Below are 57,671 nucleotides of genomic sequence, written 5' to 3'. Positions count from 1 at the left end.
CAGTAAACTCACGACCTTCCGGAAGATTGTGGGAACAGTTATTATAAAAGCGTATGTACAACAGTAAATGTTTGTACATACGCTTTTCAGATTGTAGACAGCCGTTAGCCTTCGTCAAGAGTATAACGGCAAGTCAATAACCGTATTTGTGGTGTGCTTTAGCCGTTTCTCAACTGTACTTGACTGTTAGAGATACGCTTCAAAGAACCTTTGACCTATAAATTCATTAAAATTTGGATAATCGCAATAACTATAAATACAATAATTATTAAACTTTGGATCTTACTTGGTGTTTTTTGGCCGACTTTCATACCAACTTGAGCGAAAATGATACTTCCGATAATTAAACCAAGTGCTTCCTCAAAAGGGATAAATTCTTGAAATAATTTAACCCCAAAGGCTCCGATTGAAGAAATAAAGGCAATAACTATACTATTAGCAACAACTTGTTTCATTGGCAGTTTAAAAATAACAAGTAATACTGGAATAATAATAAATGCGCCACCTGCACCAACAATACCTGAAATAAGTCCGATTACTCCACCTAAAAACATTAATAGTAATTGGTTATAAGACTTATGATATCGATTATGTTTAGGTTCTATAAACATTAAACATAACGCTAGCAAAGCTATAATAATGTAAACGATATTCACAAAATTTTCGTTTAATAAATTGGCACAAATCGCTCCAACGGTACTTCCAATAATCATACCCACACCCATCTGTAACACTAAAGAAGGTGTGAAATCGGGTCGTGTCGCTGCTTTAATACTGCCACTAAGTGTGCTAAAAAACACTTGGACAGCTGTTAAACCTGATGCTACATAAGCACTGTATTCAGGTAAGCCTAATAATGGTGGAATAAATAACAAAATAGGATAAATAATAATAGCGCCACCTATGCCCACTAAACCAGAAATAAATCCACCAAACGCACCTATAAACAACATCACAAGTATAATGGTCATTTATTGTTCACCAAAGATTGAATTGAGCTTTCCGATATACGTAAATGGGTCACAGTAATTTTATTATTTAATTGTTGATCACACTTCATTACTGTTCTCCTTTCTATATTGTTTCTAACATTACTTTAATTATATTAAATTGCCGGCACTTCATCAAATGCACACAGATTATTTTCAAATACTTTCGTGACACACAATAAAAGGGAGTGGGACAGAAATCTGATTTTGAAAAAATTGATTTCGTCGTCCCACCCCGGCAAGGATGACTAGCGTTGAAAAAATCTTGGTTTGAAGCGCATTTTCAATGCAGTCAGCTACTGCCCATATGACAAGAGACTAGGACGAATCAATCTTCTCCCAGCCTCTTATCTTTATTAGCTTTCATCATTCATATTGAATTTAGCATAAATATGTGCACTAATTTTATTTTCGTATTGTCTAATTTTATTAACTCGTAAAATACTGCTTGCTGTATTCACCGGTTTATAAGACTTCCAGTAATTTAATTGCTGAAATAGCTCGTTCAATGTAGACATGTTATTACCACCTAATTATAAATTAATAAAAATAGCTCTTCTATTAATAAGAAGAGCTTTCCACACATCTTCTTATCATTCAGGTTACTACCTGTTGGATTTGGCACATCGCATCAAATAATGCTGTTGCCGGAGTATCATAGGGCCAATTCCCTTCACTCACTCTCAATAAGACGAACTATATTTATTTATATTTAGCTTACATGAAATTTTATCTTTATGTAAGTTATTTGCTTGTATAACGCATTTTTCTATGCTTTACTCTACAGTTTGTAATCGGTGGTCTCCGTCTTTTATCCAATTTCGGCGCACACAAATAGAATAAATTGTATAGCTCACGATGATTGGTAAAACAATGTGAAATGCTAGAATTAATACCCATGTATTTAGTGAAGAACCCATCGTATGTATCGTCATAATTTGTCCTATTAAACCACTTGTCCCCATACCTGCACCTGCTGCATTATTTGTCATTGGAAACCATAAGGTCATGAGTGGAGCCACGATAGCACTCGCTAATGTTGGTGGTAATAAAATCATTGGATTTTTAATAATATTTGGTACTTGTAGCATACTCGTACCTATGCCAACAGAGATAAGTCCACTCCAGCGATTATCTTTAAATCCATTAACAGCAAAACCTACCATTTGTGCAGAACAACCAATCGTCGCTGCGCCCGCTGCCAATCCGCTCAAATCAAGCATTAATGCTAAAGCCGCACTAGAAATTGGAGCAGTTAACGTCAAACCAAATATTACAGCTACAATAATTCCCATCACTAAAGGTTGCTGACCTGTAGCAATATTTATAACTTTGCCTAATGATGTCATAAATTCATTTAAAGCTGATCCTAAAAATTTAGCTACCGCTCCTCCTATAATGAGTGTTAATAATGGAGTAATGATAATGTCAATTTTTGTTTTACTAGCATAAAAACGACTTATTTCTACTACTACCAACGTAGCAATATACGCTCCTACTGGGCCACCGCCAAATGTATCATATCCTAATGTACCTACGATGACACAAGAAAATATTACTAGTGGCTTAGATTTCAATCCATATGCGATGGCTGCACCAATAGCGCCCCCCGTCATACTCATTGCTACATCACCAATTTGTGCTAAAAAGCTCAAATCTACTTGTGGCCATACTGTCTGCTTACCAATTGTATTTAATAGTAAGCCAATGATGAGTGAGCCGAACAACCCGAGTGTCATATAGCTCAATGCTTCAATAAACCATCTATTTAAATATGCTTTCATTTATAATCCCTCTTTATTTATCTTAGACTGTATCTACGATTATAGCCCAAATCATCAATCAAAAGTGTGTTTTTAATGAAACGTAATTAAATCATAATATGTATAACTTTCGTAGGAAGTGACCTCTAATATTTCAACGAATTTTTGACAGAAACGTGGAAACATTGACATGTTGCTAACTCTTCAATAAACTTAAATAAGTGAGAATCACTATCATTAAAATTAGGGGTAAAATATTTATGAAGTTGTTAAAACCACTATTATTAGTCCTTGGTATTTTGTGCACAATTTTAGGCTTTTTAGGTTCTATATTACCCTTATTACCTACCACTCCGTTTATTTTATTGGCTGTACTATGCTTTGCCAAAAGTTCAGATAAATTCCATAATTGGCTCGTAGCTACAAAAGTTTATAAAAATTATATACAGAGCTTCAAAGAGAATAAAGGTTATACGATGAAACAAAAATTGAAAATGCTCATAAGTGTCTATATTGTTGTTGGATTTTCTATTTTTGTCATAGACATTACACCGATTCGTGTCGGTTTAGCATTTATGTTACTGTGCCAAACGGTAGTCTTATTTGCATTTATTAAAACACTCCCTAAAGAGTATAATACTGATGACTAAACACAACAGTGTGCTTATTATGACCACCGTTGTGTTTATTTATATTTCAACATTAATGTCTGAGGTATATGACAATAATCATTAGGATATTTGGCCAAATGATGTTGATGTATTTCAGCACTTTTTACATAATTACTGAGTAATTGTACTTCCACTGCAATCTCCGCATAATCTGCTCTATTAGTGAGCCACTCAGTAGCACTTTGTAAATGGGTACTATCTTCACTATAGATACCTGTACGATATTTTTCACCTATATCATCACCTTGTTGGTTTACACTATAAGGATCGATAATTTCAAATAATTGTGAAAGTAAAGTTTCGACTGATGTTTTTGTCGGATCAAATGTTGTTTTTACACATTCGACGTAGCCATCATATGGGCTGTCTAACGTTTGTGTAGTGCCATTTGCGCGGCCCGCTTCCGTCTCAACGACTCCTGGTAATGTTTGTACAAAAGCTTGTACACCCCATAAACAACCACCCGCTAAATAAACAACTTCCAAATTGCCGTCCTCCTCTTAAGTTACTATGGTATATCTCCAAACGTTAAATGTTTGTTGTAAACTGTACTCAACTATTTCAACTTATTGTAAACTGAAATACATGAAAATCAAAATTATAGATGCTAGAGTAATAATTGTTGATAATGACGAATTTTTGTAATATTCTCACAAATTAGCATAAAAATTTCATCACATTAAACGAATAAAACTCCAAATCTATTCGTTATAATATATGATGACACAATTTAAAGAAAATGAGGTTTTAAACATGGATGATTTAAAAATCAACAAGAGATTAATTATGACTCCTGGACCTGTAAGCGTTGACCCAAGAGTGTCTCAAGCAATGTCTAATTCTATATTAGGACAATTTGATTATGAATTCGTAGAAATTATGAATGAAACGATGGAGCTCATCCGTCAGTCATTTTTAACAACAAATCAATGGTCATTTCCAATTGATGGCACGAGTCGTTCAGGCTTAGAAGCTGTTATTTCAAGCATCGTGAAACCAGGCGATGAAGTACTTGTTCCAATCATCGGCCGTTTTGGCTATTTGTTTACAGAGTTAGTTACCCGTGCTGGCGGTATTGTACATAATATTCACAAGCCAATGGGTGAAGTATTCGCTCAAGAAGAGATTATTGCAGCACTTGATAAGTATCAACCGAGTGTGTTGGCAATCGTTCACGGCGAAACATCTACAGGTCGCTTACAGCCAATCGACAAAATTGGTCAAGCGTGTAAAGAACGTGGAATCTTCTCTGTCGTTGATGCTGTAGCTACCTATCAAGGTGCAGTCATTCCTGTTGATAAATGGCAGCTTGATGCTGTAGTTGGTGGTGCTCAAAAATGTTTATCTATACCTTCAGGCATCACACCTATCACTTTTAATGAACGTTTTAGTGAAGAAATTAATAAGCGTAAACGTGTTGAATTAGGTATTCGCTCTGGTGAAACTACCGAACAAGATCATTTTATACGTAGCAACTACTTAGATTTAACACAATTACAAGACTATTGGAGCCCTAAACGTTTAAATCATCACACAGAAGCTACCACAGCTATTTATGGTTTGAATGTTGGATTAAAATTAGCATTAAAAGAAGGTGTTAAAGCACGTGCACAACGTCATGAATACCACCACCGTGGCTTAAAAGCTGCTTTAGAAGCATTAGGCTTAGAAATATTTGGCGATAGTGACAACGAAATGAAAATGGTCATTTGCGTCAATATTCCTGAAGGTATTGATGATGCTGCTTTTAGAGATGGTTTATTGCGTAATTATGGCATCGAAATTGCCGGCTCATTTGGTGACTTAACTGGTAAGATTTGGCGTATTGGCTTAATGGGTTATGCCGTAAACAAACAAAATATTTTAACATTCCTTTCTGTATTTTCACTGTATTTGAGTCAACAAGGCGTTACAGGAATTGACCCAACTAAAGCGATGGATACTTTAATAAACTACTACGACAATCATTAATTATTTAAACACACACTACATCAATAAAAGTTCAACTATAACTAATATCATTGCCCTCAGAACGTAGACACCCCTTCCTATTAATTTACGAAGGGGTTGTTTATTTTCTATATATAATTTTTGTCAGTAAGCGACCTTAAATATTAGTTCACCTTTCTATAGATTAGCAGTAATTTATGCCAACTCCTGCGGGAATAGCACTAGCCGAAGACTACAGGTTGAGCCAGTGCCCGCGGCAAGCGTGCATAAAAAAACTGCCCACAAAGTCAGAGACTTTGTCGACAGTCTGAGCTCAACCATAACTAAATGTATGGTTGAGTTTTTTCATTTCAACTCATTAATTATCTTCAACTACTCTATTTTTTGAGGCAGGGTAACCAAAGATAAAGAAACACAATGCCATTATTAATAAGGCGATAATGCCTGAATTCCAACCACCAGTAACGTCATGTAAATAACCTATAAAGAAAGGACCAATTGCCGCAATTAAATAACCGACAGACTGTCCAAATCCTGATAAGGCAATACTGCCATCACCTGTACGTGCTCTAATAGAGAAGAACGTCATACATAAACTGAAACAAGCACCCATTGCAAGACCTGCAATAATTATACCTATAACTAATAATACGAGCGACTGCGTAAAGAATAAGCTAAAGCCTATTAAGAATAACAACGTAATAATGACAACTAAAATACGTTGATCCTTTAACTTAGAGGCAATGATTGGGAACGTAAACGTCATAGGCACTTGTGAAAATTGATTGAGCATAAACAAGTAACCTGCTGTAGATGGATCAAGACCTTTATCAATTAAAATAGATGGTACCCACGCCACTACCGTATAAAAAACCATAGATTGAAAACCCATCGTTAAAGCAACCATCCACGCCAACTTAGAACGTGCAATATTGACTTTATGCGGTTTGCTTGTAGTAGTATGGTCTACAGTTGTGCGTTCCAACTTAGCACCATTTTTTGCTTTAGGTATCCATAAAATAATCGCAATAATCGCTAAGATTATCCAAAATGATAAAGATAATCTAAAGCCTAAAGGAGACATGTCTGATAATGGAACACTTAAACCACCACCTAATCCGGCAGTGAAATTCATCGTGCCACTATAAATACCTGTAGCTACTCCAATTTGTAATGGAAAATACCACTTCACATAGCTCGGTAATACTACATTACCAAAAGCAATAGCAATCCCTAATAATATTGTGCCAATAATAAAGATATTAATATCGCCTGCAACACGTAATATTAAGGCAATGATTAATAAAATCGTAGAGAACAATATTGTGCGAGACATCGTTAAACGTGCAGTTACTTTCGAAACCAGTGGTGATACAATAGCAAAAATAAGCAACGGGATGGTGGTTAAGACGCCAGCAACACTGTTATTGATGTCCAACACATGTTTTATTTCTCCAACAACTGGACCAACAGAAGTCAAAGGTGCACGCAATGTGGACGCAATAAAGATAATTGCTAAAATCACACCCCAATTTTCTTTTATTCTATGTACTTTATAGGGTTCACTCATCTTATACCACCTTTCTATAAAATATTACATTATTTTTTAACACTGCTAATAAAAGGCAACGAACCGAACAAACAAAAATGTTGATCGATTCGTAAGCTGCCTATATAAATAACTTAAACTGTTGCTTTTTCTAAGACAATACGTGTACCTGCTTTACCTTCTAAAGATTCAATAGCTTCGTCTAGTGAGCAAATGATTGCCTCTTTACCCATTTCAGCAAATTGAATCGCTGCTTCAATTTTTGGTAGCATACTACCTGCTGGGAATTGATCTTCACTTACGTATTGTTTCGCTTCAGTAACTGAAATAGTTTCTAATTTTTGTTCATTTTCTTTTCCGAAATTAATGTATACATTCGAAACATCCGTTAACATCATAAATGTATCAGCTTCGACTTGTTCAGCTAATTTCAAGCCAGAACGGTCTTTATCAATTACAGCTTCTACACCTTGGATGGTACCATTGTCATCGCGATAGACTGGAATTCCTCCACCGCCAGATGAAATAACAATTGCTTGGTCAATAAGGTTTTTAATTTGTCTTACGCCATGAATAACAAGTGGTTCTGGTGAAGGTACTACACGACGATAACCTCTACCAGCATCTTCTACCATGACAAAGCCTTTCTCATTTTCCAAACGTTTCGCTTCAATTTCATCGAAAAATACACCAATCGGTTTCGTTGGATTATCAAAAGCAGAATCATTTTTATCTACTTCTACCATTGTTAACAATGTTACTACATCGCTATCCATATCTAAATCATTTAAATGATTTTTTAGAGCTTCTTCCATCATGTAACCAATAAATCCTTGTGATTCTGCGTTACATGCATTGATCGGCAATGGATTTACAATATCTTTAGCTGCTTCATTTTGGGCAATAATATTACCTACTTGTGGTCCATTACCATGAGTGATCACTACATTGTGACCAATTTTTTTCATTTCTGCCATTTTACGTGTAGCAGAGAACACATTATTATATTGATTTTCGTATGAAGCTTCTTGTTTTGGTTGTAAAATTGCGTTACCACCTAAAGCAAGTACGACTCGCTTATCCATACGTTTCACTCCTTAAAGTTAATGATATATAAATGCCATACAAAGTGTCTTTACCAGAAGATGAACCAACTTCAAGCAGTTGGTTCAAACGGACGATAAATGGCTCATCTTGTAAAATTTTGACTTTCGAACTAAATAATCCATTGAGTGCACAGTGTAGAAATGTTTCCGAAACGCGTGTCGTTAGTGTTTCATCCAATAATTGCCTTAACGTTTCTAAATGAAGCGTTTCTATATACGGTTGGATGGAATGGATGAATAAAATGCCTGTTAAAATATCATCACCAGTAGGAGTTAGCCCTTGGCCTCTTCCAATAACATAGCGTAACATTTGTTCAACAGTCATTTTATCTGTTGTTGTTAAGGCGTTAATGAATCGACGCATCGTTGCAAAATCAAAATCCGAATCTTCATACTCCGAAAAATCGAAAGTAGTTATATTTTCTGTGAGGTCTTCTAAATATTGATTGTGGGGTGGGTGTTCACTTAATATCGTTTCGAGACGCCAAAAGAGTTGGTAGGCTGAATTGAATTCTAGCGTACTATAGCCTACCTTAATCTCTTGTCCTACAACAATTTGGGCGAGGAGTTCATTTCGCGTTTGGCTATCCACGACAATGCCAAACGGAAATGTTCCATTTTCTGTTGTCCCGATAAATATTAATTGATTGTTTTTAGTAATTATATTAAAACCCTTATTGAAAATACTATGCACTGTCCATGTATTACGTTGTACTAAATAATCATAAGCTACTCGTCCAATTGCTTGTGCGCGTAAAATCACACACTAAGTCCTAACTTTTGTGCATAGGCTGTGATTGCTTTTTCGAAACACTCAATTGGAGGATGTACTGTACCTGCTCCAATTTGACCGTAACCAGCAATTTTATGTGCAATACCTGTATTGATTACAGGAGTTATTCCAGTTTCAACAACTTTGCGTGCATCAATACCTAAACATGCACCTTTAAAGTTCCATGTTGGGATTGAGAAGTTAGGATTTTCACCGATACAAATTTCAGTCATTTCGTTACTAATACTTAATGCATCATCAAATCCACCAGTACCTACAAAGCGTGTTACTGCAGGTGCTGCAATCATAGCCATACCACCAACACCGATTGTTTCAGTAATTGCTGAATCTCCGATATCCGTATTAGCATCATCTGCAGAGTAACCTGTAAAGTATAATCCTTCTGGTGTATTAACAGGTGCAGTAAACCACTCATCACCCATACCTGCAATACGTACACCAAAGTTTTCCCCATTACGACACATAGCTGTTACTACAGTACCGTGTTGGATTTGTCTTGCTGCATCCATCATTGCTTTACCAGTTGCCATTGCAACATTTAAGAAGAATTGATCAGTATCAGCTAAGAATTGAATAACTTCGGTACGTTTTGCTGGTTCAACGTCTTCTAATTCTGAAATGATAGGTGCTAATTCTTTAAGGAACGCTAATGATGCAGCAATATTACGTTGATGGAATTCGTCTCCCATAGCAATTGCTTTGGCAATTAATACGTTAACGTTTAAACCACTTTCCATTTGTGCTAATGCTTTACTCAACACTGGACCTAAGACATCTTTCATCCAATGCAAACGATTAACTACTGTTTCGTTATAAGCACCGAAACGTAGCACAGCACCAATACCTTCATTCATTTGGCAATATGCTTCGTTGCCACTTTCTCTATTCTCTACTACTAGAACAGGCATATTAGCAGATGTAATACCACCCATTGGCCCTACTGCATTTACATGGTGACATGGGATAAAAGTAATATCGCCATTTTCCAATAATTTACGAGCTTCTTGTTCATTGCTTGCCCAGCCTTCAAATAGGATTGCACCTACACATGAGCCTTGCATTGGGTCTGTCATGTTCTCATATTGAATTGGCGGACCAGCATGTAATAGTACATGGTCAGTAAGTTCAGGAATTTTTGATTTTGCTGGTACCACATCTACTAAAAATGGCGCTGCAGCAATCATTTTGTCGATAACAGCCTGATTCGCTTCATCTATAGTTTTGTATCCCATGTTAAACTGTCTCCCCTTCATAGTTATTTAAAAACTGTAGTACTTTCATTAATTTTTCGTCTCCACCGGCAATTGGACGCCAGTTAAATTGCACTACTTCTGCGTCACTCGCTTGAATCGCTTCTGTGAAACTTTGTAATCCAATATTGATAACACTTGGTTTGGTATTAATTAAGTTCATAACTTTTTCATCCACAGTTAAGTCTACTGACTGTGCTTCAAATGAACGTAGTTCACGTTGTGGTTGTGCTACATCTTTACCGATTAAGTGTAATGCAGTACGCACCATTTCATCGTTTGTTGCACAAACAACAGCGCCTGCTTCTTTTAAGATATCAATTTGGTCTTGGTAACCTTGTTTATCATGCTCTGTACCAACAACTGTGGCTAAAATCGCAAGTGATCTTCCTGCTTCTTGAACTTTTGCAAGCACACTCTTGATTGTAGGTGCTAATTGACTAGCCATATCATCATGACTGCCATAACCTATTACATTATCCAACATAATTACTGCAGTTGCAGGATCGTCAGATGAAGTTTCTAACATTTCGATACGCTTAGAAGGATCAATCATAGGGTGTGGCTTACCTTGAGTGTACATGTCATCACCTAAGTCGATAATTTCATGATTACCACCTTTATAAGAATAACCTTCTGGTGTTTCACCTTCAGAAGCGTCTCCTAACGTATCTTTAACTAACATTGCTGCTTCAGATGCTAATGTTCCACCTGAATAGTAGCCTTTAATGCCATCTTGTTGTGCAGATAAAGTTAAAGAAATATTATCTAATACTGATGGTTTAAAGCTTGGTGTTTCATCGTTAGCTAATTGTACAGATACTTGTGCTGCTTCATCTAATGTATATGCGTGATAAATATTTTCTTCAGTATATGTTGGTTTAGCACCTAGGAATAATGTCACTACTGGTTTATCAATATTTCTTAAAACATTTAACACTTTTTCTTCCACTTCTTTAGCTGGTGGCTTAGAAATAACTGTAATAACTTTAACTTTAGGGTCATGATTTAATGCTTTAATACTATCTAGCATCGTAATAGCACCAACCTCAGTAGATAAGTCTCTACCTCCAGTACCTAGAGCGTTTGTAACACCTTTATCCATACGGTCGATAATTGTTGTTACTTCTTGAATACCTGTACCTGAAGCTCCTACAACACCAATATTGCCTTCATTCACAATGTTTGTGAATGCTAAAGGTATACCGTGAATAATACCTGTACCACAGTCTGGACCCATAACTACTAAACCTTTGTCATTCGCTAATTGTTTTAAACGAACTTCATCGTCTTTAGCTACATTGTCACTAAACATAAATACATTTAAATTATTGTTTAAAGCATTTTCCGCTTCCATTGCTGCGTATTGACCAGGTATAGATATCAATGCCAAGTTAGGGTTTTTCGCAACTTCTAAAGCACGTTTCCAGTTAGATACTTCGTCTTGCTTTTGACCACTATCTGCACTTTCTGCTTTACCTTTTAATTCAGCATCTACTTGTTCATTGACCTCATCAACTTTAGCCGCATCTTCAGTATCAACAACGATAATGATGTCGTTTGGTTTAGCTGCAGCCATTTCATCTGTACCTAAACCAGATGATTTGAAAATATCTTTATTTGCTGGTGTTCCCATCATAATAGATACTTGATTGATACCTTCAATTGAAGATAATTTGTTAGATAACAACATTAAAACAATTGAATCTTGGTACGTATTTTCTTTAATTATTGTGTGTAACATATAGTTCCTCCAATATTATTCTGCAAATCTATTTTTTCCATGATAACGATCGTAGTGTACATCCTCAGAAATCAGATAATCATAAATATCATCTACAATTTCGATGCCTTCTTTATCATACTTTTCACTACGTAAACGTCCGCGTTCTCCTGGGTAGAAAATTTCTCCGTAACCTTCTGCCGCTGGTTGTGCTTTAAGTTCATCTAGCATTGTAGTCATTTGTTTTTTGAATTGAGTCAAATCAGTGAAATATGCAGGATTGATTACTATGTGTAACTGACCTAAATCACGACCTTTAGTTAAATCTTTATACATAGAAGAAACGTGAACACCGTGTGGTACACCTAACAAACTACCTGATAAAATGTCTACCATCATCATTAAACCGTAACCTTTAGGACCAGCAACTGGTACTAATGCATGGACATCTCTTGAATCTGTTGTAGGCTCACCGTTTGCATTAACAGCCCATGTATCAGGAATCGCTAAATGTTTCGCACGAGCGTCTAACACTTTGCCCCATGCTTGCACTGTTGTTGCCATATCAAAAGTAACGATACGATCGTCATTTGTCGGTGCACTAAATGCAATTGGGTTAGTACCAAAGTATGGTTCAGTACCTCCAAATGGTACGACCATTGGGTCTGATTGACACATACTTAAACCAACCATATTTTCTGCGGCTGCCATTTCTACAAAATAGCCTAAAGCTCCACTATGTGAGATGTTTTTAACACCAACAACAGCAACACCATTTTCTTTAGCCATTGCAATTGCTTTTTCCATTGCTTGTTTTGCCGCTTGATGACCCGGGCCATTATCGCCTTCAAAAACGGCAGTAGATGGACCTGTTTGTTCAAAGTGGTAATTCGGATGTGCTGTAATACCACCTTTGGCGATACGTTCAGAGTAATATTCAACTCTCACAGCACCGTGTGAATGAATACCGCGATGATCAGCAAAAGTTAAAACATCTGACACATCTGCAGCAGCATCTTCATTTAAACCAGCTTTGACTAGTTTGTTTTTCATTAAATCAAATAATTGTTGTTTTGTTACACGCATATCCATTCCTCCTTAGTTGTACTCAATAAATGTTGCCAAATGCTAAATCATCAGAAGTGTTATGCATGGTACTAGATGCAATTTACATGTAGTTTCGAGTCTTTACTCTGCACTATTAATAAATATCATCTGACTGTAAATAGTCATATATACTTTGAGCAACTGGAATGCCACTCTCTTTATACTGTGCTTTCACTTCTTCTTGTATTTCACCTGGGTAGTATACTTGGTCAAAACCTTTAGCCGGTTTAATCGCATGTAATTCTTCTACCATTTCTGAAACTTGTTTTAAAAATTGGCCTTTATCACCAAAGAATGCCGGGTTGATAACGATATGGAATTGTCCTAATCTTCTATACTCAGATAAATCTTCATACATAGAAGTAACGTGCTTACCAAATGGTAAACCTAGAAGGCTGCCGGATAGAATATCAATCATCATCATTAATCCATAGCCTTTAGGTCCTGCCACTGGCAATAATGCACCAACTTCAAATGGATCCGTTGTAGGCTCTCCATTTTTGTCTACAGCCCAAGTGTCTGGGATTGATTTATTTTTAGAACGTGCGTCTAAGATTTTGCCCCACGCTTGCACTGTTGTTGCCATATCAAATAAGATAGGTTCACCATTTTCACGAGGTGCGGCAAATGCAATTGGGTTAGTACCAAAATACGGTTCTGTACCACCAAATGGTACGACCATTGGGTCTGATTGACATACAGTTAACGCGACCATACCACGTTTTGCTGCTTGTTCTGCAAAGTAACCAATGGCACCACTGTGGCCAATTTCTTTCACACCTACCATGCCAATACCACTGTCTTCAGCAAGGGTAATTGCTTTTTCCATCGCTTCATATGCTACATAATGACCGACAGTATTATCGCCAAAGTACGTACCTGTTGAAGGACCTGTTTGCTCGAAGTTAAATTGTGGATCAAGGTTCAGCCCTTTTTTAGCAATACGTTCAGCATAATATTGCGTGCGGACCGAACCGTGTGAATGAATACCACGCTCATCAGCAAAAATCATTAAGTCAGCAGTCTTATCAGCTAAATAATTAGGTAGACCCGCATTGACTAATTTGGTTTTAAATAACTCGCGTAGTTCATTACGTTCGACATATACTAATGCTTCTTCACTCATGCTTAACAACCTTCCTTAAATTTCGATATCTCTATTAGCATCTTTTGAGTAGATATACGCAAATGGTTCATCAAGACCTACAGCATAAGTTGCTTGTGGTGCATAAGCTCCCATAAAGATATAGTCGCCTTTATTTACTGGTTGCCATTCGTTATCTAAATTGTACATGCCACGACCGCTCAATACGTAAGCACCATGTTCTTGTACGTGAGTTTCAATATAGCCATGTGAAGCTCCTGGCTCAAATGTTAAAATATGAATGTTCATATCATATGCCAACTCTTTTGGTAATAAGTCTAAAATACGTACCTCTGCCATACCTTCATATGGTTCTTGTGTCATTTCATTCACGTTACCTGAAACAACTTCTGGTGTATAACCTTCAAGAGGTTGGTAACGTTTTTTGTATAAGAATACACGGCTATCTTCATTTTGGTTATTGTTTTCAAATGTCATTACTTGATGTGCTGGCACATATAAATAGCCACCTGCAGATAATTCGTATTTTGTATCATCTGCATACGCGTTAATATTTCCATATTCAACATAAATAAATGTTTGAACACCATCGCCACCAAATCCTTGAGTGTTACCACCTTGGTTTTTTAATGTAACGATGTAATCTACGAAACGTGCACCTAATCTAGGCGTACCTAAAATTGTTACATCACAGTCTTCAAAACCTGGAACAACATTATTAACTAAGCCATCTGGCGTAATAACAGCATAGTTGTCCTTTTTAATAACTGAACGTGTTTCTAATAATCCTTCTCTATATCCTTGATTATGATTTAAGTAACCCATAAATATAATGCTCCTTTATCTAATTATTTATTATTGTTGCATTAAAAATTTGTGTATTAGTAGCTCAAACTCATGCGCTAACTAATTATTCTTCGTAAGCCAGTTTATATAAAACGTGTTTTAACACTTCTACACCTTTGATTAAATCTTCAATACGTGTCTCTTCTTCAACATTATGACTAATACCATTAATTGATGGCACAAACATCATAGCTGTCGGCACATATTTGGCAAAGATTTGTGAATCGTGACCTGCACCTGAAGGCATTGTTTTATAGTCTGTTTCACCTACAACGTGTGTTGCAGCGTCACCAATTGTTTGTACTAACTTATCATCCATAAGCGTTGGTGCTTCATCCATCCATAAGTCGATTTCAAAGTTTACACCCTCTTGTTGTGCGACATCACTAATGCATTTTTCTATTTCTTCTGCAAAAGCATTCAGCGCATCTTGGTCGATATGACGACAATCAATAGAGAATGTAACTTCACCAGGGACTACGTTTACAGTGTTTGGAACTGGGTCTACACGTCCAAATGTCAGTACTAATGGATCGCCAATTTCTCTAACTCTGTCTGTAAGTTGGCTTGCAATTTTACTAAATGCTACTACTGCATCGTTACGTAACCCCATAGGTGTAGTTCCAGCATGATTAGCTTCACCTTTTAAGTTCACCGTATAACGCTTTTGACCTACGATGCCATTAACTACACCGATAGATTTTTCTTCTGTTTCAAGCACTTTACCTTGTTCAATGTGCACCTCAACGAATGCTTTAATATGGTCGTAGGTGTTGTCTGTTGAACGGAAATCAAAACCACATTGACGCATTGCATCTACAAAACCGACGTCATTACCATCTTTAATTGTTTCGACGTCAGCATTATTAGCTAAGTTGAAAAAGTTTTTACTTCCCCAAAAAGCGTATGGGAATCTGCTACCCTCTTCTTCTGCAAGTGCTAAAAGCTCTAATGAACGTAACGGTTGACCATACTCTGCTTTCAACGCTTGCATTGCTGTCAATGCAGCAAGAACGCCATATTGCCCATCAAGATGTCCACCTTCTACTACAGTATCAATATGAGAACCTGACATGATTGTTTCTTCAGGGTACTTACTTCCAACCAATTTCCCTTTTAAGTTCCCAATACTATCGAATTCTGCTTCGAATCCGTCTTGCTCTAATGTTTCTTTTAATGCTTGTACAGCATTTGACCATTCAGTTGAATATAGGAGACGTGTAATTCCGCCGCCTTCTAAACCACCAAATGCAGTAAATTTTTTATCTAAAGCTTCAAAATAGGATTTGATATCCATCAAATTCAACTCCCTTTCTATTGCATATTCTATTATAAGCGTTTACATTTTAGTTATCATTCACATAATTAACAATAATAGATCCTAGTTTTATTCGAATTACACAAATACTTAGAAAATTTAATTTGAGATAATAAATTTAACAAAATCTATTTAGGAGGACTTGTTGTGTATCATCAATATATCACTACAAAAGATAACTTTGAATTACCTATCACTATCATAGAAGCAACAGGCTCACAAGCTAAAGGTGTCGTCGTCTATTACCACGGTGGCGGATTAATCTTTGGACAACCCAATGATTTACCCCAAGCTTATCAAGACCTAATTACAACTGACTATCATCTCGTTATGTTGTCTTATCGCTTAGCACCAGAAAGTAATATCGATACGATTATTGCTGATGCGCTTGCTGGTCTAGACTTTGTAGCACAACTGTATCCTGAATTACCTCTAATACTTTTTGGGCGCTCTGCTGGTGCCTACCTTGCATTACAAGTTGCAAGTCAACGTCAAGTCGCTGGTATAATGGACTTTTATGGTTACAGTCGAGTCCATGTACCTAGTTTCTTAAGACCACATCCAACCTATCAAACACTATCAACTCAAGTGTCAGCTGATATGTTGCAGCAACTAATACAAGATTCACCTTTAGTAACTGGACCTATACAAGCACGTTATCCTATTTATCTACATGCACGTGGTGCAGCTCAATGGCTTAACTATTTAGGAATTCAAACCTCTACAGATAGTGCCTATAATTTAGCACCAAAGCAATTGCAACAATTGCCACCAACATTTATTGTGCATTGTTCTGGTGATCCTGATGTACCAATAAGTGAAAGTGATTATCTCGCGCAGCATATCCCAGTAACACAAGTTAAACGATTAGCATTAGATGAGCATGATTTCGATCGCACTGTGAATGATTACAATATTGCAATTTATCAAGAATGTCTGGATTTTTTAGCTACTTTAACTAATTAAACAAAGAGGTGATGTGTCATGGATATACAAAATGTCATGGCAAACTTTAAAGGATTTAATGATTTCGGCCGTAATCCCGTAAATGGAGGGATTAATCGTTTAGCATTTACACATCAAGAACGTCTTGCTGCTTTAAAGTTTTCGATGCTATGTCAAAAAGCTGGACTTGATGTCTATTTTGATTTCTTTGGTAATGTTATTGCACGACGCGAAGGGCGTTACCCTGAATTACAACCAGTCATTGTTGGCTCTCACATTGACACCGTGACAGACGGTGGTCAGTATGACGGACTACTTGGAGTTATCGCTGCACTAGAAATGGTAGAGCATCTCAACCAGCATCAAATCGAAACAGATCATCCTATTGTTATTATTGCATTTGCTTGTGAAGAATCTACTCGTTTTAATGAAGCTACTTTAGGCAGTAAATATTTAACCGGTAAAATCACAAGGGATGATATGAAAGATATCCAAGACAATGACGGTAATATTCTATATGATATCGTTCAACCACTTGCTCAAGATATGCACGGTAAAGCTGCATTATTTGAACGTAATAACATTAAAGCCTTTTTAGAATTGCATATTGAACAAGGACCCATTTTAGAAAACAAAGAGAAAGATATCGGCATCGTCACTCATGTAGCAGCACCACATCGTTTCAAACTTACGCTTCATGGTGTCACAAGCCATTCTGGTTCCACTCCTATGCCGATGCGTTCAGACGCATTAACAGCTGCGGCAGAAATCATTTTACAAATCGAAGCCATTGGCAACATGTATCACAATCAAGGCATCGTCACAACTGTCGGTTATGCTAATGTCTATCCTAATTCTATGAATGCTATACCTGGTGAAGTATCATTACTTATTGATATACGAGGGAAAGAAGTAGCTATACGTGAAAAAGTAGTAACTAAAATCCAACAACAAATTACTGCCATCTGTGATAATCGTAATATCACTTATGACCTTAATGATTTAGGTCAGGATCAACCAGGTACCTTTAACAGCACTATTGGTGCTATTTCCGAAAAACATTGTGAAACATTACGATATAGTTATCGTTATATGTATAGCGGTGCTGGGCATGATGCGATGAATTTTGTTGATATTTGCCCTACTAGCATGCTCTTCATTCCATGTAAGGCAGGTATTAGTCACTCACCAGATGAATCTGTCACTACAGAACAAATTGCTAAAGGGATTGATGTTTTAATCGCAACCACGATTGACTTAGCACAAGCAGACACACAGTTGATTTAAATTTATATATAAACAAAAAACAGCTTTCTATGACTTACATCATAGAAAGCTGTTTTGCTTTAAGTTATATTATTTTTTAAATAAAGCGACCAATTTTGTTGTCTGAAATGCCATTTTCTTTGCTGTAAATTTCTTGGCCTCTTAGAATTGTTCTTGTTACTTGCGCACCAATTTCACGGCCAATATAAGGACTCATTTTATTACGATAAGCTAAATCTTCAGCTTGTAATGTATAAGCGTCATTTTGTTTAATAAATACGAAGTCAGCATCTTTACCTAAAGCAATACTTCCTTTATCAGTTAAGCCGAAGCGTTTCGCTGGTGCAGTAGCAATAATATCAGCAAATTTCGCTAATGACATATTACGTTTTTGCACACCTTCATCAAATAACACATCTACGTTATTTTGTAATCCTGCAATACCGCCCCATGCTTCGAAAGCATTTGTAGTATCTTTTAAATCAGGTGTACATGGAGAGTGATCTGATGTTACAAAACCGATGTCACCGTTAAATACGCGTTCCCACATACCTTCCAAACGTGATTTTTCACGAATTGGTGGAGAACATTTAACAACAGGACCAATGGCATCTAATTCTTCTTTGTAGAAGTATAAGTAGTGTGTACATGTTTCACATGTAATATCGACACCTTCTTGTTGTGCTTTGACAATTTCATCTACGCCTTCTTCACAAGCAACATGTACGATATGTACACGACAACCTGTTTCTTTAGCAAATAAAATAATTTTACGGATAGGTTCTACTTCAGTAAATACTGGACGGCTATCTACATAAGCACTCAATGAAGTTTCACCACTTGCTTTAGCAATTTCACCTAAACGATCTGTAATTGTAGCATTTTCAGAGTGAATAGATAAAATTTTGCCTGTTTTCGCAATTTGTTTCATACCTTCGTATAATGAATAATCATCAACGTTTTCAAAATCACCTTCGATTGAACGGTCTCCACAAGTAGCTAAGAAGGCTTTATATGCAACAACACCCGCTTCATCTAATTCTTGGATACCACCGTTTAAGTTATATGGTACTAAACCGCCATAACTTGCAACGTCCACAGATAATTCATCTTTACCTGCATCAAATTTTTCATCAATTGACGCTTTATCTGTTGTAGCTGGAACTTGGTTTAAAGGCATTTCTACAAATGAAGTTACGCCTCCTTTTGCAGCTGCACGTGTACCAGTATCGTAGCCTTCCCAGCCATCACGATAACCTCCACCTGGTTCAGTAATATGCACATGCGCGTCAACCATACCTGGAGAAACAATTTGATTTTCAGCATCTATAATTTGAGTAGCTTCGCCTAAATCTTGTCCGATGGCTGCTATTTTTCCGTCTTTCACACCAACTTCAACGTTTTGAGCACCATCTTCTAAAATGACTACACCGTTTTTAATTAATAAATCATACTTCATGATACTTCACTCCTTTTTTATTTTTAGGAAAATTCTTTAATGCAAAATGCAATACAATATACACAATGCTAGCGATGATAAATCCAATAAACCATGAGAAATCTGAAATCACTGTAAAGCCAGGTAAGAAACCAAGCAGTGAAATTGCTACACCGACAATCGTTGCAATATATGCTGAAATATTAAAACGCTTTATTTTTATGTTTTTATCATAAAGGTCAAAATACAACGCATCGATATCGATCTGGCAACGTTTGACGATAAAGAAATGGACAATCATCACACCAGCAACTGGTCCTAGTATCGCTCCGATTGCATTCAAGAATAGGAAGATACTATCTTCTTCTTCCATTAACTTCCATGGCATTATCAACACACTTGCCACAGAAGCAATTATTACTCCGCGCTTGTAATTCACCAATTTTGGCATTAGTGCACTCAATTGATAAGCAGCTGGAATAATATTACTTGTCGCATTGGTAGAAATAGTTGTCATTAATAGTACACCCGTTGAAATCAAAATTGCCCAGAAGTTATCCCATTCATTAATAATAACTAGGATATTCCATTCTTGGTGTCCTAAATAAATCGAACCACCTATAATAATAAACACACTCGCTACGGCAAATAAAATATGTGCGACTACAATACCTGAAATTTGCCCAACGACTTGTGCTTTAGTCGATTTCGCATTTTGTGTGAAATCAGCAACACTTGAACCTGGTCCTGCCCAAACACCCAATAATGAGTTAAAAATTAGGAAGAACGATAAAATAGCTGGATAAATAATGCCTGTTTCTTTAGTCGCAATATCATAGTCCATAATATTGTTCCAACCGCCAGCTACCATAAAGCCCCATATTGCCATACCGCCAAAGACGATATATATTAATGGGTTTAATACTGCAGTGAATTTATTTAAAATATCTCCACCGCCGAAACCGATTACAAAACTAATCGCCCAAAAAATCAAGAAAGCAATTAATCCTGGAATTGAAATACCGAGAATTTGTGCACCGTTACCAATATCACTAAATCCCGGAATCATTTTATTTAACAAAATAAGTAGTGCTTGTGACCCAGCAAAAGTTTGTAAACCAAACCAGCCGATACCAGCAATAACACCACGTAAAATACCTGGTAATTTCGCACCATACTCGCCGTATGTTTCACGTAATTGCATCGCAAATGGTATGCCATATTTTGAACCAGCATAGCCATTAACCACGAGTAATAATGCAATAATAAATGAACTGAATATTAAAGCAAACATCACCTGAAGTGGTGATAGTCCAATTAATAAGAACCCTCCAACAGCGGTATAGTTAGGTATATTATGTACTGCTCCCATCCATAACGTGAAGAAGTTAAAAGCAGAGTTATTTCTTTGATCAGCCATTTTCGGCATAATATCCTTGTTGTAGCCACGACGTTCGAAAAACGCTTTATCGTAGCGCTCTTGGTTCCCCTGTCTTTCCATTAGCTATATCTCCTTTGCTTTAGCAAGCTATTGACTATATAATCTTTATCTATTAGTTTATTACGATTGTAAGCGTTTTTCTTTGTCCGCTTTGACATTTCTTTCAAAGAAAATTATGTATTTCGAACAAAACAGGTGTAAAATTCATTTTATATAGCATGATTTTTTATCAGTTCTCACAAATATGGTATATAAATTATTTCATGATTAAAATTAATAGTGGAATATTGCAACATTAAAGTATATAACTAATAGAGAGGTTTTATTAGACAAAGTCACAAATTATATTCGTAAAATATTTCTACGTTAAATCGCTGTTATAACATACAACTTTAGATTTAAGTGGAATTCTTATACTGACAATTACATGCGTTTGCGCTAATTTATTGTTAAAATTACACAAGTTAACAGGGAGGGCTAGTAATGACTACATTAGAAGAAATTTTAACAGTCCCACAGTTTGAAGGGCTTAAGTTAATTAATCATAAAGGCGACTTATCTTCAGAAGTAACAACGTTGGATATTACAGAGAACGATGATATTAAAAATTTTACATCAGCACATACCTTTATTCTTACAACAGGCGTACTGTTTCAAGAAAGCCAAGAAGGTTTAAAACAATTAATCAAAGACTTACACGATATACGTACGGCTGGACTAGGTATCAAAATATCACGCTTTTTACATCAAATTGACCAAGATGTAATCGATTATGCGAATAGTTTAGAGTTCCCTTTGATAGAAATACCTGAAAATTGGAATTTAGGAGATATCACACATCATATATCTGCTTACGTGTCCGACTCTGAAACGGGCAAATTAAATTACGCTTTAAATATTCAACAAGAGCTCAATCAACTCATTATGAAAGGTTTTAGTGTTTCTACAATGATTGAACGCATGAGTAAATTATTAGGTGTACCGATTATTTTATTTGATCCATTTAAAAAACCAGAAGCACAAAGTCATCATTATCAACAAAATAAAGCATTAGCCGATGAGCACATTGCGTATTTCCAAAACCATCATCAAGAAGCAGAACGTTATGAAAAAGACAAACAAACTTTTGAAAGTGAAAATCATGTTATTTTCAAAGTGCTTAGCTATACTTATTTTCCATACTATCTAATGGTGTCAGAAGTGAATAAATTATCATATCCTTTCAGTTTACTGACGATCGAACAAGTCGTTAGCGTCCTAGGATTTGCAATTTATAAAAATATTAAAATTGATGAAGCTGCACAAAATGATATTAATCGCTTTTTCGAATCATTGGTTAACAATCAAGGTGATCAAACACTATCAATTAAAAAACATTCAGAGTTATTAAAGCAATATTATATTTACCGCTCAGATTATTATCAAATTATTATCGGTGATCTGGATGCCCAAGATACGCTACAAAACAGTCATTATTTGAATGAACGTCATCAACTTACTTATTACTGGCTAAAAAATGAATTTGCATTGCTAGATCCTGCCATTAGTGTTTATAAATTACTCAGTAGTAATCGCTTTGCGATATTATTACAAAATAAAAATGATCATTATATGGATGATTTGCAACACATTCAACAAAAATATAACACTTACTTTGATGGCACCCTATCCTTTGGTATTGGTAATGAAGTAATTGAATTCACGCAACTAGCTTCTTCGTTCTTTGAAGCTAATGAAGCTTATGAAAGTTCGGTGCAGGAAGGTCAAAAATCGTTTATTACATTTTATCAATCTAAAAATATCAATGAATTATTACAAATGATTCCACAGGAAAAACTTTTACCATTCACTAAACATATTTTAGGAAAATTGTATCAACCAAAAACTAAAAAGGATTCTGAACTTAAACAGACATTGAAAGTATATATGGACAATCAGTGTGACATTACTAAAACGGCTGAAAAAATTTACATTCATCGTAATACGGTAAAATATCGTATCAACAAATGTAGTAACATTATCGGCTCAGAAATTGAAGATCCAATGAACTCACTTAACATTCGTATTGCTTTATATGTATCTGAATCTATAACTTTTGATTAATAACAAACAACGGTTAACCTCTTTAAGAAGCTAACCGTTGTTTTTATGTTTAATATTTATATGGATCGTCGCTTTTACGTCGCTCTACCTCATCTAAGCTTTTCATTGATTGATGTTCACTATCATTATTCTCAGTTGGAATATCATTATGATTATTAGCAGTGTGCTCAGCTCTTGATATATCACTAGATAAGTTCGGTGCAGGCTTTCTAACTAATAGCATAATACCTGCAATAATCCACAGAATTGCACTAATCCAATTAAAAATTAACGAAATAATACCAAAAACTAATAATAAAATTCCTGCTAATTTGTTACTTTTACCAATTTTAATAGAACCAATAATAGTTCCAATTAACACAATCAAACCAATTGCAAGACCTACACCCATGATTATAAAGAAAACATTAGCTGATTCGCTTGCTTGACTTGGTGAAAGCGTTGGATTATCTGCACGTAGTTCTTCTTTAAACCCAGATGAACCCATGAATAGTAGCAAACCTCCCCATATTAAGACACCAAGTAGCTGGATGCCTACGCCAATCCACGCTAGAACACGTTCTCCAGTACGTTTTATCATTATATAAACCCCTTTCTAAATTATTAAACTTTCAATAGAGTTTCTTTGTAATATTTATTTTTATATTACTATATTGCACTTTGCATTAATAGTGTTATTTAGTAATTTACATAGACTTCACTTTTAATTTTATACTAATTATTTTATTTACTATTTTACACTCTTATTAGACAGACTATAACTTTCATTCTTCTAAAAATTCCACCCTTCTCTAGAACGTTTATATATCAATTTAATAAATTCTGTTTGCCTATTGTGTTAGTCTTCAGTTTTATAATTAACTGCATTTCAACAAATCAAACATTCTTCATTACATTAGCAATGTAATGACACTTAAAAACATAGCATCTAAAATTAAAAGAAAATATATATCTTAATTTAACATTATTATATTGTGCAATTTAGTGTATAATTACTAATAACATGACTAGAAAGGGAGATATATTACTTATGAACAATAAAATCACTGTAGCAACTATTTTATCAGCATCTTTATTTTTATCAGCATGTACTATCAATATTGGCACCGATTCAGAAAAAGATAATGATAAAGATAATAACAAAACACAATCTCAAAAGAATAATGAGTCTTCTAATAACGACCAAGATTCTACAAATGATGATTCAAATCAAGCAAATAATCAAAATGAAAATACTCAATCAAAAGAACATTATGCCAAAGTTTGGATTACTGGCATTGAAAAAAATGGTGGTAGTACAAATGATGTTTCAGACACAGAGCTAGAGCACGTCGATGTTTCTGGTCAACCTATTAATCCATATAATACCTCTGCTTCTAAAACTTTACCTGAGGGAACACAACTAATAGCAGCTTCTCCTACTGCTGCTGGCAGTGTTTATTATAAAGATAATGATGATGGTACTATTACAATTTATGATGTCCCTAGTCATTTTCAAGATAGTAGTTGGGATGAAGATGATTTTACTGTGAAAGAGACTTCTAAAATTTTAAATAATGCCCACACTGTATCATTAGAAAATCCGTCTCAAAGTAAAATTGATAAAGTAAAATATATAATCTCCGAAGGTAATCCTGAAGACTACCAATTTGATGCCAGTGACAATACAGCTGATGATGAAGTTACACGTGATAATGTTATTGATAAAGTTGAAGAGTATGAAGGAGAAACACTAGATACAGATACTTACACATTCAAAGAACCAGAAAAAATGGAGGATGGACGTTGGGGCTTTTCTTTTGAAGATAAAGACGGCAATTTAGCAGGTTCATACATTATTGATAGTGACGGAACAGTTACAGAATATGATGAAGATGGTGAAGAATTGTAATACTATCATTTAACGTTAAAGTATGTAACTTATTGTATTAATACACTCTATAAAACACCCCTTTAATTTTTCCAGAATTAAAGGGATGTTTTAATAGATTTATGTACATTGACGTGTATTAAAATTCATACATATTGGATTATTACTTCCAATCATTTTTAAATGTCGTTCTACTATTCATTTTAACAACTTCAACCTCTTTGAGGTTAGGTTCAAATATTTTATGATTATATCGACTAACTGCAAAATTTTCTAACTTATTGATAAATTCATATACTTTTTTATCTAATGTTATTTTAGACCTCACAATGTTAGCCGTATCATGCTTTTCATCTCCATAGCAATCTTCATAAATATTAAAGGCTATTTTAAACGTATTAAAATGACCTTCAAAAGGTTCATATCTTTTCAAAAAATCTTGTATCGTTTCATTAGAACGATTGCTATGATGACTCGTTGTTAAAATAAAATCTTGTATTTGACTATCTAATGAATTAAACGCATCTTGGATTTCTTCAAAAATTTCCGTTGTTCGTTCCTTATTTAAGAAAGCAGTATTTTGATTTAATCTAATATTTCTAATTCGTGCTGCTTTATAAACTATTAAATCTATCATGCTGACCAAATCATTTTCATAATCTTGCATTTTTTCCTTATCTTCTCGTTTAAATTGTAGCCAAACACCTAACAATGCAATACATCCACCTGCTAATGCTGCAATAAACTCCGTCATTTGAATACACCTCTTTTTATTTATTAAATTATTATAAATATCATACAATAATTGTCAAAAAATTAAAATATAATTCATTATTTTTTTAATATATATTATTTTTTATTACATAAATACAGATATTACTATTTGAAAGATACTGCGGTGTACTTAACTAACTTATGATTGACTTCTAGTTATATAGGGAACAATATAATTACAGTATTGAGGAGGAGATAAGATGCCAAAAGTAAATGATCGTATGCATAAAGATTTAGTAGATAAAGAGTCACGTATTGAAGCTAGTGTAAGTTCTGAAAAAGAAATAGAATTAAATGCTTTTGAACGCTTAGGCAAAGACGTCGTCATTATTGAAGTATTAGCGATTATGAATATTATTTTTGCTGTTTGTACTGTTGGTCTTATCGGTGCTTTAATCTATAGTAATCAAAAATAATACAAATTTACATTTTATATACAAAAGCGATGGTGTTATAACCATCGCTTTGCGCTTATTCTTGCTTATCTATTATCAAACCAAACTTGACTTTACAATGTGAAATCGTTACATTGAAGATAATTAAATACACGCACTAGGGGTGTTGAAAGACTGAGATGAGCTGTAGCTCAAACCCTTTGAACCTGATCTAGTTGATACTAGCGTAGGAAAGTGTGAATCAACACATGTATGATATCGAGGGGTTCGTTCACCCTATTATATATTTGATTTTACTTACACAACTTTCCTATGGGGAGTTGTGTATTTTTTTATTCAAAAAGGAGTGAACACGTATGACAACAACAGTACTTATTACAGGTAGTAGTCGAGGTTTAGGTGCAACGATTGCACAGACCCTTGCTACACAAGGCTTTCAAGTCGCCATCAATTATCATAAAAGTAAAGAAGCAGCATTGGACTTAGTAAAAAGCATTGGCTCCACGCAGGCAATAGCTATACAGGCTGATGTCACACAACGTGATCAAGTCGATCACTTAGTTGCTACTGCAACAGATCATTTCGGTCAAATTGATGTAGTGGTCAATAACGCATTAGTTGGCTTTAAATTTGATCCCAACGCACAAAAAGCTTTTACTGAATTATCTTGGTCAGATTACCAACAACAAATAGATGGTACTTTAAAAGCCGCTTTCAATACTACACAAAGTGTAGCCCCTCAATTTATCAATCGGCGCCATGGGGCAATTATTAATATTGGAACGAATCTTTTTCAAAATCCAGTCGTACCTTACCATGAATACACGACAGCTAAAGCAGGATTAATTGGTTTCACACGTAATATTGCTGCCGAATTAGGCCAATATGGTATACGTGCCAACGTAGTGTCCGGCGGTTTATTGAAAACAACGGATGCCAGTGCTGCCACTTCTGATGAAGTGTTTGATTTAATTAAACAAACTACCCCACTCAAAAGTGTCACATCTCCTCAAGACGTCGCACATATGGTGGCCTTTTTGGCAAGTGAACATGCAACTGGCATCACAGGTCAAAACTATACTGTCGACGGCGGTCTAACAATGAATTAATCTATTCTATAACAACTGAGGTGTAAGTAAATGACACAACCACACACAAAACAACTTAATATTGGCGTCTTACTGTATGCTTGTGGCCATCATCAAGCTGCTTGGTTACAACCAGATTCTAGTATTGAGCGTATTGGAAATATTAACTATTATCAATCATTAGCACAAATCGCTGAACGCGGTTTGTTTGATGCAGTCTTTTTTGCTGATAATCAATCTTTCCCAGCGCAATCTGCAAGTGATATGCCAGCATTTTGGTTTGATCCGTTGATCAATTTGGCGGCTATCGCACAAGTAACACAACATATCGGTCTTGTTTCTACAATTTCTAGTACTTTTGCTAATCCTTTCACTGCAGCACGACAATTACTAAGTTTAGATCATTTATCTGGTGGTCGTGTAGGTTGGAATCTTGTGACTTCGATGACTGATAATGAAGCACAAAACCATAGCTTGCCACAATTACCTGCCCATGATGCACGTTATGCCAAAGCACGAGAATTTGCAGAAGTGATGGACAAATTATTAAATTCTTGGAACACTTCTAATTTTATTCATCAACGCCAACATCACGCACTCATTGAAGCAGATCATATACAACCTTTTAACTATAATGGAGAATATTTTAATGTCACTGGACCATTGACTACACCCGGTAGTAAACAAGGCAACCTTGTAGCAATGCAAGCCGGTGCCTCCGAACCAGGTGTGACATTGGCTGCCGATTTTGCAGATGCAGTTTATGCTGTAGCTTGGAATATGGAGCAAGCACAAAAATATATTCAACGTTTACATGAAAAAATAGCTCATAGTTCACAACCGACAAGAACAATCAAAGTGTTTCCAGGTTTAGTCACTTATGTAGGTGAAACATATGAAGCTGCACTTGCAAAGAAACAAGCTTTAGATGACTTACTCCCTATTGAAACTGCACTCAATCAACTGAGTGGTTTTATTCGGCAAGACTGCTCTGAGTGGGAGCTTGATGCACCAGTACCTCCCCTTCCACCAGTAGAAGATTTTACCGGACCAGTCGGTCGTTACGAGACAATATTGCAAATTATTCAAGATAAACAACCTACTGTCAGAGAACTCTTAGGTTACTTAAATGCCGGTGGTGGTCATTTGACTTTAATTGGTACACCATCCATGATTGTCGATGAAATGGAGCGTTGGTTTGAAGCTGGTGTTGCAGATGGCTTTAATTTAATGCCACCTACATTACCTAATAGTTTGGACGATTTTGTAACGTTAGTCGTTCCTGAATTACAACGTAGAGGTTTATATCGTACTACTTATACAGGACATACTTTTCGTGAACACCTCAATTTATCTTAGTTATCCGTTTCATGTTCACATAATAGTGAGCTTTATCACTCGTGACAAAGTATTTTTATAACATCGTATCATATTAACATATGTAAATTTTATTACTTAACTTCTTATCTATAACTTCTTATCTTTCTCAAACTAACATATTGAATAATTTCCCTTTTTTGTTAGAATATAGTATGGATTGTTTTGTCGTAGAACTAATGAAAAACGACATATAAACTTAACTTATCACTGAAAGATTAGCTAGTGCTTGCACTGACTATTTCAGTCTTATATTTCAATATGATGTACTAAAAGACTATATAGAGGAGAATCGATTTATGGATTATCAAGTATTATTGTATTACAAATACACTACCATTAATGACCCCGAAACATTCGCATCAGAGCATTTAGATTTTTGTAAAGACTTAGAATTAAAAGGTCGTATTTTAGTATCAACTGAAGGTATTAACGGTACCGTTTCAGGCACAACAGAAGCGACAAATAAATATATGGAAGCAATGCAAGCTGATCCTCGTTTCAAAGACATTACGTTCAAAATAGACGCAGCAGAAGGTCACGCATTCAAAAAAATGCACGTGCGTCCACGTAAAGAAATAGTCGCTCTAGACTTAGAAGAAGATGTAAACCCAAATGAATTAACAGGAAAATATTTATCACCAATAGAATTTAAACAAGCACTAGAATCAGACGATACTATCGTAATCGATGCACGTAATGACTATGAATATGATTTAGGTCATTTCCGTGGTGCAGTACGTCCTAACATCACTCGTTTTAGAGATTTACCGGACTGGATTAAAGAAAATAAAGAACAATTTATGGATAAGAAAATCGTTACGTATTGTACAGGCGGTATTCGTTGTGAAAAATTCTCCGGTTGGTTATTAAAAGAAGGCTTTGAAGATGTTGCACAATTAAAAGATGGTATCGCAACATATGGTAAAGACCCAGAAACACAAGGTGAATTATGGGATGGCAAAATGTATGTTTTCGATGAACGTATCAGCGTGGAAATTAACCAAGTTGAAAAAACAGTAGTTGGAAAAGAATGGTTTGATGGTACACCATGTGAACGTTACATCAATTGTAGTAACCCAGATTGTAACAAACAAATTTTAGTTTCTGAAGAAAATGAAGCACGTTATTTAGGTGCTTGTTCACACGAATGTGCAACACACGAAAGAAACCGTTATGTTGCCAAACATAATATTAGCAAAGAAGAAAAAGCGCAACGTTTAGAAAACTTTAAACAATTTGCACATTAATTTTTATAACAGAGCAAGAAGATCAATCACTTTACATAGGTGATGACTTCTTTGCTCTTTTTTTATTACACAATATGCCATATTGCCACCTAGCGACTTACTATAATTGCATTTGTTCAAGCAATTGGCAATTAATCAAAAATAGTCAAACTTTAACGTTGATTAACTTTGACCTTTGTCTTATAATATAGTTGTAAGGTTAAAGAAGAGATCAGTGCTGAAGTCATTGCATATCTTCAATACTGGTACTTCGACCTAATTTATTATGATTAAGGAGAGATGTATGATGGCTTTTGATATGAGACCATTCAACAATTCATTTTTCGATATTAATCAAGGTGATTTCATTAAAGATTTAGGACGTCAAGTTTTTAACCAGTCCCCTTTTAGTGCTTCTAGTATTACAACTGATATTAAAGAATTAGACAACGCTTATGTAGTAGAAGCAGAACTTCCTGGCATGGATAAAGAAAATATTAGTCTAACATTTGATAATAATATTTTAACTATCGAAGGTAAACAATCTATCGAAAACAACCAAGAAGACGAAGAAGGTCGCGTAATTCGTAAAGAACGCGGTTACAGCAATGTCCGTCGTCAATTTACTTTTAATGGTGTAGACCAAACAGCAATTAAAGCTTCTTATGATAATGGCATGTTAAACGTTACACTGCCAAAATCAGAACAAGATAACTCAGATAGTCAAATACAAATCGATTAATTACTAACAATCACTTATATAGAGGTAGAACAGAAACCTATTTTTAATCAATAATTTTCATTCTCCCACGCAATCAAGGGTAACTGAACTAAAAAAGATGCTAGGACGAAGCAATTATGTCCTAGCATCTTTTTTTATATTATTGAAATTGGTAACTGTGATGTCCTGATGCAAAGCCATTCACTGTATATATCCATGATCCACCATTTTGTTCAATGTCGTTGGCACATATTAATAACTGATTTGTCTCTGGAATAAATGCAGGATGTGTTGAACGTAACATATGACCCTCGTCACGACCTGGAATTAAAATTTGACCTATAGGATAACCTTTTTTATTAAATACTAACACTCTACCTTGACCATACATCGCTACATATAAATTATCATCACTATCGATACAACAAGAATCCGGACCTTCATGACCTGTAAAATAATATGGGATAGTAGCTCCAAACGGCGCGATCGTTATGCCATCTTCTAATAATTCAATACGATGCAAACGATTGGTTGTCGTTTCTGTCACCCACAAAATACGTTCATCTGTACTAAGTGCTACACCATTGGCTACCGCTATATTTTGAATCACTGGTGTTACTGTCTTGAAATCGGGTGAGACATAATACACGCCACCTTGTGGATTAGTGGAATACCCTCTAAAGTCAGTAAAATAAAATCCGCCTTTACTGTCAAAGACTAAATCATCTACACAATATTCTGATGTAATATCAGAAATAATCGTTTCAAAGTTCTCCCCTTGTTCATCAGACGCAAATATACCGCCCGTATTTTTAAAGTCCCCTAAATAACAAATAAACAACCGTCCATCTTTATGTATCTTAACCGCTGCTGGATTATCTTTAGTAGACTGAAAAGGATTAGTAATCGTTTGTGTTGCCATAACTACTTTAAAAATATTGCCCCCAAAAACTTCGCATAAAAAAAGATTTTTTTGTCTATCAAAACACAATCCTTCTAACTGTAATCCCTCATCCGATATTTTCAACCACGGTTCTGCTGTCACTGTTTGTAAATCACTTTCACTAATAATAGGTACCGCACTCTTTGAAGCACCTGTATACGTTAATGTTGGTAAATTATTATTTGTCATAATTAACTTCCTTTCTGTTATAAGTTTATTTATCTATTGTATGATAGCGTTTTCTTAAAAGAAAGTAAGAACACGTCTCACTTTTTTACATAGTATACCTAAGACTGTAGCATAAAATCTTACTATTCAGTCTGACCTAATACTAATGGTTCATCGTCGTCATATGAAATTGCTGCGATTGCTGCTGTTAACCCTGTCACTATAGTAGTTAAAGATAATGTTGGTGTAGCTGATTGTGCATTGTATTGTTCAGACATATAAGGCACATGAATAAAGCCAAACAACAATTGAGGATATTGTGTTGCTTGCAGATAACCTGATTGATAAAAAATATGATTACAAACAAACGTACCTGCTGTATTGGATAACCGTGCCTTCACTCCACTTTGTTGAATGGCTGCAGTCATTTTTTTCACTGGCATATTAGAAAAATAAGCCGGTGCGCCGTCTTGTTGAATAGGTGTATCAATAGGTTGCTGTCCTTTATTATCAGGAATACGTGCATCATCTATATTTATTGCTATGCGTTCTGGCGTTAACTCGCTACGACCACCTGCTTGTCCAATTGTTAATACCGCATCAATATTATTTTGATTTATACATTGCACAAGTACATCATTCGCTTCATAAAATACAGTTGGTAGTTCCAATTTAGTTAACTTATGATTCCCTATTTCATGTGGTAATTGATTCAGTGCTTCTAAAGTCGGATTTAGCACTTGACCATCAAATGGTTCAAAAGCTGCAACTAAGATGTTCATAAACTATCCCCCTCTTATTTCACTCATTAATTCTACAGCGTAATTTAATGAAAGTTCAAAATCTACAGTTCGTTTTTTAATTCTAAACTCTTCAACAGCTCCATTATAATATATACATTAAATTTTATAGAAAATAAAATTTCTAACCTTAATTATTTCATTTCCATACACTTTAGAATAAAATTACAACACTTAGAAAAAATGACACACAATAAAATATACTTATTGCGTAAAACCAAATAACATTAAGGGAGTGGGACAGAAATCTAATTTGATAAAAAGATTTCGTCGTCCCACCCCGGCAAGGATGACTAGCATTGAAAAAATCTTTGTTTGAAGCGCATTTTCAATGCAGTCAGCTACTGCCAATACGGAAAAAGGTTTCGAATAAAACATGATGTGGGACAGAAATCCAATTTTGAGAAAATGATTTCGTCGTCCCACCCCGGCAAGGATGACTAGTATTGAAAAAAGCTTGATTTAAAGCGCATTTTCAATACAGTCAGCTACTGCCAATATGACAAGAGACTAGGACGAATCAATATTGTCCCAGCCTCTTGTCTCATTAATTTGATACTAAATCATTTTTGTATAAGCAATATTTTCAACACCATATCGGCAGGAATTGGTGTCGGCTTCTGTGGGAAGAGTACTAGCAGGAGACTACAGGCTGAGGCTGTGCCTGGGAAAGCGTTCATAAAAAAACTGCCAACAAAGTCAGAGACTTTGTCGACAGTCTTATTCCTATCTCAAAAGAGGTAGGGATATTAGTGTGGGTTTAAAATGAAATGCTTAAATTAAGCAGTTACCCATTGTGAAGCACCTTCAGTTTCATAAAGTTCCATTGCCGCTGCATCTTGTACTGATTCTGGTGCAGATGCTGCTGGTTGACCTTGATATTCAGCTGGTGCTACTGAATCCCATGTACTTTGTAAGAATTGATATTTACCTGAAGCACCTGATGAAGGGTTAGTAGCATGAATGTCGCCACCTGATTCACGTTGTGCGATTAGTTTTAAGTGATCGTTCACTTCTACTGATGAACCACTTGAAGCTTCACTTGAGCTAGTGTCTTCAGAAGATGCTGAAGTAGACTCTTGTTGTGGTTGTTCAGTTTGCTCAGTTTGTGGTGCAGCTGTTTGTTGTGGCTCTTCAGCTTGCTCACTTTGTTCTGTTGAAGCTGTTTGTTCTGTATTATTAGTTGCTTGTTCAGCTGGTGCTGATTGCTCAGTACCTTGAGTTGATTGAGCACTAGTGTCAGCTGCTCCTTGACCATAGCCATTGTAACTCCATGACCAATAAGTACCATCTGAATCAAAGTTATAATCTACTTTATCATGATTAAAATCATAGTTATAAGCACCTTCATGAACTGGTGCATCATTTAATTGTTGAGGGTTATTTTGTGCTGTATTTGCTAATTGTGCTTTATCTATATTTTGTTCTGATGCGTCTGCTTGTCCTGACGCTACTCCTGTAACTCCTAGTCCAACTGCTAATGTTGATGCGATAATTGTTTTTTTCATTATTAATATCCTCCTAAAAGGTGAATGTTTTAAGTTTAATATAAATTAAAATCGTTTTTTGCTATCAATTTCAACTACAAGAGCCACTTTAACACTTATAAAACCCTAGTAGGTTACAGTGAGATAAAAAAAACAAGCTTTTTTTTACATCCCAATGACATTCAAAATGACCAAATCCCCTTCATTAAGCTCATTTATAAACTGGCACTGCCCTTTATAGTTTAATTATTTGCAATTCAACTTTGTAATATTCATGTAATTAGTGCGAAAATAATGCATGTTAACACCTTTATATCACTTTATTTTTAGCATTATTATATAAATTATTTTTAGAAAAGTAATAACTAAATAATTAGGATAGTTTTGTCTGTTTTTATTGTGCTATCCGTACTTATTGTTCATCTTCAGTTCATAAATAGACATTATAGTAAAACTATTCAATTAACACATAGGAGGATAGTACAATGAAAAAGTTAATGTATAGCTCAGCATTTTATACAATTTTAGGCTTACTTAGTGGCATATTTTATCGAGAAATGACAAAAGCAGAAGAATTTAGTGGTTATTCGCAATTAAATGTAACACATACACATTTACTCGTTTTAGGAACTATCATGTTTTTAATATTTATGATTATTGAACTTCAACTCAACATAACGAAGCATAAAACTTTATTTAATTACTTCTTTTATCTCTATCATTTAGGATTATTAATCACTGTTGCTATGCAATATATTAATGGTATCGCAACAATTAAAGGATTCAGTGCAGGACCAGCTATTGCAGGTATTTCTGGATTAGGACATATCACATTAGCCATAGCACTTATTTGTTTCTTCAACTTATTGCATAAACGTATAACTAATGTGACTAATAAATAACATTACTATATAACAAATGGGTCAGAAATCTCCGTACTCAAAATAAAGGACTAATCCGTATTAAATGGATTAGTCCTTTTTATATAAAAACCAAAATCAATTTATTCTATACTTAAGAATTGGTTTGTCCTACATTATTTGGATAATGTTCAGGTGCTTTATTTTCTAATTTCTTCATTTTAAATGGTGCATAAATTAAAACACCTATTAACACTAATCCTAAATAACCAATAACAGGATAGAAGAAAGTCATTAAATCTTTAAATCCTGCAAAGCTTACGACAAAACCAATTAATATCATAACTGTATAAAACACTTTAAATTGTTTCGTATCGTTTTTAGTAAAACGTGTTGCTAATGAATAAAACATTCCTAGACATGTATTAAAAATCATGAGGTAAATGACAATAGACATAAAGATACCAAAAATTGGAGAAATATCATTAACAAGACCTAACATTGGTAATGCTAAATGCCCAACAGTATCAATATTCGTTAAAATAGCAAAATGACTAAGCATAATCATGATTCCTAAGATTAGACCACCAATTAAGCCACCCCAAGCAGCTATTTTTGGGTTTTTCTCACTACCACCCATTACGATGGACATAGAAGCACCTAAACCGACATTAAGTGACACATAGTTGACCCCTGCTAAAAACCAATTAGGCACAGCAGGTTTATGACTTTGAGCGAGTTGGTTCAACTCACTAAATGAACCTGACATAGTTATGATACAATAACCGGCAATGATTAAAATACAAATAATCAATAGCGGTGTAATGTTACCGATAACTTTGACAACTCCATCAATTTTCATCATACCAAATAAAAAGACTAAGATTGCCATTAATGCTGTACCGAAAAATGCCGGGATGCCAAACTGCTGTTCAAAACTTGATCCACCACCAGCAAGCATAACAACACCAAAGCCAAATAAAGCAATGATTAACACAATATCTACAATTAAAGCTATTGCTTTACCAGCCACACTGTCTCCAGTAATTTTGCGAATGACGACAGTATGACTTTCTGCTTTTAATTTACTGCCTAACCACACTAACATCATCCCTACATATGCAAATAAAATAGTAGAAACAACAGCAGCTAAAACCCCTAACGTTCCAAAACTCGTAAAGTATTGTAAAATTTCTTGTCCTGAAGCAAATCCTGCACCAACGATAATACCAATAAATGCACTTCCGATTAACATTATTTTCTTCATTATAAATCCCCTTTATTTATCACGTAACCACAAAAAATTGAATTATTTAATGCATGTTTACAACATTATGTATGCTAGCAATTGCCTGCAATCATGCAAAACAGTACTAAATACGCCAAAAATGAAAACGCTTGCACTTTCTATGCTAACTTATATTACTAGAAGAATCAATAAAACCTATAATATGAAGTCTGATATAGACCGAGTCATAATAGTGTTGCAGTCCCTATTTTTACACAAAAAATCCTGCTTCTCACTAATAGAAGCAGGATCGTCATTCAATTTATCGTGTCTTTTGTTGGAGCTGAAGTACTTAAACTTAAGCAGTTACCCATTGTGAAGCGCCAGCTGTGTTATATAATTTAACTGCTGCTGCATCTTGAACTGATTCTGGAGCTGAAGCTGGTGATTGTCCAACATATTCTGCTGGTGCTACTGAATCCCAAGTGCTTTGTAAGAATTGATATTTACCTGCTGCACCTGAGCTTGGGTTAATTGCAGTAATGTCACCGCCAGATTCACGTTGAGCGATTTGTTGTAAATGAGAATTAACGTTTACTGATGAACCGCTTGAAGCTTCAGTAGATGTTGTAGTTGTTGTTGTAGAAGTTGACGTTGTAGTCGTTGCTTCTGTTTGTTGTGGCGCTGATTCTTGTTGTGGTTGTTCTGCTGCTACTGATGCTTCTGCTGGAGCAGATTGTTCAGAACTTGATTGTGAACTTGCGTCTGATGATTTTTCACCTGATCCTTCACCATAACTCCATGAGAAGTTTTGACCATCTGATTTGAAGCTATAGTTCACACCATCAACTGTAAAGTTATAATTATAAGCACCTTCTGCAATTGGAGCTGCATCTAATTGTGCTGACCCAGATTGTGCTAATTGTGCTAATTGTTCTTTATTAATATCTTGTTCTGCTGCGTCTGCTTGTCCTGACGCTAATCCTGTTACGCCTAATCCTAACGCTAAAGTTGAAGCAATTACTGTTTTTTTCATAAAATTAATACTCCTCCTAAAAAGATAATTCGTCGTAATGATTGATTTGCAATACAGGTAATACTGTAACATGCATAAATCCTTAGTAGGTTACAGAGACATGAAAAAAACAGGTGTTTTTTTACAACTTAATTACAAGAAAATTCTGAATAAAAAAGCAAAAAAGTGCTATAAACACGATTAAAATAGTAAATTAAGGGAATGTGATATATGTATGTTTGTAATATTCGTGTAACTTAATCACAAAATGTGCAGGTTTTTACCTTTTTAAAATTCTTTTTGTTTTTAAATAAAACAACAAAAGAATTATTATTCAATATTTATTTTCCTCATCTATTCAATATCCACTTTAGACTATTCAATCTGACTTGCTACGTTGATATTCCTGAAATTCATAAAATACTTGAAATAATAGTAGTAACATTGCTGGATTATAAACACCACTTTGAATATCTATATCATGGCGTGACGCAATTTTAAATCTTTCTGATTTTGTTGTCATTAAAGTCTGGTCTTGTTCATTCATTACATTAACACTTCGTGAAATAAAACCGGACTGGAATGTTAAGGCATCACCTTGTACACCTTCAAAAATCATTTTAGGTTTAAACCCTATCTTTGTACGAAACGTACCAATGGCTTCATTATTTTTTTCTACTTCCCATACCGTCTTAAATGGCGTTTTAATTTTACCACTGACTGAACGTTCTTGACGCACACGAAATATATCTTGACCATCGGTGATTTCAAAATTATGTTTCTTTTTACCTAGCCAAGCAAAAGTTTCTTGTGCCGTAGACGCATAATATAATTTCAATGAAAAAACAGCTTGATTGTGCTCATCATAAATATCGATTGCTGTCGTTGAAGTACTAAAAAAGTTTTCTTTAAAAGAATATTTAGTCATATTGTTTAGCTCCCATCACTTTCTTTTCTATTATTGTACCCCATCTAAAACTGTAACTACCATTATATAGTGTCTCATTTAACTGTACATTTTTTGTCTTATTAGGTTCTGTTAAATACATTTCCCATTGTTATCAAGAACAATAAAACCATTCAAAATTAAAATAACTTTGAATGGTTTTATCCTTATTGTGATAATGCAATTTTAATATGCTCTAAATGATGTGCTTCGTGCCAAGCCAATTTTGCCACTTTTGTAGCGACATCGATTTCCCCACTACCTTGTAACGTAAAGACACGTGTTAATTGTGCTTCTGTTAAAGTTTGACCAAGTGCGACGATACGTTCATTAATACCTTCTAACATACGGATAGACGGTTCAACCGGTAAGTTGGTATCTGGTTGTACTGCCCATTCATCTTGAATAAATGGTGTCACCTGAGGATTATCATCGGTTAACGCCAACTTTAAACGTTGGTACATATTTAATTGTGAATCAGCAATATGATGGACAAGTTGACGCACATTCCAACTACCATCACGATAGGTTTTCGCCAATGCTTCATCATCTAAGCTATCAACTACAGTACGTAGTTGATAAGTATATTCCTTAATATTATCTAACCATTGTTGTACATCGTCTAATGTCACATCTTCCGGTACTGCTAATTCACCAATTGGAAATCTAACATCCATATAGCTTCACCTATGCTTTCTTTTTAAATAAAGTTGTTATGTTATTAATATTCTCAGTTTTTACTATATTAAACATACAGTATTATAGGACAATAACGGACACGTGTTATGTATAAAAGTTTAAAAATGGGACAACAATCTAATTTCATTAAAAAGATTTCATCGCCCCACCTCGACTGAATGACTAACATTGGAAAACTTAATGCGAAGTGCATTTTCAGTGCAGTCATCTACTGGCAATATTAAAAGGCTAGGACAACGTAATGCTGTCCCAGCCTCTTATCATAGTATTCTTCTTTTCTTAATCAGTTAAAACGGACTGCGATTTAACCAGGCACCACCATCCATTGTGATGCATTCGCCATTAATGTATGCTGCTTCATCAGAGAACAAGAAGTGTGCTAAACCAGCAATTTCTTCAGGTTGTCCCATACGACCGACTGGTACACTGTCTATCGTTTGCTGGCGTGCCTCTTCTGATATCGTCAATTTCTTGGAGCCACCTGTATGTTCAATCGGTCCAGGTGCAATAGCATTAACACAAATACCATATTTAGAACCCCACTCTACTGCAAGTGTTTTAGTCATAGATAATACTCCTGCTTTGGCACTTGCAGAATGAATAACACCTGGTCCTGCCGTCCACGCATACGTAGCAGCCATATTTAAAATTCTTCCAGGTTGTTCACGTTCAATCCATGTTTTACCTACTGCTTGAGTACAATACCACGTCCCATTTAATACAATATCAATTACTGAATTCCATCCATTAATCGATAAATCTTCAGCCGGACAAAGAAAGTTACCTGCTGCATTATTGACTAAACCGTCAATTTTACCAAACGTCTCAATCGTATAATCTACAGTGTATTGTACCCGATCAGGATCACGTACATCCATATCTACACAGAGCACTTGTCCCGCATAACACTCGATTTCTTTTTTAGTTGCTTCTAATGTATCCATATGTCGTCCAGTAATTACTACTTTTGCACCTTCTGCTGCAAAGCGTTTAGCCATCGCTTTGCCCATACCGCTACTACCACCAGTTATCATAATCACTTTATTCTTCATTTGCATGCTCCTTCATGTTAATAATAATCTAACTCCAAACAGAAAACGCTTACATTCTTATTGCAAGTATAACAAAATAGTACAATTATCTGGAAGTAACAATACTTTTAAAACATAAAATGCTAAGTCAGTTTCTGATACCATAAACCAAGCGCCCCTGACTCAAATGTTTGGCTATGGCTCAGTGTTAAGTTTGTTTGATCAGCAATATGTTCAAACAAGCGTAATCCTTGTCCAACTAATACTGGTGATACTGTTATTTTAAAAGTATCAACCACGTTTAATTGCATCAAATGATGCGCAAATCGTGGACTACCAATCACCACAATGTCACCACCGGGTTGTTGCTTCAAATCTGCAATAGCTGCTTCCACCCCATCATTAACGAGACGAGTATTGTTCCAATCTACGGATTCTAAAGTCGTTGAAAAGACTACTTTTTCTACTTGTTCAATCCATTGAGCATGATTTCGTTCGTGTTCTGATGCTGTGGTCTCTGTTTTTACCGATGGCCAATAATCATGCATCATTTCATATGTTTTGCGTCCCCATACTACGGTATCTGCCGAGCTTAAAACTTTATCAGCAAATTGTTCTAACTCTTCATTATAAGCAATCCAACCTATATCCATAGCACCATTCGGTCCTTCAACAAAACCGTCTAATGATGCATGTAAAAATACTACTAAATGCCTCACATCTAACAGCCCCTTCACTTTAATAGTCATTACATTAATTAGTATGAACAATACTTCGTTTTGTTATACCCTATTTTGTAATATATGTTAATTTTTTCTCTTTAATTTAACAAAGCAAATGTACTATTAATATAGATCAACAGCTGTTTTATAGTTTGAAACTATTAATAGTTAGTTTATTAATATTGGTTGATAACATTTTACCCTTTTACAATAGATATAAGATATCTTACGTAAGTTGATGTTCACTTCTCTACAATAAGTCATATAGGGGATGATATGATTTTGTATAATTTATGGTGTATCTTTCAACTACGTTATTCATATCAAACAAAGGGGTGTCACTATGATAAAAGAAGAAGCGATTGCAGTTCGCAATAAAGGGGCATGGCGTTTTTATGTTTTTAGTTTACTCGGTATATTTTGTTTCTTCGTACCTATCACAATTAATGGAACAAATTCAATATTTATTGATCATGTCCATTTAGCTATTAGAGCAGTATTAGGTGACGTTATGCCATATATAGCGTTATTAATGATTTTAGCAGGAGCCATCTTGCCTATTATGAGGCAAACATATAAAAAGTCTGCCACTGATTTTATTATTACATTATTTAAAGTTATTGGTGCGGTTATTGGCGTAATGTATGTTTTCAACTTTGGTCCGGCACTATTATTTAATAAAGATTATGGTCCATTTTTATTTGATCAACTGATGATGCCATTAAGTGTACTTATTCCTGTCGGTGCCATCGCACTGTCTTTACTTGTCGGTTACGGTTTGCTTGAATTTGTAGGTGTCTTTATGGAGCCAGTAATGCGTCCTGTATTTAAGACACCGGGGAAATCTGCAGTTGATGCCGTAGCTTCATTTGTTGGTAGTTATTCTTTAGGGCTATTAATTACCAATCGAGTTTATAAAAAAGGGATGTACAACAAGCGTGAAGCAACGATTATCGCTACAGGGTTCTCTACAGTATCAGCGACTTTTATGATTATCGTAGCGAATACGCTCGGCTTAATGCCACATTGGAATTTATATTTTTGGGGAACGTTAGTCATCACATTTATCGTGACCGCTATTACTGCTTGGTTACCTCCTATCGTCAATGAATCTACAGAATATTATAACGGACAAGAAGGAGAGCAGGAGGTAGCTATTAAAGGTAGTCGTTTACAAACAGCTTATAATGAAGCTATGAAACAAAATGCTGCCACACCATCACTATTAAAAAATGTGTGGGATAATGTTAGAGACGGTGTTGAAATGACCATCGCTATACTACCTTCCATCTTATCGATTGGATTTTTAGGTTTATTATTAGCGAACTTCACACCACTTATTGATTGGCTTAGCTATATTTTTTACCCAGTCATTTATCTATTCCCTATACCTGATCAGGCTTTATTAGCTAAAGCCTCAGCCATTTCAATTATCGAAATGTTCTTGCCATCATTACTTGTAGCTAAAGCAGCATTAAGCACGAAATTTGTCGTTGGAGTTGTCAGTGTATCAGCGATTATCTTCTTCTCTGCTTTAGTACCATGTATTCTAGCAACAGAAATTAAAATACCAGTGTGGAAACTTATAGTTATTTGGTTCATACGTGTCGTTCTTACGTTATTAATTACTATACCACTGGCACTATTATTATTTTAAAAGGGAGTGGGTGAGAAATCTGATTTTGAAAAAAATGATTTCGTCGTCCCCCCGGCAAGGATGACTAGCGTTGAAAAAAGCTCGATTTGAAGCGCATTTTCAATGCAGTCAGCTACTGCCAATATGAAAAAAGACTAGGACAATCAATATTGTCCTAGCCTCCATAAAATAAACAAATCCTTCGCATTAATTCGCGAAGGGTTTGTTTATTTTCTATTTATATAGTTTTGTCAAAATAGTAGTGCATTTTCGCTACATTTACTTAGTAGGAAATAATGTCGACCTATCAAATTATCTGATACGTAAAACCTATATCCTGTTGGCAGTGATTTATGCCGAATCCTGTGGGAAAAGAACTAGCCGAAGACTACAGGCTGAGTCAGTGCCCACGGAAAGCGTGCATAAAAACAGCCAATATACCAAAAATGAGAGGCACTTTTAAAAACAAGATTTTCCTATTTTTTATAAATTTTAATTATCTTTTAAACATTAATTTGGACTCAAAAAAGACAGAGCATACTTGCCCTGTCTTGCGATTTTACTGTTCTACTAAATATACTTTCTCTGCATAACAACGAATGCTATTGATTTTATCAGCTAAAAAATTATGCCATTTCATCATTCTCACATGTACTGTTGCTTCTGTTAAGATATGCAACGGCACTTGTAAGTTTAAACAACGTCCAGAAATATTGAAACGTGTCACACCTGCTGGTACTGTCTCACCTCGTGCCACAACGGCTTCAATTTCTGTAATATTGAGTGGTTGATATTTTAACAACACTTCTTCGTCAGACAATTCATTTATTTCTCCCTGTGCAATACGTTCTACCGCACAATTATTACTATAGCTGGCAACGACTTTAGACCAAGCAGCTAATTTAGACTGACCTAAATCATCAGCATATAAATATTGTTCCTGTTGACGCTGGCACACCGTGATAAATGGTGTTACTTGTCGTACTTCAGTCGTCCACGGTAAAGCCGAATCTTGTTGTAAATTTTGCCACCATGCACCTGTTGACACTCTATGATGCCACGTTGAAATCACATACTTATGCTCATCTATGACTTGAACAGGAATGGCATTGCACCCTAAAGCCTTGAGACTAGTAAAACGATGCACCCCATCTATAACCATATACCTTCCTGATTGCAATTGAACTACTAAAATGGGATGTCTAATAAATTGATCTGCTGCAATTTGTGCTTGTGTTTTAGTCAATCTACTAGGTTCAAAATCTTCATGTAAATCGATACATTCGACTGGCACAAGTTGCAATTGTTGATACACTTCCTGCATAAAACTCCTCCTTGTTATTCAGTGAGATAAATAAATGTTGGATGAGGATGGCTTAAAAAGTCATGATGTGAAATCGACCAACCATAAGCACCAGCATAGTTAAAAATAATGACATCGCCTGTTGTTAAAGTAGGTACTGTGATGTCTCTCGCCAAGACGTCTTTGGGTGTACACAACTGCCCAACAAAAGTGACTGGTTGCTGAGATACACTAATACGTTCAAAAGTATATGGATTGCGAGCGACAGGATATATCTCAAAAGGATGATTATGTTGCCATGAGACCGGCAACCTAAATTGTTGCGTACCACCCTTAAGAATTGCATAATATGCACCGTGTACACGTTTGAGATCCAATACTTCTGTCACATAGTAACCAATATGAGCGACAAGATAACGACCACATTCGAAATTTAAGGTCACATCATGCATTACTTCGTCATCGATGACTTGATGAAAGCCATCGACAAATGTTTGCCAGTCAAATTGCTGCGTTAAATCTGCATAGTTCACACCAATCCCACCACCTAGATTGAGATGGTGTAATGTAAATCCATGTTGATGTGCCCATGCTTTAGCTTTTTGAAAATATAAACGCATCATTTCGACGTGTAACTGCGCATCTAAATTATTAGATATAGAGTGAAAATGAAATCCTTCGAGCTGAATATACGGTAGCTCTAAAGCTAACGCAATAGCTGAATCAATCTGTTCTTCCGAAATACCAAACTGCGTTGGTCTACCTGCCATGTGTAAAGTTGCATTAGGGAAAGGTCCTGCTAAATTTACACGCAATAATACATTCATTTGTTGTTGTCTCGTAGCTAACAATACATTCAAACGCTGTAGTTCATAAATACTTTCTACGTGAATACGCTGAATACCTTGCTCTATAGCGTAAGCTAACTCTTCATCTGTTTTTCCTGGGCCACCAAAGATAATGTGTTGTGCTGACTTATGGGCCAAACCTTTAGCAATCTCACCTTGTGACGCTACTTCAAAGCCAGTAACATCTTCACTTAGTGCTGCTAAAATAGATGTTTCGCTATTCGCTTTCATCGCATAATACATGTCACAATTTGCTGGTAATGATGCTGTTATTGCTTGTACTTGTTTGTGTAACGCTGGTAAATCATAGATGAAATGGCACATTGTTGTGCCGTTTGTTTTCAAATGTGCTATTGTGTCATGTAATCGTGTCATGTTGTATGCGCTCCTTTATGTATAGATAATTCTGACTTTAAATGACGATACAGTTTACCACGCTCATCACCCAAGACAAAGGCGTTTACACCTCGTTGTAACCACATCTTTTGTTGTGCTGTATCTCTAGGTAAGGCACAGAAATATTTATCAGCTGCTTGTGTCACATCATGCATATAACGTAGTGCAGATTGTACGTTATCACTCGTCGTTTCCCACGGAATACCGAAAGATTGTGAAAGATCTGCAGCACCTTCGATAATCATATCTAATCCTTCAACTTGAACGATATCTTCTAATGCTGCAATACCTTCTTTATCTTCAATCATAGCAATCACTAAAATGTCATTATTTGCATCATTCATATACTCAGTTAATGGAATCTCGCCAAATTTCGCCATGCGTCCACCATTCAAACTGCGCAATCCCTGTGGGTAATAGCGACTTAATTGTACGACTTGTTCTACCTTTGCTTTATCAGTCACGTGTGGCACAACAATACCACGTGCCCCCATATCTAATACTTTGATAATATCGCGTTCGATAGCTTGCGACACTCTTACAATTGGGGTTATCTGTGCCGCTTCAGCTGCACGAATCATGTGTTCTAATGTTTCATCATTAATGGCAGTGTGTTCACTATCAATGATGACAAAGTCATAGCCACTCGCGGCAATAATCTCAGTTACCAGTGGATTGGGTATAGAGTTAAACATGCCGTATAATTGAGCCCCTTGTGCTAATTTATTTTTGAGTGATAATGTCATCATATGCAATCACTCCTAACGGGTTTGAGACATGGTGAATTCTAAGTTCCGTATCTTCTAACAAACGACGTGTCGTTAGTTTTTCTACTTGAATTGTTGATTCGCATAAATCAAAATGCGCATAGTTTGGCAAATTGGGATGCTGACGCTGATATGTTTCCAACACTGCATAAACATATGCCCATTGACTGTGTTCATCTAAAGCGTAGTATTTCTCAATAAACATAATGATTTCCGAAATGTTAATGAAGAAAAATGCTTCTAATACGAAGTCGCGCACTAAAGCTACATTCTCGGTTTCAATAAACGAATTGCTATTAATCTTTTTATGTTCTTCTGGCGTATCTTGTAATTGTGGGTCACTCGCCATATCACTCAGTAAATCTCGCTTAAAACGTATACCATCATGAAAATCCTTAATAGCAACACGTGTCGGCCAACCATCTTCATGAATCAACATCATATTTTGCGCATGCGATTCTAACGCAATGCCGTGATAGTACAACATATGAATAATAGGTTGTACTGCTACTTTGATAAATTGTTGTGTCCATGTTGCTACACCATAGCGTTGCATCCATTCATCAATGAGTGGTCGCCCGTTTTTCTCCTTACTATAAAGTGCATTAAAAGGAATCGCATCTTCTTGTGCACTTAAATAATGCTGTAAATTTTCACGCCAAATTACCGCTAAAGCACCATAAGTTGCTTGTTGTTTAGCAGTATTCACTGTAGGTGATTGGTAAGACATGCCCATAATTTCACCTAAAAAGATAGTTTGTAACTCATCTTGCAAATAGCTATCTGCTGCTTGAATTCGTTTTAACCAATCTGTTATTTGAGCTGCATTCTCAATCGTATGTGGGGCTAAAATCCGCTTCGTGGATGTATTGGTAATGCTTAATGGTACTTTGAGATAGTATTTTGTTGTATCTAAAGGTGCTAAGGTACGTATCGATTGTTGTGGTCTATACGTTTCGAGTGATTCTCCTAAATAAATAATATCCCCATTTAGCCACTCCTCTGCTAAGTCCGTAGCAACAATGTGATCAAATTGCCACGGATGTACAGGTAGCCATCCATAGTCGATTGTTTCATCACCCTGTGCACTTATTGTTTGTTGAAATTGTCTATAAGTCGTAGCATCCAATTGTTGTGCTAATAGTTGTTCAGGTTCTATTCCTGTGGCTAACGTACGTTCAATATGTTGCTGTGGAATAGCTAGCCATTTGATTGTGAATTCAGGCTTAAAGTCTGGACCATAGCGTAAGTTGTCTTCTAAAGTAAAGCCTAAACGTGACTTATAACTTGGGTGATATGGATGACCTTCACTCGCATATGATTCCAAAGCATCAAACGTTAAAGTTATACTTTCTTTAGACCCTTCTTTAAACTGAAGTGCCTGACGGTCCTTCAATTCTGTCTGCAACAGCTCTTGAATAAACGCTTCAATTTTTTCGGTGTTTTTGGGGAAGGTGTATTCCACTTCGCGTAATAATTGTGCGTAATTCACAGTTGCTTCATATTTACCTTTAGCATTACAACGTAACACTGATGATTGTAAGGTTAAACGTTGAAAACTAAATGCTTCCTTCACAGTAGCATGGTACGTAATATCTCCAGCGTCAATAATTATCGTTGCTTTTTGGTCATCCTGACTCACTTCATAATGCACGATATTTTCATATATTAATGATGTTACTAATTGATTCATAATACGTTGTTTCACTAGCTGTTCAGTGTTAGGTATCATATTGTACCTCCTTAGTCATTGCGATTGGGTTTGGTATATCTGTATAAATAGGGTTTTCGCCACAATCATGAATTTTACTAATCAAGTTAGCTTTTGCCGCGAATACTGGACTATTACATAGATCTGTTACATAAGTCGACCATGCTGCTGAACTTGTCTCTTCTTGTAACCATGATTGCAATATGTCGTGCACGTGTGACCATAAAGTCAATTCTTCACCCTTATGTTTGCCAACAGTCGCTACAAGATGCCCTAAATGATTGACAATAATGTAATATTTGAAACGTTGCCAAGCTGCTTCATCACTGTAGACCACTGGACTTGTGTTTGGTACTACTTGTGGAATAAGCTGTGCTGCTTCTGCTTTCTCACGTGATAGACATACACCTTCTAAATCACGCACATAATAGGCGACAGGACGCCCCTCATTTAATTCAATCAAAGAATTTTGAACATGACCTTCTAAACTTATGCCTGTATTTACGAATAGTTGTAACATCGGTTTTAATGTTAGGTTCAAATAGTCTGTCAACCATGTTTCTACCGTTAACTTACTCAACGTTATTTGCTTACTTAATAAAGATTCACAGCTATGTGGCATAGTCTCAAATAGACTTGCTAATACATGAATGTTTTTCTGTGGTTGATAATTTTCTATACCTTCACGCACGATCATGGCACTGTTCGCTAACAGGTCAAAATCCTCTGTTGTCTTGTGCGGTCTAAGGGCACGATAGCCTTGTTCAAACATTAATTTAAATTGTGCGGATTCATACTCTGTTTTAATAGCTGCAATCACTTGTGCTGCATCAATTGTGCGTTCAACTTGTTCGTAATCATTCATTCTGACAAAGTTAGTAATTTTTACTTGGATCGGTAATTTCAAATAAATATTTAACTCTTTAGCAAAAACGGTCCTCACTGAAGACGTCGGATAGACAACATGACCGCGTTGTCCTATGACTTTAATTAACCCTTGTGTAACCCATTGTTGAAAATCTGCATTATCTTGTAGGACAGTAAGTTGAAATGGGTGTAGCGGTAATAACGTATAGCCTTCAGTCAGTTCAGACGTTGATAATTTAGCCAACGCTAAGAGTGTGTCATTGACACTAACTGCTGTGCCTGTCACATAACGCTCGACGATGAGTTCATTTGCGACTTCAACATAATAAAGCTGGAACTTAGCTTGGCATTCAGGCGCATAACGTTGTAAATCCGCTTCACTAAATCCTACTGAACTCTTTGGCGTTGGATGAAATGGGTGCCCTAAATATAATGATTGTTCAGATAGTATATACGGGTTGAGCGACTGTTGTTGCTCTCGATATGCTAAATAATGCGCTGTGCGTTCTATACTGTTTTTAATATCGTTACTAATTTCAGACATGCGCTCACTTAACACCGCATCACCTTGTCCTAATTTGTCACATAGTTTAGTAATAACTTCTAATGGTGCTAATGACGTCGTCACAGCTGTTTGTTGTAGTTGTATCTCTGGTTCATACGCATGATGCCCCATGGCTGACCAATAGTGAAATTGGCCAGTTAATTGTTGGGAGTCATCAATGGTAATGTGCCACATATTGTCTTCTGGCTGTCTATGATATAACTGATGTTCTCTAAAATAGACATTTAACATTCGTTCTACCGCAGCATGCGCTGCTATATTTTTATTTTGCACGTCTGTCATTCAACTCCCATAACTTCATTGATATTTGATATTCTGACATTTCATTGACTCGTGAAAAGAGTAAGATTAGACTACTGCCGATAAAAATAACTCCCATTACTATAAAAGTTATGCTCGGGTTATAACTACTTGTCACCACAGCACCAAACATACTACCAATCACTTGTCCTACCACCAACATGCTATTGGTTGAACCAACGAACGTACCTTTTAAATCACGATGACATGCTTTAACAACTACATACATCACGCTTTGAATTAAGGCACTGTACGTCAATCCTTGAACAATTCTAAAAATCATAAGCATCCATATATTAGTAGCCAAACCTTGTAGCACTACACTGAAACCGCAAATTAATGCCGTTAGTAAATAAACTTGTTTGACATAATTTTTATCATTTAAGCGTCCCCATAACGGCGCACTGAGAATTGATGCTGTCCAAAATACTGACTGCACTATACCGACAGCTGATTTGTCATCTAATAGAGTTGTATTTACACCTGCCGTTAAAGGCGCTAACGCTGTCATCATGCCATACATAGCTAAGTTAGCAAAAATACCCACTATAATAAAACGGCATGTCGCTTGTGTACCAAGTAAGCAGTGAAAAGATTGAATAACGCCACATGATACAGGTGTTTGCTGCTTAGTACGTTGCTGATGTGACGTTTCAACTAAAAATTTCACACCGACCATGCATACAATAAACGTGATCATCGCGATAATAAGCAAGAGTGATTGAAAGCCAATCATCGCTGCGACTATCCCACCAATTAATGGTCCTACTAAGGAACCTGCACTAATCGCGCTTTGTAATCTTCCTAGCACTTTACCACGCATATCATCAGGTGCTTCACTCGTCGCAAAGGCATTTGATGCGTCAACGACACCGCCAAATAACCCTTGCAACAAACGTACAACAACAAATTGTAATGGCGTTGTACAAAGTGACATGAGGAATAAACAAACCGCTAACCCTAGCAACGCGCGTAACACCATCCATTTGCGGCTAATTTTATCACCTAATTTGCCCCATAACGGTGATGACACCATAGTAGTAATTGCTGGTGCAGCAATTGCTAGACCACTCCATAATTGAATTTCAGTCACAGATAATGCTTGCAGTGATGCAATGTAAATTGGTAACAATGGCACCAAAATCGTTAAACCTGCAATAGAAATAAATTGGCTCAACCATAAAAGGCGAAAATTGCGGTGCCAAACTGCTACATTAGTCATAACGTTTCATAGGGTTCGCTATAGTCCCAATACTAGAAGGCATACTGCCACCACCAGAGCCTTGTTGTTGTAATAAAGGTAAAAGTATACGTTTAAATGGCCAAGTGTCAGCTGAGAATAATAATGTTACTAGTTGTTGTTTGGTATCAGGGGCAAAATTAAGCGTTTCGACTTGCTGTTTCATAGCGTGTTTAATGCGTGTCATCAATTGAGCTTCTTTAATGTTAAAAGTATGATGCAGGGCATCGACAATTGCATATAAATTTACCGAGACAGCCAACGTTTGAAAATACGTAACAAACGTTGCCAAGTCTTCATTGATTAACGTATTCGGTGAGTTATGGCTAATTGCATACTCTGGTATGTTTATGTCATTGGCTTGCAACAATTGTGGATAAATACGCACGGTATCATGATCACGTAACACACACTGTTGCACGCGCCCCTCCTGAAATGATAGTAAGACATTTTGTCCATGTACCTCTGGCAACACACCATACTGCATAAATGTCATAACCGTTTGGATAAAATGTGCCACAATATCATCAAATAATGCTAGGACATCATCTTGTGTAATCTCTTTGACTGGTTTATCTATGATTAATGCATATAATTTTGTGTCATGTGCGGCAAGTGCTGCCATAGACACTAACTGTGTATGATCTGCCATTACACTCTCAGGATAACTTCTAAGCTGTGCGGTTAAATGCCCTATTTTATCTGCAAAAATATCGCCATCTGCCTGCATAAATGACCACCATTGACGTTCATTACATAAAGCTACCGTGTTGGCTAATACTTTATCTTGTGCTATCACTTCACTTAAAAGTCCTTCTGCTTTTTCGCCATTTAATAAATATCGTGTAGGTGTCAGCCTCAAGGCACCTAATGACTGCATGGCAAAAGGCACTTTCAGATGTCTAAAAGGGTCTTGCTCATCAATCAATGAACGTATCGACGATGATGAAACATATTGTCCAAACTTATAATTAAGTGGCACGATTACACCGGTAGCTATTTCCGCTTGGAACGTAGGTCGAATTATATGTTCCATTTGCCACGGATGTACTGGAAATACCATATATTCTGTTTTCGTTACTTCATGCTCTCTTAACAGCTGTTTTACTTGCGCATCATCCAAACCCATTGTCGCCATCAATGCATCTTCTTCCGCACTATTACCTGCAATAAGATAATTCCGATGAATAGCTACTGTTTGTAGTGCAAACGCATGACCGTATTCTGCTTGATAATGCTTATAGTCTTCTGCTGACAATCCACGTTTTTCTTTCGCTAAAGGATGAAACGGTCGATCTTTTAAACTGGCTAATTGTTCTGCTTGAATGAAAGTATTATCTGCCAATGTTAAATGCGTCAATTGGTCTGCTAATTGTTGTTCCGCAGTCATCAACCCTTCTGCAAAACGTTGCACATTCAAGTTGTCGCAGCGTGCTGCATTCATTGATACTAGTGCCTGCCATAAAGTCACAGCATCAGCTATATGCTGCGCTGTCTTTGAATGCAATACCACAGTGTCACTTGCCAAGCGATATGTATTCAAGCCACTTAAATATACAGGTATCGATAACGTTTGAGCTGCCTGCTGATAATGTAAAATAGTTGCAGTTGGTGTCTGTTCTAGTCGACTTTTGGACCATAATTCAAAAATATCTTCACACAACATACTATCTACCAAATCTCGCAGTATGTGTAGTTGTGCTTTCTGTTGCTGTTGTTGCGCTGTAACTTGCATCATTGCATGACACTCCTTAATACAGGTTTAATGTTGTACCAATCTGTTGTTGTTGCGCGCGTTTGTAGATATGGTAGGCACTGCTAATATCTTCAATTGCCATCCCCATAGGATTAAGTAAGATAATTTCATCATCATGTTCACGTCCAGGTTTGTCTCCAGTCAACAATTGTCCTAACTCAGCATGCAATGCATCTTCACTAAAACGACCTTCTAGTACGAGTTGATTCAAAGTCTTTTTCTCTCTATTTGCTTGCGACCAATCATCGACAATGACTTTATCAGCTTGAACAAAGACTTCTTTTTGAATATCCATAATCGAAATATTACTGATAAACACGCCTTTTTGAAGCCATTCATATTCAATATAAGGCTGGTCCGTCACAGTACAAGTAATTAATACTTCCGCATGTTCTACTGCTTCACGCGCTGTACTGGCCTGGACAAAATTCACATCAGGATATGCAGCTGCCCATTTACTCACAAACTTATCGCTCGCTTCCGGAAATTGATCATATACATAAACTTGCTGTATATGGTCAAATTGTTCCAACATACTTTGTAGTTGGCGATCACCAATTAAACCACAACCAATAATTGTTAAATCTGTAAACCCTTCTTTTGCCAAGTGTTGTGTTGCAATGACAGACACTGCCGCAGTTCTCATACTACTAATTAAACTTGCTTCCATTACGGCAATAGGATAATTCGTTTCTGGATCATTTAAAATAATAACGCCACTCGCACGTTCCAATTGTCTTTTCGTTGGATTATCATGTTTACTTCCAATCCACTTAATACCTGAAACTGGATCTTGCCCACCAATATGACTTGGCATAGCAATAATACGATCTGCAATATGCCCCTCCTTGCCTTGTGCACGTAAATACGGCTTTAGTGGTTGAACAAAATCTTGTTTTGCATGTGCTGTTAAGGCTTCAGATAGTGCTGCAACATAGACATCTGAATGATCGCCACCTGCTTGTGCTACATCTGTTCTGTTTAAATACAATAATGCTTTATTCATCGTGATAATGCTCCTCTGCTCTCTTTTATATGATTAAACCAGTCGTCCGAATATACTAAATCTAAATAACGGTCGCCACGATCCGGTAAAATTGTAACGATTGTTTTATTGTGGTCCATATTGTCGATAATTTCGGCTATGGCCGCAATAATTGAACCTGTTGAACCACCAGCAAAAATGCCTTCTTTATCAACTAAGCGCTTACAACCAAGTGTAGATTGATAATCATCGACATGGATAACTTGGTCAATTTCTTGTTTGTTTAATATTTCTGGTACTCTACTCGCACCAATTCCTGGTAATTCTCTATTTGTAGGTGTGTCACCAAAAATGACTGAACCTTTCGCATCAACAGCGATAATTTGTGCTTGAGGGTGATGTTCTTTAATTTTGCGACTCATCCCCATAATGCTTCCTGTTGTACTTACTGGTGCAATAAAATAATCAATCGGTTCTGCGATTTGGTCGACAATTTCAGTGCCCGCACCATGATAATGTGCCTGCCAATTTAATTCATTGGCATATTGGTTAATCCAATAAGCATTTGTTGTTTCATTGAGTAACGTCTGTACTCTATTAATGCGTGTCATTAAATAACCACCATTTTCATCAGGTTCAGAAACCATGTCGATGTTTGCACCATAACTTTTGATGATTTTTAAATTCGTTTCAGAAATTTTAGGGTCAACGACACATGTTAGTGTTAATCCTTTAATTTTGGCTATCATTGCTAAAGCAATACCTAAATTTCCAGAGGTACTCTCAATTAAATGCGTATCCGACGTAATTACTCCACGTCTCAAGCCGTCTTCTATAATGTATTTTGCAGGCCTGTCTTTCATACTGCCACCAGGATTCATATATTCTAACTTCGCGTAAACATTATGCTTCGGAAATAAGTGTTTGAGCTGAATCATCGGTGTATTACCTATACATGAAAGTAAAGATTCATTACCGTTCTTACGTTCTTCGTTCAATTGAATTCCTCCTACAATAATTTAAAATGAGTAACACAACTAATTGATAACGATTATCATTGTCAATGGCTGTATTATATTTTTTCCAACAGCATATGTCAACTCGCAACTTAATCAGTAAAAAAATCTAAAATTTTTATTGACTTATTCATAAAGTTATAAGATATTTATATGTGAGAATGATTATCAATAGCAAATGGGAGGTCTCATTCAAAACGATGAAAAATTTAACTAAATTATTGGTAGTTGCTTTAGCATTAGTTGTGCTACTAGCAGCTTGTGGGAATAACAGTTCAGATAAATCTTCAAATAATAAAGAAGATAGTAAGACAGTCGAAGTGAAACATGCTATGGGGACAACTGAAATTAAAGGAAAACCGAAGCGTGTTGTAACATTGTATCAAGGCGCAACTGATGTCTCTGTTGCTTTAGGCGTTAAACCTGTAGGTGCCGTCGAGTCTTGGACACAACAACCAAAATATGACTATTTAAAAGATGACTTAAAAGATACCAAAATAGTTGGTCAGGAACCTGCGCCTAACTTAGAAGAAATTTCTAAACTAAAACCTGATTTAATCGTGGCGTCAAAAGTACGTAATGAAAAACAATACGAACAATTATCAAAAATTGCGCCAACAATTACGCATGACACTGTATATAAATTTAAAGATACGACTAAAATGATGGGGAAAGCATTAGGGAAAGAAGACAAAGCTGATGAATTATTGAAAAAATACGATGATAAAGTAGCTCAATTTAAAAAAGATGCACAAGCAACATATGGAAAAGAGTGGCCGTTATCCGCTTCTGTTGTCAATTTCAGACCGGATCATGCACGTATTTATGCGAGTGGCTACGCTGGGGACATTTTGCATGATTTAGGTTTCAAACGCCCAGAAGAACAACAGAAACAAGTAGACAAAGGAAAAGACATTATCCAGTTAACTTCTAAAGAAAGTATTCCGTTAATGGATGCTGATCATATCTTTATGTTTAAATCCGATACAACAGCAAAAGATGCTAAATTGACTGACAAAACTAAGCAAGAATGGACTTCTAGTAGTCAGTGGAAAAACTTGTCAGCTGTAAAATCTAACGATGTTTCAGATAACGTCGATGAAATCACTTGGAATATGGCAGGTGGTTACCAATCATCATTAAAATTAATTGATGATTTATATCAAAAATTAGATATTGAAAAACAATCTTAATGCATAAGGAGTTACATCATGTTACTTAAACCTCAGTATAAGTTAATGCTCACTGGTTTATGTCTAATCGTTGTAACCATCTTAAGTTTAATAGTTGGAAATACGCTTGTACCATTATCTCAATTGGTACAGGCGTTCTTCCACTTTGATAGCTCAAACGATATACATATTCTCATAGTTGAATCACGCGCATCCAGAACTATTATCGCGTTATTAACTGGTGCGGCACTAGCAGTTTCGGGACTGCTCATGCAAGTGTTGACACGTAATCCTATCGCTTCACCGGGACTGTTTGGTGTCAATGCTGGCGCCGTCTTTTTCGTCATCGCAGGATTAACATTATTTAGTATTCAATCATTTGAAGCGCTTATTGTGCTAGCTTTTATAGGCGCTATTTTAGTAACTATCGTTGTTATTATTTTAGGTATGTTCAAACAAGCTCAATTCTCACCTAAACGCGTTATCTTAGCAGGCGCTGCAATCTCTGCGCTCTTTAGTGCTTTTACACAAGGCATTATGATTATGAATGAAAAGAATTTACAAAGTTTTTTATTTTGGCTAAGCGGTTCTGTATCATTTCGCAATATTTGGGAAGTCCCATGGATCATTCCACTGATTATTATCGCTTTAGTAGTCGCATTGGCCCTATCATCCCGTATCAATATTTTAATGACGAGTGATGATATTGCGACTGCTTTAGGTCAAAATATTAAAGTAACGAAATTTATAATGATAGTATTAATTAGTGTTTTAGCGGGTGTATCAGTAGCCATTGCAGGTTCTATTATGTTTGTAGGGTTAATCATTCCTAACATCAGTAAAAAATTATTACCGCCTAATTATAAATATTTAATACCATTTAATGCTATAAGTGGCGCGATACTCATGTTATTATCCGACATCATTGCACGTATCATTATCCAACCACTTGAACTACCCATCGGTGTAATTACTGCAATTATTGGTGCCGTGACATTGATTTATATTATGAGGAAGGGAATTCAAAGCATATGAATGAGTCACTTACAAAACAAGATTCTCAGCGTTTAATCTTCGCGGTGGTGCTATTATGTGTGCTGGCAGTCATTAGTTTAATGTTGGGTTCGACGTTTATTTCACCCATGAAGATCGTCTCTTATATATTTGATCCTGCAAACAGTCCCGACCAATTTACGCTTGAAGTTTTGCGGCTACCACGTATCACTCTTGCTATCGTTGCCGGTGCAGCATTAGGTGCTAGTGGCTTAATCTTGCAAAATGTCTTAAAAAACCCTATTGCCTCTCCAGATATTATCGGAGTAACTGGTGGCGCGACCTTTGGTGCAGTAACTTTTATTGCCTTTATCAGTAGTTTAAGTATCCAGTGGTTACCACTCTTTTCTTTAGCTGGTGGTGCCATAGCTATGTCGCTGCTTATTAGTTTTCAACATAAAGGAAATATGCAAGCAACAACGATTGTCATTATAGGTATCGCTCTACAGACTTTATTTACAGCGTTAGTTAACGGTGTACTCATCATGACGAAACAATTGTCTGCCTCTAAAGCCTATACTTGGATCGTCGGTAGTTTATCTGGGGCAACCTTTGATAGTAGTTTAATTTTAGCGATTATCAAACTTTGCATGGTGCCACTGTTCGCTATCGTAATTCCTCGTATGAAGGTATCTATCATGCATGATGATGTTGCAACTGGCTTAGGTTTAAATGTGAATCAAACGAAATTAATTCAAATGTTAATTACAACTATTCTGGCAGCGTCAGCGATTAGTTTTGTCGGTAATATCGGCTTTGTCGGTTTAATTTCACCGCACATAGCTAAAACGCTTATTAAAGGCAGTTATTTAAAACGCTTAGTCATGTCAGCTATTTGTGGTGCTGCTTCAATTTTGCTTGCCGATTTAGTTGGGCGTACTATCTTCTTACCGAAGGAAGTACCTGCGGGTGTCTTTATTGCCGCATTCGGCGCACCATTCTTCATCTATTTATTATTAACAGTTAAAAAAATATAAACTATATGTGAGTTCTAGGCTGGTACATTTATTCATGTTCCAGCCTTTTTATTTACCCCTGTATTTTCACAGTCATTACAGTTTTGTCACTTAGTTTCGTCTTTCACTGTCTTAATGGACGACAATTGTCATCTTTTTTTGTTATTGAGGTACATTTTTTACTTGGTATGTTCATGCTATTGCTCCAATGTTGAAAAAATTATAACTTAGTTAAGATTAATGAACTAATTGGAGGACCTCGATGATTATACTTATTGTTTTCGCTTTTTTTATTTTACGCTTATACAGCTTAGTCATTTCAATTCGTCATGCTAAGCAGTTGCAACTTCAAGGCGCTACTGAATACGGCAAACGTAATTCAAC

53 protein-coding genes and 2 riboswitches (2 of these 55 cut by a window edge) are annotated in these 57,671 nt (G+C 35.9%); of the genes, 18 read left to right on the top strand and 35 right to left on the bottom strand.

From position 1 onward, the window contains the following. A protein-coding gene (locus tag JVU85_RS08225) for an RluA family pseudouridine synthase (protein ID WP_103388261.1) crosses the window boundary here: on the top strand, positions 1-47 show its end. The gene continues 622 nt to the left of window position 1, outside the view; 47 of the gene's 669 nt are visible here — the last part of the coding sequence; the start codon falls outside the window, past its left edge; the stop codon is at positions 45-47. 168 nt (positions 48-215) lie between these two features. Here the strand turns inward: JVU85_RS08225 and JVU85_RS08220 are convergent, their stop codons facing one another. From JVU85_RS08220 to JVU85_RS08210, 3 genes are all read right to left on the bottom strand, one after another. Then, complete coding sequence (locus tag JVU85_RS08220) at positions 216-971, bottom strand: sulfite exporter TauE/SafE family protein (RefSeq protein ID WP_204172342.1); 756 nt, start codon at positions 969-971, stop codon at positions 216-218. Positions 972-1,345: 374 nt separating this feature from the next. Continuing rightward, positions 1,346-1,507, bottom strand: coding sequence for a hypothetical protein (locus tag JVU85_RS08215; protein WP_172606409.1), 162 nt, complete (start codon positions 1,505-1,507; stop codon positions 1,346-1,348). A gap of 69 nt (positions 1,508-1,576) precedes the next feature. Beyond that, positions 1,577-1,682: riboswitch (SAM riboswitch) on the bottom strand. Positions 1,683-1,765: 83 nt separating this feature from the next. After that, positions 1,766-2,773 (bottom strand): PTS sugar transporter subunit IIC, encoded by a 1,008-nt coding sequence (locus tag JVU85_RS08210; protein WP_107373712.1) that lies wholly within the window; start codon positions 2,771-2,773, stop codon positions 1,766-1,768. A 239-nt stretch (positions 2,774-3,012) separates the two neighbouring features. On the opposite strand from JVU85_RS08210, the gene JVU85_RS08205 reads away from it, so the two are divergent. Next, on the top strand, positions 3,013-3,402 hold the full coding sequence (locus tag JVU85_RS08205; RefSeq protein WP_002510697.1) for a YbaN family protein: 390 nt from the start codon (positions 3,013-3,015) through the stop codon (positions 3,400-3,402). 35 nt (positions 3,403-3,437) lie between these two features. Here the strand turns inward: JVU85_RS08205 and JVU85_RS08200 are convergent, their stop codons facing one another. Beyond that, positions 3,438-3,908 carry a peptide-methionine (S)-S-oxide reductase gene (locus tag JVU85_RS08200; protein WP_002510698.1) on the bottom strand — a complete coding sequence of 157 codons (471 nt, stop codon included), beginning with the start codon at positions 3,906-3,908 and terminating at the stop codon, positions 3,438-3,440. A gap of 268 nt (positions 3,909-4,176) precedes the next feature. Between JVU85_RS08200 and JVU85_RS08195 the strand changes: the two genes are divergently transcribed. Beyond that, positions 4,177-5,394, top strand: coding sequence for a pyridoxal-phosphate-dependent aminotransferase family protein (locus JVU85_RS08195; RefSeq protein WP_021459472.1), 1,218 nt, complete (start codon positions 4,177-4,179; stop codon positions 5,392-5,394). A gap of 337 nt (positions 5,395-5,731) precedes the next feature. Here JVU85_RS08195 and JVU85_RS08190 read toward each other — a convergent pair whose 3' ends face one another. The 9 genes from JVU85_RS08190 to allC form a co-directional block, all read right to left on the bottom strand. Then, positions 5,732-6,943, bottom strand: a complete 1,212-nt coding sequence (locus JVU85_RS08190) for a CynX/NimT family MFS transporter (RefSeq protein ID WP_204172341.1) — start codon at positions 6,941-6,943, stop codon at positions 5,732-5,734. A 113-nt stretch (positions 6,944-7,056) separates the two neighbouring features. After that, positions 7,057-8,007, bottom strand: a complete 951-nt coding sequence (gene arcC / locus JVU85_RS08185) for a carbamate kinase (protein ID WP_204172340.1) — start codon at positions 8,005-8,007, stop codon at positions 7,057-7,059. Beyond that, positions 8,000-8,791: an oxamate carbamoyltransferase subunit AllH family protein gene (locus JVU85_RS14105; protein WP_021459474.1), complete on the bottom strand. Its 792-nt coding sequence runs from the start codon at positions 8,789-8,791 to the stop codon at positions 8,000-8,002. The genes arcC and JVU85_RS14105 overlap by 8 nt, the downstream gene beginning before the upstream one ends. Then, positions 8,788-10,053 (bottom strand): YlbE family protein, encoded by a 1,266-nt coding sequence (locus JVU85_RS08175; RefSeq protein ID WP_021459475.1) that lies wholly within the window; start codon positions 10,051-10,053, stop codon positions 8,788-8,790. The genes JVU85_RS14105 and JVU85_RS08175 overlap by 4 nt, the downstream gene beginning before the upstream one ends. A gap of 1 nt (position 10,054) precedes the next feature. Then, complete coding sequence (gene fdrA, locus JVU85_RS08170) at positions 10,055-11,815, bottom strand: acyl-CoA synthetase FdrA (RefSeq protein WP_002510704.1); 1,761 nt, start codon at positions 11,813-11,815, stop codon at positions 10,055-10,057. A gap of 15 nt (positions 11,816-11,830) precedes the next feature. Next, on the bottom strand, positions 11,831-12,880 hold the full coding sequence (allD, locus tag JVU85_RS08165) for an ureidoglycolate dehydrogenase (protein ID WP_021459477.1): 1,050 nt from the start codon (positions 12,878-12,880) through the stop codon (positions 11,831-11,833). Between the two features lie 115 nt (positions 12,881-12,995). Continuing rightward, positions 12,996-14,027: an ureidoglycolate dehydrogenase gene (gene allD, locus JVU85_RS08160; protein ID WP_151508224.1), complete on the bottom strand. Its 1,032-nt coding sequence runs from the start codon at positions 14,025-14,027 to the stop codon at positions 12,996-12,998. Between the two features lie 15 nt (positions 14,028-14,042). Continuing rightward, positions 14,043-14,831: a (S)-ureidoglycine aminohydrolase gene (gene allE, locus JVU85_RS08155; RefSeq protein ID WP_107373706.1), complete on the bottom strand. Its 789-nt coding sequence runs from the start codon at positions 14,829-14,831 to the stop codon at positions 14,043-14,045. Between the two features lie 85 nt (positions 14,832-14,916). After that, complete coding sequence (gene allC, locus JVU85_RS08150) at positions 14,917-16,149, bottom strand: allantoate deiminase (RefSeq protein ID WP_204172339.1); 1,233 nt, start codon at positions 16,147-16,149, stop codon at positions 14,917-14,919. A gap of 168 nt (positions 16,150-16,317) precedes the next feature. Here allC and JVU85_RS08145 point away from each other — a divergent pair, with 168 nt between their 5' ends. Both JVU85_RS08145 and JVU85_RS08140 read left to right on the top strand, forming a co-directional pair. Next, positions 16,318-17,136 carry an alpha/beta hydrolase fold domain-containing protein gene (locus tag JVU85_RS08145; protein ID WP_204172338.1) on the top strand — a complete coding sequence of 273 codons (819 nt, stop codon included), beginning with the start codon at positions 16,318-16,320 and terminating at the stop codon, positions 17,134-17,136. An 18-nt stretch (positions 17,137-17,154) separates the two neighbouring features. Continuing rightward, positions 17,155-18,402 (top strand): Zn-dependent hydrolase, encoded by a 1,248-nt coding sequence (locus JVU85_RS08140; RefSeq protein WP_204172337.1) that lies wholly within the window; start codon positions 17,155-17,157, stop codon positions 18,400-18,402. Positions 18,403-18,478: 76 nt separating this feature from the next. On the opposite strand, the gene allB is transcribed toward JVU85_RS08140, so the two are convergent. Both allB and allW read right to left on the bottom strand, forming a co-directional pair. After that, positions 18,479-19,840, bottom strand: coding sequence for an allantoinase AllB (gene allB, locus JVU85_RS08135; protein ID WP_204172335.1), 1,362 nt, complete (start codon positions 19,838-19,840; stop codon positions 18,479-18,481). Further along, the gene (gene allW, locus JVU85_RS08130; protein ID WP_021459482.1) at positions 19,830-21,320 is read right to left on the bottom strand and encodes an allantoin permease; all 1,491 of its coding nucleotides are present in this window, start codon (positions 21,318-21,320) and stop codon (positions 19,830-19,832) included. Before allW ends, allB begins: the two co-directional genes overlap by 11 nt. 423 nt (positions 21,321-21,743) lie before the next feature. Here allW and JVU85_RS08125 point away from each other — a divergent pair, with 423 nt between their 5' ends. Then, entirely contained in the window at positions 21,744-23,363 is a 1,620-nt protein-coding gene (locus JVU85_RS08125) for a PucR family transcriptional regulator (protein WP_193325199.1), read from the top strand. 49 nt (positions 23,364-23,412) lie between these two features. Here the strand turns inward: JVU85_RS08125 and JVU85_RS08120 are convergent, their stop codons facing one another. Then, on the bottom strand, positions 23,413-23,943 hold the full coding sequence (locus JVU85_RS08120) for a DUF4064 domain-containing protein (RefSeq protein WP_021459484.1): 531 nt from the start codon (positions 23,941-23,943) through the stop codon (positions 23,413-23,415). A gap of 450 nt (positions 23,944-24,393) precedes the next feature. Between JVU85_RS08120 and JVU85_RS08115 the strand changes: the two genes are divergently transcribed. Beyond that, positions 24,394-25,254 carry a hypothetical protein gene (locus JVU85_RS08115; protein WP_204172333.1) on the top strand — a complete coding sequence of 287 codons (861 nt, stop codon included), beginning with the start codon at positions 24,394-24,396 and terminating at the stop codon, positions 25,252-25,254. A gap of 142 nt (positions 25,255-25,396) precedes the next feature. Here JVU85_RS08115 and JVU85_RS08110 read toward each other — a convergent pair whose 3' ends face one another. Beyond that, a complete protein-coding gene (locus JVU85_RS08110; protein ID WP_204172331.1) occupies positions 25,397-25,987 on the bottom strand; it encodes a type I secretion system protein in 591 nt (196 codons plus the stop codon). A gap of 220 nt (positions 25,988-26,207) precedes the next feature. Between JVU85_RS08110 and JVU85_RS08105 the strand changes: the two genes are divergently transcribed. From JVU85_RS08105 to JVU85_RS08085, 5 genes are all read left to right on the top strand, one after another. Beyond that, positions 26,208-26,423 (top strand): hypothetical protein, encoded by a 216-nt coding sequence (locus JVU85_RS08105; RefSeq protein ID WP_103388269.1) that lies wholly within the window; start codon positions 26,208-26,210, stop codon positions 26,421-26,423. Between the two features lie 128 nt (positions 26,424-26,551). Continuing rightward, positions 26,552-26,652: riboswitch (TPP riboswitch) on the top strand. A gap of 106 nt (positions 26,653-26,758) precedes the next feature. Beyond that, positions 26,759-27,511: a 3-oxoacyl-ACP reductase gene (locus JVU85_RS08100; protein WP_204172329.1), complete on the top strand. Its 753-nt coding sequence runs from the start codon at positions 26,759-26,761 to the stop codon at positions 27,509-27,511. 30 nt (positions 27,512-27,541) lie between these two features. After that, the gene (locus JVU85_RS08095; protein WP_204172327.1) at positions 27,542-28,849 is read left to right on the top strand and encodes an LLM class flavin-dependent oxidoreductase; all 1,308 of its coding nucleotides are present in this window, start codon (positions 27,542-27,544) and stop codon (positions 28,847-28,849) included. Positions 28,850-29,166: 317 nt separating this feature from the next. Continuing rightward, positions 29,167-30,117: an oxygen-dependent tRNA uridine(34) hydroxylase TrhO gene (trhO, locus tag JVU85_RS08090; protein ID WP_204172326.1), complete on the top strand. Its 951-nt coding sequence runs from the start codon at positions 29,167-29,169 to the stop codon at positions 30,115-30,117. 286 nt (positions 30,118-30,403) lie between these two features. After that, positions 30,404-30,838 (top strand): Hsp20/alpha crystallin family protein, encoded by a 435-nt coding sequence (locus tag JVU85_RS08085; RefSeq protein ID WP_002510721.1) that lies wholly within the window; start codon positions 30,404-30,406, stop codon positions 30,836-30,838. A 139-nt stretch (positions 30,839-30,977) separates the two neighbouring features. Here JVU85_RS08085 and JVU85_RS08080 read toward each other — a convergent pair whose 3' ends face one another. The 3 genes from JVU85_RS08080 to JVU85_RS08070 form a co-directional block, all read right to left on the bottom strand. Next, a complete protein-coding gene (locus tag JVU85_RS08080) occupies positions 30,978-31,949 on the bottom strand; it encodes an SMP-30/gluconolactonase/LRE family protein (RefSeq protein ID WP_204172324.1) in 972 nt (323 codons plus the stop codon). 122 nt (positions 31,950-32,071) lie between these two features. Further along, entirely contained in the window at positions 32,072-32,710 is a 639-nt protein-coding gene (pcp, locus tag JVU85_RS08075; RefSeq protein ID WP_135023685.1) for a pyroglutamyl-peptidase I, read from the bottom strand. Between the two features lie 797 nt (positions 32,711-33,507). Beyond that, a complete protein-coding gene (locus JVU85_RS08070; RefSeq protein WP_204172322.1) occupies positions 33,508-34,236 on the bottom strand; it encodes a transglycosylase family protein in 729 nt (242 codons plus the stop codon). 464 nt (positions 34,237-34,700) lie between these two features. Between JVU85_RS08070 and JVU85_RS08065 the strand changes: the two genes are divergently transcribed. Next, positions 34,701-35,117, top strand: a complete 417-nt coding sequence (locus tag JVU85_RS08065; protein WP_142019252.1) for a DUF2871 domain-containing protein — start codon at positions 34,701-34,703, stop codon at positions 35,115-35,117. A gap of 112 nt (positions 35,118-35,229) precedes the next feature. Here the strand turns inward: JVU85_RS08065 and JVU85_RS08060 are convergent, their stop codons facing one another. From JVU85_RS08060 to JVU85_RS08035, 6 genes are all read right to left on the bottom strand, one after another. After that, positions 35,230-36,342, bottom strand: a complete 1,113-nt coding sequence (locus tag JVU85_RS08060; protein WP_112369190.1) for a YkvI family membrane protein — start codon at positions 36,340-36,342, stop codon at positions 35,230-35,232. A 319-nt stretch (positions 36,343-36,661) separates the two neighbouring features. Beyond that, positions 36,662-37,339, bottom strand: coding sequence for a transglycosylase family protein (locus JVU85_RS08055; RefSeq protein ID WP_204172320.1), 678 nt, complete (start codon positions 37,337-37,339; stop codon positions 36,662-36,664). A 358-nt stretch (positions 37,340-37,697) separates the two neighbouring features. Further along, positions 37,698-38,246 carry an LURP-one-related family protein gene (locus JVU85_RS08050; protein WP_204172318.1) on the bottom strand — a complete coding sequence of 183 codons (549 nt, stop codon included), beginning with the start codon at positions 38,244-38,246 and terminating at the stop codon, positions 37,698-37,700. Between the two features lie 185 nt (positions 38,247-38,431). Further along, positions 38,432-38,941, bottom strand: a complete 510-nt coding sequence (locus JVU85_RS08045; protein ID WP_142019248.1) for a YfiT family bacillithiol transferase — start codon at positions 38,939-38,941, stop codon at positions 38,432-38,434. A gap of 309 nt (positions 38,942-39,250) precedes the next feature. Continuing rightward, complete coding sequence (fadH, locus tag JVU85_RS08040; protein WP_204172316.1) at positions 39,251-40,015, bottom strand: 2,4-dienoyl-CoA reductase; 765 nt, start codon at positions 40,013-40,015, stop codon at positions 39,251-39,253. 122 nt (positions 40,016-40,137) lie between these two features. Further along, entirely contained in the window at positions 40,138-40,713 is a 576-nt protein-coding gene (locus JVU85_RS08035; protein ID WP_204172314.1) for a dihydrofolate reductase family protein, read from the bottom strand. A 346-nt stretch (positions 40,714-41,059) separates the two neighbouring features. Between JVU85_RS08035 and JVU85_RS08030 the strand changes: the two genes are divergently transcribed. After that, positions 41,060-42,373: a YjiH family protein gene (locus JVU85_RS08030; protein ID WP_021459505.1), complete on the top strand. Its 1,314-nt coding sequence runs from the start codon at positions 41,060-41,062 to the stop codon at positions 42,371-42,373. Positions 42,374-42,911: 538 nt separating this feature from the next. Here the strand turns inward: JVU85_RS08030 and sbnI are convergent. Genes sbnI through sbnA form a run of 9 tightly spaced genes read right to left on the bottom strand, consistent with a single transcriptional unit; the run spans position 42,912 to position 54,088 of the window. Continuing rightward, complete coding sequence (gene sbnI / locus JVU85_RS08025; protein WP_204172312.1) at positions 42,912-43,676, bottom strand: bifunctional transcriptional regulator/O-phospho-L-serine synthase SbnI; 765 nt, start codon at positions 43,674-43,676, stop codon at positions 42,912-42,914. A 14-nt stretch (positions 43,677-43,690) separates the two neighbouring features. Continuing rightward, positions 43,691-44,878, bottom strand: a complete 1,188-nt coding sequence (locus JVU85_RS08020) for a type III PLP-dependent enzyme (protein ID WP_204172310.1) — start codon at positions 44,876-44,878, stop codon at positions 43,691-43,693. Next, complete coding sequence (locus JVU85_RS08015) at positions 44,875-45,648, bottom strand: HpcH/HpaI aldolase family protein (RefSeq protein WP_204172309.1); 774 nt, start codon at positions 45,646-45,648, stop codon at positions 44,875-44,877. The genes JVU85_RS08020 and JVU85_RS08015 overlap by 4 nt, the downstream gene beginning before the upstream one ends. Beyond that, positions 45,623-47,398, bottom strand: coding sequence for a staphyloferrin B biosynthesis protein SbnF (sbnF, locus tag JVU85_RS08010; protein ID WP_204172308.1), 1,776 nt, complete (start codon positions 47,396-47,398; stop codon positions 45,623-45,625). Before sbnF ends, JVU85_RS08015 begins: the two co-directional genes overlap by 26 nt. Next, positions 47,388-49,082 carry an IucA/IucC family protein gene (locus JVU85_RS08005; RefSeq protein ID WP_204172347.1) on the bottom strand — a complete coding sequence of 565 codons (1,695 nt, stop codon included), beginning with the start codon at positions 49,080-49,082 and terminating at the stop codon, positions 47,388-47,390. Before JVU85_RS08005 ends, sbnF begins: the two co-directional genes overlap by 11 nt. Then, positions 49,072-50,331: an MFS transporter gene (locus JVU85_RS08000; RefSeq protein ID WP_204172307.1), complete on the bottom strand. Its 1,260-nt coding sequence runs from the start codon at positions 50,329-50,331 to the stop codon at positions 49,072-49,074. Before JVU85_RS08000 ends, JVU85_RS08005 begins: the two co-directional genes overlap by 11 nt. Then, a complete protein-coding gene (gene sbnC / locus JVU85_RS07995) occupies positions 50,324-52,087 on the bottom strand; it encodes a staphyloferrin B biosynthesis protein SbnC (protein ID WP_204172306.1) in 1,764 nt (587 codons plus the stop codon). The genes JVU85_RS08000 and sbnC overlap by 8 nt, the downstream gene beginning before the upstream one ends. A gap of 13 nt (positions 52,088-52,100) precedes the next feature. Next, positions 52,101-53,111: a 2,3-diaminopropionate biosynthesis protein SbnB gene (gene sbnB, locus JVU85_RS07990; RefSeq protein WP_204172305.1), complete on the bottom strand. Its 1,011-nt coding sequence runs from the start codon at positions 53,109-53,111 to the stop codon at positions 52,101-52,103. Next, positions 53,108-54,088: a 2,3-diaminopropionate biosynthesis protein SbnA gene (sbnA, locus tag JVU85_RS07985; RefSeq protein WP_204172304.1), complete on the bottom strand. Its 981-nt coding sequence runs from the start codon at positions 54,086-54,088 to the stop codon at positions 53,108-53,110. The genes sbnB and sbnA overlap by 4 nt, the downstream gene beginning before the upstream one ends. A 218-nt stretch (positions 54,089-54,306) precedes the next feature. Here sbnA and JVU85_RS07980 point away from each other — a divergent pair, with 218 nt between their 5' ends. The 4 genes from JVU85_RS07980 to JVU85_RS07965 all read left to right on the top strand — a co-directional run. Next, entirely contained in the window at positions 54,307-55,299 is a 993-nt protein-coding gene (locus JVU85_RS07980) for an ABC transporter substrate-binding protein (RefSeq protein WP_204172303.1), read from the top strand. Between the two features lie 18 nt (positions 55,300-55,317). Continuing rightward, positions 55,318-56,313 carry a FecCD family ABC transporter permease gene (locus JVU85_RS07975; protein WP_107374134.1) on the top strand — a complete coding sequence of 332 codons (996 nt, stop codon included), beginning with the start codon at positions 55,318-55,320 and terminating at the stop codon, positions 56,311-56,313. After that, entirely contained in the window at positions 56,310-57,308 is a 999-nt protein-coding gene (locus JVU85_RS07970) for a FecCD family ABC transporter permease (protein WP_204172302.1), read from the top strand. Before JVU85_RS07975 ends, JVU85_RS07970 begins: the two co-directional genes overlap by 4 nt. Before the next feature lie 241 nt (positions 57,309-57,549). Then, positions 57,550-57,671: the 5' portion of an isoprenylcysteine carboxylmethyltransferase family protein gene (locus JVU85_RS07965; RefSeq protein ID WP_204172301.1), read on the top strand. Its footprint extends 373 nt past the window's final position; the window shows 122 of its 495 coding nt (coding positions 1-122); the start codon lies at positions 57,550-57,552; its stop codon lies off the right edge, out of view.

It is taken from the genome of Staphylococcus sp. GDY8P72P, from assembly GCF_016890655.1.
GTDB lineage: Bacteria > Bacillota > Bacilli > Staphylococcales > Staphylococcaceae > Staphylococcus > Staphylococcus arlettae.
The sequence above is the reverse complement of the archived record's forward strand: the minus strand, read 5'-3'. Positions and strand labels throughout refer to the sequence as shown.

What these genes read in the sequence shown, in the direction of transcription:
- JVU85_RS07970 (WP_204172302.1), top strand. Translation starts at nt 56,310, where the DNA reads ATGAATGAGTCACTTACAAAACAAGATTCTCAGCGTTTAATCTTCGCG.
- JVU85_RS08115 (WP_204172333.1), top strand. Translation starts at nt 24,394, where the DNA reads ATGAACAATAAAATCACTGTAGCAACTATTTTATCAGCATCTTTATTT.
- JVU85_RS08110 (WP_204172331.1), bottom strand. Translation starts at nt 25,987, where the DNA reads ATGACGGAGTTTATTGCAGCATTAGCAGGTGGATGTATTGCATTGTTA.
- JVU85_RS08190 (WP_204172341.1), bottom strand. Translation starts at nt 6,943, where the DNA reads ATGAGTGAACCCTATAAAGTACATAGAATAAAAGAAAATTGGGGTGTG.
- fdrA (WP_002510704.1), bottom strand. Translation starts at nt 11,815, where the DNA reads ATGTTACACACAATAATTAAAGAAAATACGTACCAAGATTCAATTGTT.
- JVU85_RS08000 (WP_204172307.1), bottom strand. Translation starts at nt 50,331, where the DNA reads ATGACTAATGTAGCAGTTTGGCACCGCAATTTTCGCCTTTTATGGTTG.
- allD (WP_151508224.1), bottom strand. Translation starts at nt 14,027, where the DNA reads ATGAGTGAAGAAGCATTAGTATATGTCGAACGTAATGAACTACGCGAG.
- JVU85_RS08205 (WP_002510697.1), top strand. Translation starts at nt 3,013, where the DNA reads ATGAAGTTGTTAAAACCACTATTATTAGTCCTTGGTATTTTGTGCACA.
- JVU85_RS08175 (WP_021459475.1), bottom strand. Translation starts at nt 10,053, where the DNA reads ATGGGATACAAAACTATAGATGAAGCGAATCAGGCTGTTATCGACAAA.
- JVU85_RS08080 (WP_204172324.1), bottom strand. Translation starts at nt 31,949, where the DNA reads ATGACAAATAATAATTTACCAACATTAACGTATACAGGTGCTTCAAAG.
- allC (WP_204172339.1), bottom strand. Translation starts at nt 16,149, where the DNA reads ATGGATATCAAATCCTATTTTGAAGCTTTAGATAAAAAATTTACTGCA.
- JVU85_RS08045 (WP_142019248.1), bottom strand. Translation starts at nt 38,941, where the DNA reads ATGGATGTTAGATTTCCAATTGGTGAATTAGCAGTACCGGAAGATGTG.
- JVU85_RS08125 (WP_193325199.1), top strand. Translation starts at nt 21,744, where the DNA reads ATGACTACATTAGAAGAAATTTTAACAGTCCCACAGTTTGAAGGGCTT.
- JVU85_RS08220 (WP_204172342.1), bottom strand. Translation starts at nt 971, where the DNA reads ATGACCATTATACTTGTGATGTTGTTTATAGGTGCGTTTGGTGGATTT.
- JVU85_RS08100 (WP_204172329.1), top strand. Translation starts at nt 26,759, where the DNA reads ATGACAACAACAGTACTTATTACAGGTAGTAGTCGAGGTTTAGGTGCA.
- JVU85_RS08055 (WP_204172320.1), bottom strand. Translation starts at nt 37,339, where the DNA reads ATGAAAAAAACAGTAATTGCTTCAACTTTAGCGTTAGGATTAGGCGTA.
- pcp (WP_135023685.1), bottom strand. Translation starts at nt 32,710, where the DNA reads ATGAACATCTTAGTTGCAGCTTTTGAACCATTTGATGGTCAAGTGCTA.
- JVU85_RS08030 (WP_021459505.1), top strand. Translation starts at nt 41,060, where the DNA reads ATGATAAAAGAAGAAGCGATTGCAGTTCGCAATAAAGGGGCATGGCGT.
- JVU85_RS08020 (WP_204172310.1), bottom strand. Translation starts at nt 44,878, where the DNA reads ATGACACGATTACATGACACAATAGCACATTTGAAAACAAACGGCACA.
- JVU85_RS08065 (WP_142019252.1), top strand. Translation starts at nt 34,701, where the DNA reads ATGAAAAAGTTAATGTATAGCTCAGCATTTTATACAATTTTAGGCTTA.
- JVU85_RS08195 (WP_021459472.1), top strand. Translation starts at nt 4,177, where the DNA reads ATGGATGATTTAAAAATCAACAAGAGATTAATTATGACTCCTGGACCT.
- JVU85_RS08120 (WP_021459484.1), bottom strand. Translation starts at nt 23,943, where the DNA reads ATGATAAAACGTACTGGAGAACGTGTTCTAGCGTGGATTGGCGTAGGC.
- sbnC (WP_204172306.1), bottom strand. Translation starts at nt 52,087, where the DNA reads ATGATGCAAGTTACAGCGCAACAACAGCAACAGAAAGCACAACTACAC.
- JVU85_RS08070 (WP_204172322.1), bottom strand. Translation starts at nt 34,236, where the DNA reads ATGAAAAAAACAATTATCGCATCAACATTAGCAGTTGGACTAGGAGTT.
- allD (WP_021459477.1), bottom strand. Translation starts at nt 12,880, where the DNA reads ATGCGTGTAACAAAACAACAATTATTTGATTTAATGAAAAACAAACTA.
- JVU85_RS07980 (WP_204172303.1), top strand. Translation starts at nt 54,307, where the DNA reads ATGAAAAATTTAACTAAATTATTGGTAGTTGCTTTAGCATTAGTTGTG.
- fadH (WP_204172316.1), bottom strand. Translation starts at nt 40,015, where the DNA reads ATGAAGAATAAAGTGATTATGATAACTGGTGGTAGTAGCGGTATGGGC.
- allW (WP_021459482.1), bottom strand. Translation starts at nt 21,320, where the DNA reads ATGGAAAGACAGGGGAACCAAGAGCGCTACGATAAAGCGTTTTTCGAA.
- JVU85_RS08085 (WP_002510721.1), top strand. Translation starts at nt 30,404, where the DNA reads ATGGCTTTTGATATGAGACCATTCAACAATTCATTTTTCGATATTAAT.
- arcC (WP_204172340.1), bottom strand. Translation starts at nt 8,007, where the DNA reads ATGGATAAGCGAGTCGTACTTGCTTTAGGTGGTAACGCAATTTTACAA.
- allB (WP_204172335.1), bottom strand. Translation starts at nt 19,840, where the DNA reads ATGAAGTATGATTTATTAATTAAAAACGGTGTAGTCATTTTAGAAGAT.
- allE (WP_107373706.1), bottom strand. Translation starts at nt 14,831, where the DNA reads ATGGGTTACTTAAATCATAATCAAGGATATAGAGAAGGATTATTAGAA.
- JVU85_RS08060 (WP_112369190.1), bottom strand. Translation starts at nt 36,342, where the DNA reads ATGAAGAAAATAATGTTAATCGGAAGTGCATTTATTGGTATTATCGTT.
- JVU85_RS08015 (WP_204172309.1), bottom strand. Translation starts at nt 45,648, where the DNA reads ATGATGACATTATCACTCAAAAATAAATTAGCACAAGGGGCTCAATTA.
- JVU85_RS08140 (WP_204172337.1), top strand. Translation starts at nt 17,155, where the DNA reads ATGGATATACAAAATGTCATGGCAAACTTTAAAGGATTTAATGATTTC.
- JVU85_RS08210 (WP_107373712.1), bottom strand. Translation starts at nt 2,773, where the DNA reads ATGAAAGCATATTTAAATAGATGGTTTATTGAAGCATTGAGCTATATG.
- sbnB (WP_204172305.1), bottom strand. Translation starts at nt 53,111, where the DNA reads ATGAATAAAGCATTATTGTATTTAAACAGAACAGATGTAGCACAAGCA.
- sbnI (WP_204172312.1), bottom strand. Translation starts at nt 43,676, where the DNA reads ATGCAGGAAGTGTATCAACAATTGCAACTTGTGCCAGTCGAATGTATC.
- trhO (WP_204172326.1), top strand. Translation starts at nt 29,167, where the DNA reads ATGGATTATCAAGTATTATTGTATTACAAATACACTACCATTAATGAC.
- JVU85_RS08095 (WP_204172327.1), top strand. Translation starts at nt 27,542, where the DNA reads ATGACACAACCACACACAAAACAACTTAATATTGGCGTCTTACTGTAT.
- JVU85_RS08105 (WP_103388269.1), top strand. Translation starts at nt 26,208, where the DNA reads ATGCCAAAAGTAAATGATCGTATGCATAAAGATTTAGTAGATAAAGAG.
- JVU85_RS08215 (WP_172606409.1), bottom strand. Translation starts at nt 1,507, where the DNA reads ATGTCTACATTGAACGAGCTATTTCAGCAATTAAATTACTGGAAGTCT.
- JVU85_RS08050 (WP_204172318.1), bottom strand. Translation starts at nt 38,246, where the DNA reads ATGACTAAATATTCTTTTAAAGAAAACTTTTTTAGTACTTCAACGACA.
- sbnF (WP_204172308.1), bottom strand. Translation starts at nt 47,398, where the DNA reads ATGATACCTAACACTGAACAGCTAGTGAAACAACGTATTATGAATCAA.
- JVU85_RS07975 (WP_107374134.1), top strand. Translation starts at nt 55,318, where the DNA reads ATGTTACTTAAACCTCAGTATAAGTTAATGCTCACTGGTTTATGTCTA.